49 protein-coding genes are annotated in these 54,917 nt (G+C 52.2%); 19 read left to right on the forward strand and 30 right to left on the reverse strand.

The window, feature by feature from the left end:
• Positions 1 to 163: 163 nt before the first annotated feature.
• From PsWM33_RS23280 to PsWM33_RS23295, 4 genes are all read left to right on the forward strand, one after another.
• Entirely contained in the window at positions 164 to 1,291 is a 1,128-nt protein-coding gene (locus PsWM33_RS23280; RefSeq protein ID WP_063290859.1) for an alanine racemase, read from the forward strand.
• A 680-nt stretch (positions 1,292 to 1,971) separates the two neighbouring features.
• The gene (gene pflB / locus PsWM33_RS23285) at positions 1,972 to 4,263 is read left to right on the forward strand and encodes a formate C-acetyltransferase (protein WP_208994720.1); all 2,292 of its coding nucleotides are present in this window, start codon (positions 1,972 to 1,974) and stop codon (positions 4,261 to 4,263) included.
• A 308-nt stretch (positions 4,264 to 4,571) separates the two neighbouring features.
• Positions 4,572 to 5,306 (forward strand): pyruvate formate-lyase-activating protein, encoded by a 735-nt coding sequence (gene pflA, locus PsWM33_RS23290; protein ID WP_057466240.1) that lies wholly within the window; start codon positions 4,572 to 4,574, stop codon positions 5,304 to 5,306.
• Positions 5,307 to 5,434: 128 nt separating this feature from the next.
• Positions 5,435 to 5,767 (forward strand): hypothetical protein, encoded by a 333-nt coding sequence (locus tag PsWM33_RS23295; protein WP_063296967.1) that lies wholly within the window; start codon positions 5,435 to 5,437, stop codon positions 5,765 to 5,767.
• Positions 5,768 to 5,827: 60 nt separating this feature from the next.
• Here PsWM33_RS23295 and PsWM33_RS23300 read toward each other — a convergent pair whose 3' ends face one another.
• The 3 genes from PsWM33_RS23300 to PsWM33_RS23310 all read right to left on the reverse strand — a co-directional run bounded on the left by PsWM33_RS23300 (position 5,828) and on the right by PsWM33_RS23310 (position 9,679).
• Positions 5,828 to 6,664 carry a 3-keto-5-aminohexanoate cleavage protein gene (locus PsWM33_RS23300; protein ID WP_063296968.1) on the reverse strand — a complete coding sequence of 279 codons (837 nt, stop codon included), beginning with the start codon at positions 6,662 to 6,664 and terminating at the stop codon, positions 5,828 to 5,830.
• The gene (locus tag PsWM33_RS23305) at positions 6,664 to 8,004 is read right to left on the reverse strand and encodes an aspartate aminotransferase family protein (RefSeq protein ID WP_063301799.1); all 1,341 of its coding nucleotides are present in this window, start codon (positions 8,002 to 8,004) and stop codon (positions 6,664 to 6,666) included. The genes PsWM33_RS23300 and PsWM33_RS23305 overlap by 1 nt, the downstream gene beginning before the upstream one ends.
• A 298-nt stretch (positions 8,005 to 8,302) precedes the next feature.
• The gene (locus PsWM33_RS23310) at positions 8,303 to 9,679 is read right to left on the reverse strand and encodes an MATE family efflux transporter (protein ID WP_063301827.1); all 1,377 of its coding nucleotides are present in this window, start codon (positions 9,677 to 9,679) and stop codon (positions 8,303 to 8,305) included.
• Positions 9,680 to 9,829: 150 nt separating this feature from the next.
• On the opposite strand from PsWM33_RS23310, the gene PsWM33_RS23315 reads away from it, so the two are divergent.
• Both PsWM33_RS23315 and aroQ read left to right on the forward strand, forming a co-directional pair.
• Positions 9,830 to 10,453 carry a TetR family transcriptional regulator C-terminal domain-containing protein gene (locus PsWM33_RS23315; protein ID WP_063301800.1) on the forward strand — a complete coding sequence of 208 codons (624 nt, stop codon included), beginning with the start codon at positions 9,830 to 9,832 and terminating at the stop codon, positions 10,451 to 10,453.
• 38 nt (positions 10,454 to 10,491) lie between these two features.
• Positions 10,492 to 10,935 (forward strand): type II 3-dehydroquinate dehydratase, encoded by a 444-nt coding sequence (gene aroQ / locus PsWM33_RS23320; RefSeq protein ID WP_063301801.1) that lies wholly within the window; start codon positions 10,492 to 10,494, stop codon positions 10,933 to 10,935.
• A gap of 101 nt (positions 10,936 to 11,036) precedes the next feature.
• Here aroQ and PsWM33_RS23325 read toward each other — a convergent pair whose 3' ends face one another.
• Positions 11,037 to 11,891, reverse strand: a complete 855-nt coding sequence (locus PsWM33_RS23325) for a class I SAM-dependent DNA methyltransferase (RefSeq protein WP_063301802.1) — start codon at positions 11,889 to 11,891, stop codon at positions 11,037 to 11,039.
• Positions 11,892 to 12,115: 224 nt separating this feature from the next.
• Positions 12,116 to 12,550, reverse strand: a complete 435-nt coding sequence (gene arfB / locus PsWM33_RS23330) for an alternative ribosome rescue aminoacyl-tRNA hydrolase ArfB (protein WP_063301803.1) — start codon at positions 12,548 to 12,550, stop codon at positions 12,116 to 12,118.
• A 311-nt stretch (positions 12,551 to 12,861) separates the two neighbouring features.
• Here arfB and PsWM33_RS23335 point away from each other — a divergent pair, with 311 nt between their 5' ends.
• Entirely contained in the window at positions 12,862 to 14,223 is a 1,362-nt protein-coding gene (locus tag PsWM33_RS23335; RefSeq protein WP_063301804.1) for an aspartate aminotransferase family protein, read from the forward strand.
• Positions 14,224 to 14,458: 235 nt separating this feature from the next.
• Positions 14,459 to 15,292, forward strand: a complete 834-nt coding sequence (gene mazG / locus PsWM33_RS23340; protein ID WP_063301805.1) for a nucleoside triphosphate pyrophosphohydrolase — start codon at positions 14,459 to 14,461, stop codon at positions 15,290 to 15,292.
• 54 nt (positions 15,293 to 15,346) lie between these two features.
• Here mazG and PsWM33_RS23345 read toward each other — a convergent pair whose 3' ends face one another.
• From PsWM33_RS23345 to dusB, 10 genes are all read right to left on the reverse strand, one after another.
• On the reverse strand, positions 15,347 to 15,961 hold the full coding sequence (locus PsWM33_RS23345; protein WP_063301806.1) for a YdcF family protein: 615 nt from the start codon (positions 15,959 to 15,961) through the stop codon (positions 15,347 to 15,349).
• Positions 15,962 to 16,157: 196 nt separating this feature from the next.
• Complete coding sequence (gene hflX / locus PsWM33_RS23350) at positions 16,158 to 17,633, reverse strand: GTPase HflX (RefSeq protein ID WP_063290868.1); 1,476 nt, start codon at positions 17,631 to 17,633, stop codon at positions 16,158 to 16,160.
• Positions 17,633 to 17,890, reverse strand: coding sequence for an RNA chaperone Hfq (gene hfq / locus PsWM33_RS23355; protein ID WP_008546823.1), 258 nt, complete (start codon positions 17,888 to 17,890; stop codon positions 17,633 to 17,635). Before hfq ends, hflX begins: the two co-directional genes overlap by 1 nt.
• A gap of 164 nt (positions 17,891 to 18,054) precedes the next feature.
• Entirely contained in the window at positions 18,055 to 18,933 is an 879-nt protein-coding gene (locus PsWM33_RS23360) for a D-amino-acid transaminase (RefSeq protein WP_063301807.1), read from the reverse strand.
• A gap of 327 nt (positions 18,934 to 19,260) precedes the next feature.
• Positions 19,261 to 20,637, reverse strand: coding sequence for a Trk system potassium transporter TrkA (gene trkA, locus PsWM33_RS23365; RefSeq protein ID WP_063301808.1), 1,377 nt, complete (start codon positions 20,635 to 20,637; stop codon positions 19,261 to 19,263).
• 35 nt (positions 20,638 to 20,672) lie between these two features.
• The gene (gene ntrX / locus PsWM33_RS23370) at positions 20,673 to 22,040 is read right to left on the reverse strand and encodes a nitrogen assimilation response regulator NtrX (RefSeq protein WP_063301809.1); all 1,368 of its coding nucleotides are present in this window, start codon (positions 22,038 to 22,040) and stop codon (positions 20,673 to 20,675) included.
• A gap of 18 nt (positions 22,041 to 22,058) precedes the next feature.
• Positions 22,059 to 24,296, reverse strand: coding sequence for a sensor histidine kinase NtrY-like (locus PsWM33_RS23375; RefSeq protein WP_057466221.1), 2,238 nt, complete (start codon positions 24,294 to 24,296; stop codon positions 22,059 to 22,061).
• 239 nt (positions 24,297 to 24,535) lie between these two features.
• Positions 24,536 to 25,975, reverse strand: a complete 1,440-nt coding sequence (ntrC, locus tag PsWM33_RS23380; protein ID WP_057466218.1) for a nitrogen regulation protein NR(I) — start codon at positions 25,973 to 25,975, stop codon at positions 24,536 to 24,538.
• Between the two features lie 4 nt (positions 25,976 to 25,979).
• The gene (locus PsWM33_RS23385) at positions 25,980 to 27,128 is read right to left on the reverse strand and encodes a two-component system sensor histidine kinase NtrB (protein ID WP_082597189.1); all 1,149 of its coding nucleotides are present in this window, start codon (positions 27,126 to 27,128) and stop codon (positions 25,980 to 25,982) included.
• On the reverse strand, positions 27,128 to 28,123 hold the full coding sequence (gene dusB / locus PsWM33_RS23390; RefSeq protein WP_063301810.1) for a tRNA dihydrouridine synthase DusB: 996 nt from the start codon (positions 28,121 to 28,123) through the stop codon (positions 27,128 to 27,130). Before dusB ends, PsWM33_RS23385 begins: the two co-directional genes overlap by 1 nt.
• A gap of 226 nt (positions 28,124 to 28,349) precedes the next feature.
• Here dusB and PsWM33_RS23395 point away from each other — a divergent pair, with 226 nt between their 5' ends.
• From PsWM33_RS23395 to PsWM33_RS23410, 4 genes are all read left to right on the forward strand, one after another.
• Positions 28,350 to 29,564: a bifunctional 2-C-methyl-D-erythritol 4-phosphate cytidylyltransferase/2-C-methyl-D-erythritol 2,4-cyclodiphosphate synthase gene (locus PsWM33_RS23395; protein WP_193778457.1), complete on the forward strand. Its 1,215-nt coding sequence runs from the start codon at positions 28,350 to 28,352 to the stop codon at positions 29,562 to 29,564.
• A gap of 31 nt (positions 29,565 to 29,595) precedes the next feature.
• Positions 29,596 to 30,096 (forward strand): CinA family protein, encoded by a 501-nt coding sequence (locus PsWM33_RS23400; RefSeq protein WP_063301811.1) that lies wholly within the window; start codon positions 29,596 to 29,598, stop codon positions 30,094 to 30,096.
• Between the two features lie 116 nt (positions 30,097 to 30,212).
• The gene (locus PsWM33_RS23405) at positions 30,213 to 30,725 is read left to right on the forward strand and encodes a hypothetical protein (RefSeq protein ID WP_208980785.1); all 513 of its coding nucleotides are present in this window, start codon (positions 30,213 to 30,215) and stop codon (positions 30,723 to 30,725) included.
• A gap of 130 nt (positions 30,726 to 30,855) precedes the next feature.
• Entirely contained in the window at positions 30,856 to 31,308 is a 453-nt protein-coding gene (locus PsWM33_RS23410) for an NUDIX hydrolase (RefSeq protein ID WP_063301812.1), read from the forward strand.
• 93 nt (positions 31,309 to 31,401) lie between these two features.
• Here PsWM33_RS23410 and PsWM33_RS23415 read toward each other — a convergent pair whose 3' ends face one another.
• The gene (locus PsWM33_RS23415) at positions 31,402 to 31,854 is read right to left on the reverse strand and encodes a type II toxin-antitoxin system RatA family toxin (protein WP_082597188.1); all 453 of its coding nucleotides are present in this window, start codon (positions 31,852 to 31,854) and stop codon (positions 31,402 to 31,404) included.
• Positions 31,855 to 32,112: 258 nt separating this feature from the next.
• Between PsWM33_RS23415 and PsWM33_RS23420 the strand changes: the two genes are divergently transcribed.
• A complete protein-coding gene (locus PsWM33_RS23420; RefSeq protein ID WP_063301813.1) occupies positions 32,113 to 33,087 on the forward strand; it encodes an alpha/beta hydrolase in 975 nt (324 codons plus the stop codon).
• A 53-nt stretch (positions 33,088 to 33,140) separates the two neighbouring features.
• Here the strand turns inward: PsWM33_RS23420 and PsWM33_RS23425 are convergent, their stop codons facing one another.
• The gene (locus PsWM33_RS23425; protein WP_063301814.1) at positions 33,141 to 33,722 is read right to left on the reverse strand and encodes a TetR/AcrR family transcriptional regulator; all 582 of its coding nucleotides are present in this window, start codon (positions 33,720 to 33,722) and stop codon (positions 33,141 to 33,143) included.
• Positions 33,723 to 33,801: 79 nt separating this feature from the next.
• Between PsWM33_RS23425 and PsWM33_RS23430 the strand changes: the two genes are divergently transcribed.
• Complete coding sequence (locus tag PsWM33_RS23430) at positions 33,802 to 34,593, forward strand: crotonase/enoyl-CoA hydratase family protein (RefSeq protein ID WP_063301815.1); 792 nt, start codon at positions 33,802 to 33,804, stop codon at positions 34,591 to 34,593.
• A 37-nt stretch (positions 34,594 to 34,630) separates the two neighbouring features.
• On the opposite strand, the gene PsWM33_RS26985 is transcribed toward PsWM33_RS23430, so the two are convergent.
• Positions 34,631 to 35,206 (reverse strand): bifunctional transcriptional activator/DNA repair enzyme AdaA, encoded by a 576-nt coding sequence (locus PsWM33_RS26985; RefSeq protein WP_082827125.1) that lies wholly within the window; start codon positions 35,204 to 35,206, stop codon positions 34,631 to 34,633.
• 120 nt (positions 35,207 to 35,326) lie between these two features.
• Here PsWM33_RS26985 and PsWM33_RS23435 point away from each other — a divergent pair, with 120 nt between their 5' ends.
• Positions 35,327 to 36,241, forward strand: coding sequence for a DMT family transporter (locus PsWM33_RS23435; protein ID WP_063301816.1), 915 nt, complete (start codon positions 35,327 to 35,329; stop codon positions 36,239 to 36,241).
• A gap of 80 nt (positions 36,242 to 36,321) precedes the next feature.
• Here the strand turns inward: PsWM33_RS23435 and lipA are convergent, their stop codons facing one another.
• From lipA to hmpA, 9 genes are all read right to left on the reverse strand, one after another.
• A complete protein-coding gene (lipA, locus tag PsWM33_RS23440; RefSeq protein ID WP_057466208.1) occupies positions 36,322 to 37,317 on the reverse strand; it encodes a lipoyl synthase in 996 nt (331 codons plus the stop codon).
• Between the two features lie 152 nt (positions 37,318 to 37,469).
• Positions 37,470 to 37,739: a hypothetical protein gene (locus PsWM33_RS23445; RefSeq protein ID WP_244271761.1), complete on the reverse strand. Its 270-nt coding sequence runs from the start codon at positions 37,737 to 37,739 to the stop codon at positions 37,470 to 37,472.
• A gap of 93 nt (positions 37,740 to 37,832) precedes the next feature.
• On the reverse strand, positions 37,833 to 39,275 hold the full coding sequence (lpdA, locus tag PsWM33_RS23450; RefSeq protein ID WP_063288847.1) for a dihydrolipoyl dehydrogenase: 1,443 nt from the start codon (positions 39,273 to 39,275) through the stop codon (positions 37,833 to 37,835).
• 24 nt (positions 39,276 to 39,299) lie between these two features.
• Positions 39,300 to 40,163, reverse strand: coding sequence for an N-acetylglucosaminyltransferase (locus tag PsWM33_RS23455; protein WP_063301817.1), 864 nt, complete (start codon positions 40,161 to 40,163; stop codon positions 39,300 to 39,302).
• 119 nt (positions 40,164 to 40,282) lie between these two features.
• On the reverse strand, positions 40,283 to 41,626 hold the full coding sequence (locus tag PsWM33_RS23460) for a pyruvate dehydrogenase complex dihydrolipoamide acetyltransferase (protein ID WP_063301818.1): 1,344 nt from the start codon (positions 41,624 to 41,626) through the stop codon (positions 40,283 to 40,285).
• A gap of 16 nt (positions 41,627 to 41,642) precedes the next feature.
• Positions 41,643 to 43,028 (reverse strand): pyruvate dehydrogenase complex E1 component subunit beta, encoded by a 1,386-nt coding sequence (locus tag PsWM33_RS23465; RefSeq protein WP_063301819.1) that lies wholly within the window; start codon positions 43,026 to 43,028, stop codon positions 41,643 to 41,645.
• A gap of 17 nt (positions 43,029 to 43,045) precedes the next feature.
• Positions 43,046 to 44,029 carry a pyruvate dehydrogenase (acetyl-transferring) E1 component subunit alpha gene (gene pdhA, locus PsWM33_RS23470; protein WP_373456213.1) on the reverse strand — a complete coding sequence of 328 codons (984 nt, stop codon included), beginning with the start codon at positions 44,027 to 44,029 and terminating at the stop codon, positions 43,046 to 43,048.
• A 251-nt stretch (positions 44,030 to 44,280) separates the two neighbouring features.
• Positions 44,281 to 44,547 (reverse strand): FtsB family cell division protein, encoded by a 267-nt coding sequence (locus PsWM33_RS23475; protein ID WP_057466201.1) that lies wholly within the window; start codon positions 44,545 to 44,547, stop codon positions 44,281 to 44,283.
• Between the two features lie 401 nt (positions 44,548 to 44,948).
• The gene (hmpA, locus tag PsWM33_RS23485; RefSeq protein WP_063301821.1) at positions 44,949 to 46,202 is read right to left on the reverse strand and encodes an NO-inducible flavohemoprotein; all 1,254 of its coding nucleotides are present in this window, start codon (positions 46,200 to 46,202) and stop codon (positions 44,949 to 44,951) included.
• Positions 46,203 to 46,265: 63 nt separating this feature from the next.
• Here hmpA and PsWM33_RS23490 point away from each other — a divergent pair, with 63 nt between their 5' ends.
• The gene (locus tag PsWM33_RS23490; RefSeq protein WP_063301822.1) at positions 46,266 to 46,670 is read left to right on the forward strand and encodes an Rrf2 family transcriptional regulator; all 405 of its coding nucleotides are present in this window, start codon (positions 46,266 to 46,268) and stop codon (positions 46,668 to 46,670) included.
• 177 nt (positions 46,671 to 46,847) lie between these two features.
• On the opposite strand, the gene mfd is transcribed toward PsWM33_RS23490, so the two are convergent.
• Both mfd and PsWM33_RS23500 read right to left on the reverse strand, forming a co-directional pair.
• Positions 46,848 to 50,336, reverse strand: a complete 3,489-nt coding sequence (gene mfd, locus PsWM33_RS23495; RefSeq protein ID WP_063301823.1) for a transcription-repair coupling factor — start codon at positions 50,334 to 50,336, stop codon at positions 46,848 to 46,850.
• An 83-nt stretch (positions 50,337 to 50,419) separates the two neighbouring features.
• A complete protein-coding gene (locus PsWM33_RS23500) occupies positions 50,420 to 50,725 on the reverse strand; it encodes an FAD assembly factor SdhE (protein WP_057466199.1) in 306 nt (101 codons plus the stop codon).
• A 177-nt stretch (positions 50,726 to 50,902) separates the two neighbouring features.
• On the opposite strand from PsWM33_RS23500, the gene recG reads away from it, so the two are divergent.
• Positions 50,903 to 53,005 carry an ATP-dependent DNA helicase RecG gene (recG, locus tag PsWM33_RS23505; RefSeq protein ID WP_063301824.1) on the forward strand — a complete coding sequence of 701 codons (2,103 nt, stop codon included), beginning with the start codon at positions 50,903 to 50,905 and terminating at the stop codon, positions 53,003 to 53,005.
• 1 nt (position 53,006) lies between these two features.
• Here the strand turns inward: recG and PsWM33_RS23510 are convergent, their stop codons facing one another.
• Entirely contained in the window at positions 53,007 to 53,756 is a 750-nt protein-coding gene (locus PsWM33_RS23510; RefSeq protein ID WP_063297010.1) for a DUF502 domain-containing protein, read from the reverse strand.
• A 261-nt stretch (positions 53,757 to 54,017) separates the two neighbouring features.
• Here PsWM33_RS23510 and PsWM33_RS23515 point away from each other — a divergent pair, with 261 nt between their 5' ends.
• A complete protein-coding gene (locus PsWM33_RS23515; RefSeq protein ID WP_342585940.1) occupies positions 54,018 to 54,389 on the forward strand; it encodes a YbaN family protein in 372 nt (123 codons plus the stop codon).
• Positions 54,390 to 54,664: 275 nt separating this feature from the next.
• Positions 54,665 to 54,877 carry a transposase gene (locus tag PsWM33_RS28910; RefSeq protein WP_369327096.1) on the forward strand — a complete coding sequence of 71 codons (213 nt, stop codon included), beginning with the start codon at positions 54,665 to 54,667 and terminating at the stop codon, positions 54,875 to 54,877.
• The last annotated feature ends 40 nt before the right edge of the window (positions 54,878 to 54,917 follow it).

Here is a 54,917-nt window from a genome sequence, read left to right on the forward strand (position 1 = left end):
AATGATGATGCCGGATCAATTTTGAACGCTCATTGACACCCTAAGAAGCTGAAATTGTGAGAAAAGAGAGGCTCCTTACAAAACCGGTAGCACCTACTGTTTATTCCTATTCAGATCTGCTAGGCATTTTTACGAGGAACACACTGGACTGCGGAGCCACTGAATGCTTGAAGACCTTCAAACCCCTTGCCTTTTGCTTGATGAAACCGCAATGCGCCGAAACATCAAAGGCATGGCAGACAGGTTCAAACAGATCGGCGTTCCGCTGCGCCCACACCTCAAGACAGCCAAATCCATCGATGTCGCCCGGATACTGCAAGAGCACGGCGCAGACCGCTGGACCGTCTCAACGCTGAAGGAAGCAGAGTACTTTTCCTCCTTTGGCCTCAAAGATATCCTCTATGCCGTCTCCATCATCCCGCAGAAGATGGAACGCATCATGCACCTCAACCGCGCAGGCGCTCAAATGTCCATCTGTCTGGACAGTACCGAGATGGCAAAACACCTTTCTACCATGACACTGGATGGCCCGAAGCCCCGCGTCTATCTGGAGGTCGATGTAGACGGTCACCGCACCGGCGTGCAGGCAGATCAACAGCGCGCGGTAGATGTCGCCAGATTACTTGCAAACGCATCTAACGTGGAGTTCGCCGGCGTTATGGCCCACGGCGGCGGTGTGAGTTATGCAGCAAACGGCAAGCAGGAACTGGAAGCCGCAGCGGAACAGGAGCGCACAGCAACGCTTGCCGTTAAAGACGCTATTCTGGAAGCAGGCCTACCCTGCCCGCAAGTCAGCATCGGCTCCACCCCAACAGCCCTCTTCGGAACATCATTTGACGGAGTTTCTGATGTCCGCGCAGGTGTTTACGTGTTTCAGGATGTGTTTCAGGCCAATCTTGGCATGTGCGCGATGGAAGATGTGGCCGCAACTGTACTCACCAGCATCATCAGCCATGCTCCACACCTCAACCGTATCGTCGTAGATGCTGGCGGACTGGCACTCTCCAAAGACCGCTCCTGCGCAAGCCAAAGCAATGACTGCGGTTTCGGCCTGCTAAGCGATGCAGACGGACACATCGACCCGCTGCTCTACGTGCAAGGTGTCAGCCAGGAGCATGGCTACATCACCACCAGAGACGGAAGCCCTCTTCCCTTCGAGCTGTACCCTCTGGGATCACAGCTCCGTGTTCTGCCCAACCATTCTTGCATGACTGTCGCCGCCTATGAAGGGTACCATATGATCGATGGAGACCATGAAGGAGAGTGGTGGCCGCGCTGTAACAGGTGGTAGGTCAACCCGTTCCATCAATTATATCGGTCACATCTCATTGAGCCCTACAGATTGTCGCACTAGGAAATTGATTGGCAAAAGTTTTTTCCAATTACGGCCCTCTGAATCTCCCGTGGATATCACCGTTTACCAATCAAGGTTTGTGGTGAAATTGAGTCTTTTTGGCCACCTCCAGGTACTGCCTTGAACTGCGAAAGTCGATTTTCCACGCTCACCACTAATATTTCAAACATCGCATATCAGCTATGCAAAATTGACCTACCTACATTATACTTACTATAATGTACTTAGAGCGCGACTAAGTGAAAATGCGGGCGCCCTGTTGCACTGTTTCGCAAACGCACAAAATTCGCGCCTCTAAACATGTAATTTCCTGAGTAAATTCATAGGACTAGAACCATTCCAGACCTCTTCGCAACGCACACAACTTGAGCGAGTTATATCACTACCCACAATTGGCCGCCCAATATCCAAAATGTATGCATTTGTATAATTCTGCCTTGCACGTTTTGCAGGTCTGCCAGCCATTTCGGAATTGACATAAATCAAGATGCGGCCCCACTTGAAGCGTACAGTCAATGTCAACAAGCACTGGACGCAAGGAAGCGTAACTCTCTGCAAGCCTTTGGAATTTACTTGTAGCACCACGCTAAATTGCTCAAATGATGAAGGACCTAAAAATGGGCGTTCACCAGAACATCGATAAAGCTACCGCCGACACTCTTCCTTTTCTGAAAGACGACGGACCCAAGGCTTACGCAGGTTTCAAAAAGGGTGACTGGAACAAAGAAATTGACGTGCGCAATTTCATTCAGCTCAACTACACCCCTTATGAAGGTGCTGACGACTTCCTTGCTGGCCCAACCGCTGCAACAACCAAACTCTGGGACAACGTTCTTGAGTTGATGAAAGAAGAAAACAAGAAAGGCGTTCTCGACGCTGACACTGAAGTTGTTTCTTCTATCGTTTCTCACGCACCAGGCTACATCAACAAAGATCTCGAAAAGATCGTTGGTTTGCAGACCGATGCCCCATTGAAGCGCGCTTTGATGCCTTACGGCGGCCTGAAAATGGCAGCAGCCGCTCTGGAGAGCAATGGTTACAAACTCTCAGAAAAAACCGCTGAGGTCTTCTCTAAGCACCGCAAAACACACAACGACGGTGTGTTCGATCTTTACACTCCGGAAATTCGCCGCGCTCGTTCCGCTGGCATCGTAACCGGCCTTCCAGATGCTTATGGCCGTGGCCGCATCATCGGCGATTACCGCCGCGTTGCGCTGTACGGCATCGACAAGCTGATGGAAGACAAGAAAGCACAACATGCTTCCCTGGACGGCAACGTCCTGAATGAAGAAACACTGCGCCTTCGTGAAGAAATCTCTGAACAGTACCGTTCCCTCGCTGAATTGAAGGAAATGGGCGCGGCACATGGCTGCGACATCAGCCGCCCTGCAGAAAACGCTCGCGAAGCCATTCAGTGGCTTTACCTTGGCTACCTTGCTGCGATCAAAGAGCAGAACGGTGCAGCCATGTCTCTGGGCCGCACAACCACCTTCCTCGACGTGTACATCCAGCGCGATCTGGACAAAGGCGTCATCACGGAAGATGAAGCACAGGAACTGATGGATCACTTCGTCATGAAGCTCCGTATGGTTCGCTTCATGCGTACTCCAGACTACAACGCGCTGTTCTCTGGCGATCCAGTATGGGTAACTGAATCCATCGGCGGCATGGGCATCGATGGCCGGACACTGGTCACCAAAAGCTCCTTCCGTGTTCTGCAGACCCTTGTGAACCTCGGCCCTGCACCAGAACCAAACCTGACCGTTCTGTGGTCCGAGCATATGCCTAAGGGCTTCAAAGACTACTGCTCAAAGATCTCCATTGAGACCTCTTCTGTTCAGTATGAAAATGATGACCTGATGCGTCGTTATTGGGGTGATGACTACGGTATCGCTTGCTGTGTATCTGCAATGCGCATTGGCAAGCAGATGCAGTTCTTCGGTGCACGTGCCAACCTTGCAAAAGCAATGCTTTACGCAATCAACGGCGGCATCGACGAAAAAACTGGCAAACAGGTTGGTCCAAAAGCGCACCCAATCACCGGCGACGTGCTGGAATGGGATGAGCTGGAACCACTTTACGACCAGATGCTCGACTGGATTGCAAAGGTCTACGTTCAGGCGCTGAACTGCATCCACTTCAGCCACGACAAGTACAACTACGAGCGCGTTGAAATGGCGCTGCATGACCGCGATATCCTACGCACCATGGCATGTGGTATTGCTGGCCTGTCCGTTGTTGCTGACAGTATCTCCGCGATCAAAAACGCGAAGGTCAACATCATCCGTAACGACGAAGGTCTCGCAGTTGATTACGAAATTGAGGGTGATTTCCCTTGCTTCGGTAACAACGATGACAGCGTTGATGTGATTGCAGAAGACATCATGAAGAAATTCATGGGTAAGATCCGCAATCAGCCAATGTACCGCAATGCGACACCGACACAGTCTGTTCTGACCATCACATCCAACGTGGTGTACGGTAAGAAGACTGGCTCTACTCCGGATGGACGTAAAGCAGGTGAACCATTTGCACCGGGCGCAAACCCAATGCATGGCCGTGACCAGAAGGGCGCAGTGGCTTCCATGAAGTCTCTCTGCAAACTTCCTTACGAAGACAGCCAGGACGGCATCTCCTACACCTTCTCCATCATCCCGGGCGCACTGGGCAAGGACGAAGCTGAACGGATCGACAACCTGTCCCACCTGCTCGACGGTTACATGCATGACATGGGTCACCACATCAACGTGAACGTGTTCGACCGCAAGACCTTGGAAGATGCGATGGAACATCCTGAACTGTACCCACAGCTCACCGTTCGTGTCTCCGGTTACGCCGTGAACTTCATCAAGCTGACCCGTGAACAGCAGATGGATGTGATCAACCGTACATTCCACGGTCAACGCTAACAGCACTGGGCCAACGGCCAGCGCTTATAACGCCCACCTCTCAATCTCCAAGACAAGGCGCGGGACTCAGTCCCGCGCCTTCTTTGCTGCGACAAATCCGCTGAAACGTCCTCCAATTGCTCAAAATGAGTGCGACAGGAGCGCACATGCACCGAAAATGGATGGCTGCGTTGCACAATTTCATCTTTAAAAACAAGGTCAAAGGCCTTACTTTTAAAGCATTATAAAAAGCAGAAGCGGCCCGAGGAAAAATCCTCACTCCCTATCAAAAACAGGCCGCTCGCAAACAATGATAAAGGACGCCAGCCATGCAAGACACCATGGGCTATGTTCACTCAGTAGAAACAGGCGGAACGGTAGACGGTCCGGGCCTGCGCTACATTGTGTTCACCTCTGGCTGTCCGCTGCGCTGCCTGTACTGCCACAACCCGGACACTCTGAAACTGAAAGCTGGCAAACAATCCTCCGCCTATGAGCTTTTGAAGGACATCTCCACCTACCGCACCTATTTTGAAACTGGTGGCGGCGGCCTGACCGTGAGTGGCGGTGAACCTATGGCACAAAAAGAGTTCCTCAAAACTCTTTTATGGGGCTGTAACCAGATGGGCGTTCACACCACCGTAGACACATCCGGCTACCTGCACGCCAACCTCGATGACGAAACCATCGACATGGCAGACCTCTACCTGCTCGACATCAAGTCCTGGGTACCGGAAACCTACAAGAAGGTCACCGGCGTTGAAGTTGGCCCAACCCTTGAGTTTGCAAAGCGTCTGGAAAAGATGGAAAAAGACGTCTGGATCCGCTTCGTGCTGGTACCGGGCCTCACAGACGCCCCTGAAAATGTTGAAGGCGTCGCAAAGTTCGTCTCCGAGCTTGGCAACGTAAAGCGCGTTGACGTTCTGCCCTTCCACAAAATGGGCGAACACAAATGGCAGTCCATGGGCAAATCCTATCAGCTCAAAGACACCCGCGAGCCTTCAGCTGAAGAAACGGAAGCCGCAAAAGAAACTTTCCGTAAGTACGGATTGGACGTGCACTGAACATCTGCCACGCTTAGGCCACAGGCGCCCCAAAGATACCTGTCGATTACATAGGTTCTCCTGAATTTCAGGAAAAAGTCGCCACAATACCTTCCCAGACTAGCCCTCGAAAACATGGGGGCTTTTTCATGAGTAAACGAGTTATCCTCGGTGGGCTGGCAATGCTCACCGCAAGTGCATCAGTTGCAGATGCAGGCTTTAATCAAAGCAGAGCGGAAAAATTCGCCAAGAAAAACGAAGAGCACATCATCTGCTATTACCTCTACGGTGTGAGCAACCAGAGCAACAAGCAGGACATCGCCAGAGGCGTCATCACAGCCATGGCCTACGCCAAGGGCATGAAAAAGCAGGAAGCCATCTACGCACTCGGCTACGGCTCCGGCAAGATCTCCGCCATTCTGGAAGCCGACCCAGATCACCGCGAAGACCTGATCAAAGAATACAGCAAAGACTGCAAATAGAAAAAAGGCTGCTATCGCATAGATAGCAGCCTTTTGACTTCTCAGCCTCGAAATCCCACTTTACTGAGGTTTTCCGAGCACTTTCAGCACGTCATCCTTGGAAACGGCGCCTTCATATCCCATTTCACTGCGGATATGAGAGACCACCTGAATACGCTCTGCATTGTCCTTGGCAAGCTTGCCAGTACCGTGCCACAAGCTGTTCTCAAAGCCGATCCGCGCATGTCCACCATGACCAAAGGCCAGCGCACCACATGCTGTTTCAGCCCGCCCAAAGGCGCAAAGCATGAACGGGTTATCCTGAGCGATATGAGCTGCAGCATCGCGAGCGCTAAGGAAACCAAGCAAATCACGCGGATCGCTCTCCTGATCCTTAGCATAACGCCCCAGCACATAAAGCTGGCTGCCATACCCGGCCGGAACAACGCCCTCACCCATCAGCAGATCGAGACGAGCCACATCTTCCGGAGCATACAGGATATGCTGAACCGCACGGCCCGCGTCCTTCGCTTCATGATAGAACCGGCGCGCCAGATCCATATCACCGCCCTCTGGCGCCATTTCACGCATGGCAACAGAAACAGCCTCAGGCTCCACAGCGGCAACAACATCATACTGTTCCTGCGCGCTGTACCGACCAACAGCTTCGGTGGTGATCTGAACAGCCAGTTCAGGGCACTTGGCCGTCACTTCAAGGATAAGCTCCTTGTAAAGGCCAGCATCTAGAACATGTTGCCCTTCTGCACCGCGCACATGGGCATGGAGGGCATCCGCGCCCTCCGCTTCCACGTTCACGGCGCAAGCAACGACATCTTCAATCGTCACCGGCAGCTGCGGATGATCCGCTTTGCCACGACGCGCGCCATTCGGTGCACTCATGATGAGCCGTTTTGTCATTAGACAGAAACTCCGACCTGCGTGAAACTCTCTTTCATTGCAAGGCTTAGCTTCTCAACGATCTCGCCGATATGACTGTCATCAATGATGAACGGAGGCGCGAGCAGAATGTGGTCGCCGATTTTTCCGTCAACCGTACCACCCATCGGATAACACATCAGACCAGCCTTCATGGCATTCTGCTTCACTTTCGCATGAAGCTTGAAAGATGGATCCAAAGGCTCTTTCGTGTCGCGATCCTTAACCAGCTCCAGCGCACGGAACAGACCACGCCCGCGAATATCGCCAACATGAGGATGCTGACCAAACTCGTCATGCAGCGCAGCGGAAAGCTTCTCACCCATGGTCCGCACATGCTCCATACGGCCCGGAGCCATCAACTGATCCATAACAGCAGCACCAGCAGCAGCAGCCAGAGAATGCCCCATGTAGGTATGACCATGCTGGAAGAAACCAGAACCTGTCGCGATGGTGTCGTAGATCTCTTTAGAGCACAGCATTGCCCCAAGCGGCTGATAACCAGCGCCGATACCTTTCGCGATAGCAACGATGTCCGGGCGAACCTCATCTTCGTTACACGCGAAGATATGACCGGTGCGGCCCATGCCACACATCACTTCATCCAGCACAAGCAGGATGCCGTACTTGTCACAGATCTCGCGGATACGTTTCAGATAGCCTTTAACAGCCGGAACCGCGCCCATGGTTGCACCAACAACCGGCTCAGCAAAGAACGCAGCGACCTTTTCCGGTCCAACACGCAAAATCTCTTCTTCAAGAAGATTAGCGGAACGCTGCCCGTATTCTTCAAGCGTTTCACTCTCTTCTTTGTAGCGATAGGCGTAACAAGGATCGATATGAGACATTTCGATCAGCAGTGGACCGAACATTTCACGGCGCCACTTGTTGCCACCAGCAGAAAGCGCTCCCAGCGTATTTCCGTGATAGCTCTGCCAACGCGCAATCATATGCGAGCGTTGGTTTTCTCCCTTTTCAACAAAGTACTGCCGTACCAATTTAACAGCAGACTCCATTGCCTCCGATCCACCTGAAACCAGATAGACACGGTCAATGCCTTCAGGAGCTTGGGCCACCAGTTTATCGGCAAGCTCTTCCGCCGGCTCACTGCCAAAAAAGCCAGTGTGAGCGAACGAAAACTTATCCAGCTGGTCCTTAATCGCGTCGATCACTTGTTCATTCGAGTGACCAAGGCAGGAAACCGCGGCGCCTCCGCAGGCGTCAAGGTATCTCTTACCAGTGGAATCAATGAGGTAGCACCCGTCGCCTTTTGCAGCTGTTGGTAGTGTTACACGGGTATTTCTAGGAAAGATGTGGCTCATTTTACAGCCTCCGGGCTGTAGCTCTGTTGTTCGATTGACCGTCCATAGACACGCAAAACTACGCGTGACATTTTGCACAGGCACCACATTGCCTACGTCAAAGTACTTGTCCATAAAAAACTATGAAATATCTCCAGATTGTGATCGTAGGTACCCGCACAAAAGACACTCGAGATATTTTACTACAAATTCCGGCAATAAAATTAGACGGGGTCTTGCTTGAGTAAGCAAAACCCCGTGCACCTAACGTGTAAGTTACTTAGTCACCGAAAGACTCACTCAGTAAAATTTGAGTGGCCTAGAGAACGCCAGAGGCGGTGCGCCGCGTCTGACGAAGTATCCAGTGTGGCTTTTTCTGCGAGAACATCAAAAGCGTCATGATCAGCGTCAGCGCCTCAGCCACAGGCAGGGCGTAAAACACGCTCATCGGCCCAATCACAAACCACAGGACGACAATCAGCAAAAGCGGCATAACCAGAGACCGGGACACCGCAATCAGTGCCGACTGGGTCGCGCAATGCATACCTGTAAAATAGCCGGAGAACGCGATGTTGACACCGTTGAACAGGAAAACAGGCCAGATCACACCAATGATCTCAATCGTCAGCTTCACCGTCGCCTGATCTGCATCTCCAACAAAGGCACTTGCCAGCAACATGGGTTGAAAAATCAATAGACAGGCCAGCAGCAAGCCAACAACGAAGTTGGTCCCAAGGCCAAGCGACAAAAACTGATAAATTCGGCGCGGTTTCCGAGCCCCAAAATTGACACTCACCAGAGGCCCGAGCCCCTCACCCACGCCATAAAACACCATGATGCCGCTGAAAAACAAGTAGTTCACGATAGTGAACGCAGCCACACCTTGGGCACCGATTTCGGTAATCAGGATCCAGTTGAACAGGAACACAACGATACCGCCAGAGCTTTCGTTGATGAACTCAGACAGACCATTATAGGCAGCCGTGTACATCACCCGCCAAGACCCAAAAGGACGCAAAAACCGCAATTTTGCGCTTTTATTGGCAAAATGCAAAAGCAGAAACAACATGCCAGCCTGACTGGCCAGCCCCGTTGCCAGCGCAGCACCCCAAACACCCCATCCCAGATACCCGATCATCCAGGCATCCAGCACAATGTTGACCACTGTGATCATCACCATCCCGGCAAGGGAAAAGTTGGGACGCCCATCAACGCGGACAAAGTGAGACAGTGCGACCGCAAGGCTCAAACCGGGAAAGAACCAGGCAACGGTGAAGATATACGTCTCCACCATCTCAGCAGTCTCCGTGTTTGCACCAAGCATCCGTGCAGCTGTTGGCGTAAAGATAAGCAGCAATGCCGCAAACACCACAGAAAAGGCCAAGACGCTGATCAGCGCCTTCATAAAGATGTTGGAGGCATCTCTTTCCCGCTTCTCACCGATGAACTTGCCAGCCATCACGGCAGCACCAACGGTCAGCATCACCACCACGCCAAAGTAGAGTGCAAACATAGGCGTGATCAGGCTAATCGCAGCCAAAGCCGTCGCGCCAACAAAGTTTCCGACAAAGATGCCATCAACAATACTGGCAGACGCAATGGAAATCATGCCAAGCACAGCAGGAACCGCAAACCGGAAAAACTCTTTCGCCGGATGTCCCTTGGTCATCTGCTCGTTTGCCATTGCCACTGACATGCTTTCCCCTTTGCCTTCGGGAGCGCCCTCCCGCATTTCCGATCAAAATTGAGAAGAATTTGAATTTGAACGATTGATCAACTTGGACATACGCTCAATTTTGTGCTATGTCAAGATTGACCAATTTAAAGAGTTAATCTGGAACGCTATATGGCCTATCTGGCGAAGGAAGAACGCCGCAAAGCAATCATTCTGGCAACACTGGATGTTGTGAAGGAAAATGGGTTTGCTGGCATCACCACCCGGGCAGTCGCCAAGCAACTTGGTGCCGCAACCGGCATTCTTCACCACCACTTTAAATCACTCACAGATTTAAAGTGCGAAGCCCTGCGCTACCTGTCTCAAAAAAACGGCGACAATTGCATCTCGGTCTCCAAAGACCTTCCTCCAACACAAGCCCTACTCCGTCTCATCAGCTTCAATGCAACTCCTCAGGAAAAAGCGGAGACCAGCATATGGATCAGCGCAGCAGATGAAGCCAACAGAGACCCGGAGTTTGCGCGTGTCTACGCTGAAGAAACCAACAAAAGCCATGAATGGATCTGCAACAACCTCAAGGAAGGTGTCCGGTCTGGCGAGTACACCCTCACCTTGCCCGCTGAACTTGTTGCATGGAAACTCATGTCATTGGCCTTCAATCTTTATGACGTGTCCAATCTGCCCGACACAGATCTGACACCAGACATGGCCGTCCAGATCCTTAAGGACGAACTGAAGTCAACACTTGGCCTCGACAGCAAAGACCTTGCGTCTCAGCTGCTTTCAAGCCATTAAGGTGAGACTTGATCACCGCACAACTTCAGAGAGCTTTCATGAAGAAGATCCTCATCCTCAACGGACCGAACCTGAACTTGCTTGGAATGCGCCAGCCAGAAGTTTACGGCTCCACCACGCTTGCAGAGATTGAAGATCAGTGCCGCGCCCACGCAAAACAGCTGGGTGTAGACCTGGAATGCAAGCAGTCCAACCATGAAGGCGAGCTGATCGACTGGATTCACCAGACCCGTCAGACGCGAACCGCAATCGTGCTCAATGCCGGCGCTTACACCCACACGTCAATTGCTATCATGGATGCAATAGCCGGCGTGGAACGTCCTGTGATCGAACTCCATCTCTCAAACATCCATCAGCGAGAAGAGTTCCGCCACACCTCCTATATCTCCAAGGTCGCAAAAGGCATGATCTGCGGCCTGGGCGCTCACGGCTACACATTGGCCATAGACGCCGCCCTACGCGTTCTGGAAGAGGAAGACTAGGCAGAGTAGACACTTGGCGTATGAGCTTACTAAACGCCTGCAGCAGGCCAGCGTAGCTGAGCGGCTTTATCGGGCAAACTCAGATCAAGCGCTCTCTGAGTTCACTTGCCGTTATACTGCGCAACAACCGCAAGCCCCAGAACGGGGTTTCCATCCTCATAGCGCGGCGTGATTTCATCAAGTTCAATCAACGTAAAGCCATTGTCCGCCAGCACCTTGCGTAGATACTCAGCTGAATGGGCAAATCTTCCGCGATTGTTCATCACATATGGTTTTTCTGAAAAAACCTCGTCTGCGGCTGTTTCAGTTGTGAAGATTACCTTACCATTAAGCTCTACATTCTTCGCAAGGCCAGCAACAGCGTCCTCCAGCGCACCAAGATAAACAAATGTATCGCCTGAGATGATTAAGTCCCAGCATTCTTCCCAGTCATTCTGCAGGAACTCAGTTAAGTCCTGCAAGTAAAGATCATCATAAAGATCTTTCTGATCAGCCTTATCAAGCATACCTTCAGAGAGGTCCACTCCAGTCTTATGCAGCGCAAGATCGCCGATTGCCTCAGCACATAATCCAGTACCGCACCCCAAATCCAAAAGGCGATCAAACCTGCCTTCTGTGAACTTACTAACCATCTCCTGAATAATCTGAGGAACCGCATAGTTGAGCTGTTTAGTCAGGTGCTGATCAAAATTGTCTGCATAATTGTCAAAAGTCTTGCTCACGCACTGCTCGGGCACTGTTTCGGGTGTGTAATTCTCATCATTTGATCCAGATGCCAACTGCTCTTGCTCGATAGCACTTAAATCCTGCTCTACATTTTTTAAAGCAAGCAGCTCGGCTTCTTCGGTCTTGCCTGCCTCTTTAAGATCCTGCACTTGGCAGTCGATCAAGAACTTTTTGAGCGCAGCATGTATTGGATTGTCTTCATCGTCTGAATTGAAATTAATATTCATCATCGTGACATGCCTCCACCTAAAGCAAACAAGTTGTTTTGCTTAAAAGTTCTAAATCAAAAAGCATGATGAAGACTTACAGTGCTTGATAAATATCGCTTTGTATTTTTGTCAGGCAGTTTGGAGACACTGTTATCTTGATTGAATCCTATGGGAAATGACAGGCACAGCGTCACACTCCTAGGCCTATGAGTGATTGGCTTTACTGAAAGAGTAAACTCTCCAAATCAGTCATAGTTCTTGGAGCTACGCAGCTTCTTGATGTTGCCGCGCTGTTTCTTACCTTCCATCCGCCGGCGCTTAGAAGCGAGTGTTGGCCGCGTTGCCTTGCGCGTTTTGGGCACATAAGCCGCCTTGCGAATAAGTTCTAGCAATCGCTCCAACGCATCTTCCCTGTTGCGCTCTTGCGTCCGGAAGCGATCAGCCGTCAAAATGACCTCTCCCTTCAGCGTCAAACGTGAGCCCGCAATCTTGCGCAAACGACTCTTCAAGTCATCAGGGAGAGTCGCATTTCCATCCAGATTGAATCGCAATTGCACGGCAGAAGACACTTTATTCACGTTTTGACCGCCCGGTCCGGACGCCCTGATGAAGTCTTCTTTGATGTCGCGTTCCTCAATTGAGTAGCGCTCGTTCACCTTTATTTTTTTACGCTCACTCATCTGGCCCGCCCGTAACACCACGCATGCATAGCATTGATTGAAATAGGAAATTTTACTCTTTGGTCAAAAAACAACCCTTAAAGCAACACTGCACGCTATAATACCAGCCCTTCATATTTGCAAAGTTTTACGCAACAAAACCGCGTTCCACCGCAGGTATAGGCGAACGTATAATGCACGTATATGTTTGATATCGCTTGATTTAGTCAGGTCTTCTACCTAGTCTCAAATCCATATCCTACCAGAGGGTTAAATAATTACGGCGCTCAGCCGAACAAACAATATTCGTCTCAAGCGTTACTGGAGGGGAAATGACAGAGGCTAATATATTGGCGCGGGACGAGATCCAAGAGATCACCGGCCTGACCACAAACAACCTTGATGCCTACTGGATGCCATTTACGGCAAACCGGCAGTTCAAGAAAGATCCACGCCTTCTCGTGAAGGCAAAGGACATGCATTACACCGCCGCCGATGGCCGCCAGATTCTGGACGGTACAGCAGGCTTGTGGTGTTGTAATGCTGGCCATGGACGCCAAAAGATCGTCGAAGCTGTGCAGAAGCAGGTCGCCGAGCTGGATTATGCACCAGCCTTCCAGATGGCACATCCCAAGTCCTTTGAGCTCGCTGCCCGTCTTGCAGCTCTCATGCCAGACCCGTTGAACCACGTGTTCTACACCAACTCCGGCTCCGAGAGTGTTGAAACTGCCCTCAAGATGGCACTGGCCTACCACAAGGCTAAGGGAGAAGGCTCACGAACCCGCCTGATCGGGCGCGAGCGCGGCTATCACGGCGTCAACTTCGGCGGCATCTCCGTCGGTGGCATGGTGGCCAACCGCAAGCAGTTTGGCGCGATGCTGGCTGGTGTTGACCATATGCGCCACACCCACGGCATCGCAGGCAATGAATTCAGTAAAGGTGTGCCGAAAAACGGCATTGAGTATGCTGAAGACCTCATGCGCCTCATCCAGCTCCACGACCCATCCACCATCGCAGCTGTGATTGTGGAACCAGTTGCGGGCTCCGCTGGCGTGATCCTTCCACCAGAGGGCTATCTGAAGCGTCTGCGCGACATCTGTGACGAGCATGGCATCCTGTTGATCTTCGACGAAGTCATCACCGGCTTTGGTCGTCTGGGCACTCCGTTCGGTGTCGATTACTTCGATGTCATCCCAGACCTCGTCACCACGGCTAAAGGCCTCACCAGCGGCGTTGTGCCAATGGGGGCAGTGTTTGCCAGCTCTAAGGTCTATGATGCATTCATGACGGGCCCAGAGCATCTGATCGAGCTGTTCCATGGCTACACCTACTCAGCTCATCCACTCGCCTGTGCAGCTGCTCTGGCAACGCTGGATGTCTACGCTGAAGAGGAGCTGCTTACACGCGGCGCCAAGATGGCACAGTACTGGCAGGACGCACTTCACTCCCTGCGTGACTGCCCGAATGTAATCGATATTCGCAACATCGGCCTGATTGGCGCGATCGAGCTGGAGCCGATTGCAGGTGAGCCAACCAAGCGCGCATTCACCGCCTTCCTGAAAGCTTATGAGAAGAACATTCTCATCCGCACCACAGGCGACACAATCGCAATGTCCCCACCACTCGTCATCTCAGAAAGCGAGATCGACGTACTGGTTGGCACACTACGGGACGTCCTTAAGAACCTGGATTAAGCTCCTGTTTCAGCATGGAATTTCAAAGAGGCGCCCCGGCGCCTCTTTTTACATACCGCAACGTTATAAGTAACTTACATACACACCCTAAAGTTAATCCTTATTAACTTTAACCAGTTCCTGAGCAGCAATTCACCACATATCCCAGCATGCACAACAAAGCCCCTCGCCATAAAACCACGAGACTGATAATGTGCCGCCCGAATTACAAAAGCTCTCATGCATCAGGACTCCCATGCTACCTTCCCGCGACATTTCCCGCCTCATCGAAATCATGAAAGCCCTCAGAACACCTGAGACAGGCTGCCCTTGGGATCTGGAGCAAAACTTCAAAACCATTTCGCCCTACACCATCGAAGAGGCCTATGAAGTTGCCGATGCAATCGAGCGTGAAGACCTGAGTGATCTGAAAGAAGAACTGGGAGACCTGCTCCTTCAGGTCATCTACCACTCCCGCATGGCCGAAGAGGAAGACGCATTCGCCTTTGGCGACGTGGTTGAAGCCATCACCAAAAAGATGATCCGCCGCCACCCGCATGTGTTCGGAGATAACGAGCAAAAAGCAGCGGGCTTCCCGAAAGGCACATGGGATCGCATCAAGGAAGAGGAAAAGCAGGAGCGCAAACAACAACGCGCCGCAATGGGCCTCATTGACCAGATGCCACGCTTTCTGGATGAAGTGCCATCCGCATTCCCAGCCCTGACAGAAGCCGAAAAACTCCAACACCGCGCCTCCAAAGTCGGGTTTGATTGGGGCGCTGCAGAGCCCGTCCTCGACAAGATCAAAGAGGAAGTGGAAGAACTCACCGTTGAAGTCACAGCCAACACGCCAGACCGCAGAAAAATCGAAGACGAACTCGGCGACGTGCTGTTCGCCATCGCCAACCTCGCCCGTCATTTGGAAATCCAGCCAGAAGCCGCCCTCAAACGCACCAACGCCAAGTTCCGCCGCCGCTTCGCCCACATAGAAGACGCAGCAACAGCCGAACAACGCCCGCTCAAAGACCTCTCCCTCGACGAGATGGAAGCTCACTGGCAAGCAGCGAAGAAGTTTGACCCGGCAAGCTAAAAAGCACTCTGTCAGGCGAGCAGATAACACCTCGCCTGATCAGCAACGCGCGCATTAGAGCAACGGGCACGTGTCTGGATTCAGTTCCCGCAGATAACCAGCCTCAAGATAAGGCTGCATCTTGCCCCACTCCTCCAAAACCTCAGCTGCAAACTCCGGATGAGCAGGCCAATCCGCCACATCCACCGGATACTTATTTGCAGGCGCAATCATCTTGATCACCTCTGGCCAATGCCGCTCCAACGTCATCAAATAGCGACGGGACGCGCTCACACTACCAACGGCAATCACGGAGCTAATGACCTCAAAAAGCCCAAGCTCCTTCAAACGCTCAAGTGAGAACGCTACATTCTCACCCGTATTCGTCGCACGGGTCTCCAAAATCATGCGGTGCCTTGGCACACCGCCAGCAACAAGCGCCTCACACATCTCATGCGCCTCAAGCTGCCCTGACGCTGTATACTCACCACCAGTAACCAAAACACGCCCAACAAGCCCATCACGCCACAATTGCGCTGTGACCTGAACCCGCGCCTCAGCACTTCTGTGTGAGCCAAACAGCAAACACAGGTCGGCCCTTCGGATCTCGGTTCTGACAAGCAAATAGCGATTAATCTCAGCGATCAGTTGAGGTGTAGGCTTCAGATGTGAATTGGCTGCGCAGGTCATGACATAACCAGACTAACGGCCAAAACAACAACCAGCAACGCTACACCAAACAATACTCCTTCAAATCCCTCACAAGCAGAAAGGCTGGAAGACTGCGCATAACGCGGGTGCCTACGGCATAATCCCAGCCCACCAACAAAAAAGCCCCACTCGCATGAGCAGGGCTTTCTTGTTTTCATTCATCTCTCAGAGGCAATCAAATCGGTGAGTAACCACCGTCATCATCCTCATCACCGCCTTCTGCAGTTGGCTCTTCAGCCAGCTCCAGCCCGGTCACGAAGTATTTTGCGAAACGTTCCCGGACGCGAGATCGATGGGCATCAGGGACGCGAACAGACAAGCGAATGCCGCCCTCTGTATCGTCACGCGAGAGGATCTCGCAGTTCTGATAGAGCCATGCATGCCCCTGCCCGTCGCTGTGCGGCAGAACCATCGTCACGGTATCCAGCTGCTCAGCCAGACGCGTCTCGATGCGGGCAATCAGATCCTCGATCCCATCACCACTCAGCGCAGAAACCGCAACCGGTCCCTCATCAACCGAGTTACTTTCCAGCAACTTGGCGCGATGTGCCTCGTCCAACATGTCGATCTTGTTATAGACCTCAATGACACGATCACTCTCAGACACTTTAAGACCAAGCATCTCAAGCGTTTCATTCACATCCTGAGACTGCGCCTTGGTGTCCTCATGAGCAATATCGCGCACATGAAGCACAATATCAGCCTGAATAACCTCTTCCAGCGTCGCCCTGAAAGCAGCCACCAGATTGTGCGGCAACTCGGAAATGAAGCCAACCGTGTCTGACAGAATGACCTCACGGCCATGCGGCAGCTTCAAACGGCGAAGCGTCGGATCAAGCGTCGCAAACAGCAGATCCTTGGCAAACACCTCCGCATTGGTCATGCGGTTAAACAGCGTAGATTTGCCTGCATTGGTGTAGCCAACAAAAGCGATGACCGGATGCGGCACTTTCTTACGTGCTTTGCGGTGAAGCTTACGGGTGCGCTGAACCTGCTCCAGATGACCTTTCAGCAGAGTGATACGATCCTGAATGATACGCCTGTCGGCCTCAATCTGTGTCTCGCCCGGGCCACCAACAAAACCAAGACCGCCGCGCTGACGCTCAAGGTGAGTCCAGGACCGCACCAGTCGGGATTTCTGCCAACTCAGGTGAGCAAGCTCGACCTGCAGGCGACCTTCCTTGGTCTGCGCACGTTCACCAAAAATCTCCAGAATAAGACCTGTCCGGTCAATAACCTTGGTGTTCCAGTCTCGTTCCAGATTTCTCTGCTGGATTGGGGTGAGCGGATGATCAACAACAACCAGCTCAATCTCTTCGACATCAATTCGCAAGCGGATCTCTTCCACCTTGCCTGAGCCGAACAGACTTCCCGGTTTTACATTTGCCAATCGAACCAGACTTGAGGAGACAATCTCCAACTCGATTGCAGCTGCTAGTCCAACAGCTTCTTCCAGTCTGGCTTGTGGGCTGCGCTCGGCACCAAAGGGACGCTCAGGAGCACCTTTCCCTCTCGCCAGAGCTCTACTTTGAATAATCGGTACGATGACGAGTGACCGGGTTCCCCGGGTCACTTCGTCTTCGCCGGCCTCAACATTCGCATCGCGTTGCTTGCGGTTCAGACCGGCCTCTTTTTTAGATTGGGGCTTCATCAGCCTCCTGCTTTTTCGCCTTCTTCTTCAGCTGGTTCGAACAGCTGTATAGGGCTATTTGGCATGATTGTTGAGATAGCGTGCTTGTAAACGAGCTGGGAGTGCCCGTCACGACGCAATAATACGCAGAAATTATCGAACCAAGTAACTACACCCTGCAGTTTTACACCATTGATCAAAAAGATTGTCAGTGGCGTCTTCTGCTTCCTGACATGATTTAAAAATGTATCTTGAAGATTTTGAGCGCGGTCAGCCATAACTATTTTTTTCCTGTTCTCAGTGGACACGGCCGCGGCATCCACCATTTACTGTTCCCATCCTCGAAACGGCCAAGTGACACTCACAAACACAAGAGAGATGCCCCAACACTAATAAGGTGCGCCGTCTTTCCTAAGTTCCCTTCAGCAAACACCGGAGGCACTTACCCCCCGGCAACCGTCAGTTTAATCAACTCTGACGCTTCATGGAATGATTTTCTTAAGTCTTGAACGATTGGACCGGGCTTACCATCACCCAAAATTGTTCCATTTACTTTCACGACGGGCATGACAAGCCCCGATGCACTTGTTAAAAATGCCTCTTGCGCACTTTTTGCCTCTTCCAGAGAGAAACCGCGTTCTTCTACGGAAAAGCCTTTCATTTCCGCCAGTTTTAGAACGCCCGCTCCGGTAATTCCTTTTAAGATTCCGTGGGTAGCAGGTCGCGTCACCAAAGTGCCGTTCTTTAGAATTATCCAAGCATTGGTTGAACCGCCTTCAGTTATCAGGCCTTTTTTATCCACAAACCATGCTTCGCGGGCACCAGACTCCTTAGCCTTTTGTTTAGCAAGGACATTAGGCAAAAGACCAACAGTCTTGATATCGACCCGGTCCCAACGATTCTCTTCTACCGTAATGACCCCAACACCCTTGGCCGCAATTTGGTCCATTTTGTGTGACGGCACCGTTTTTGCAGTCATCACAATAGACGGTGGAGTCCCAGCTGGCGGGAAATAATGGTCGCGCGGAGCCACGCCGCGCGTAACCTGCATGTAGATCAAACCGTTTTTCACCCGGTTGAGCGAAATCACTTCCTTCATCACCCGCGTCAAAGCCCCTCGGGACATGGGGGAGGAAATTTGCAACTCACTCAGCGACCGATCCAGCCGGTCCAGATGCGCACTCATGTCAACGATCTGGCCTCTCCAGACCTCACAGACCTCATAAACGCCATCAGAGAACTGGTAGCCCCGGTCCTCCACATGCACGGCTGCATGAGAATGTGGCACATATTGTCCATTTACGTAGGCAACACGGCTCATCAGCCTCTCCTGTTCAGGATCATTCAACAGGTTATATCTAAGGGCATTTACTGAATACTATCAAGTGGCTAACAGCAGATAAAACTAGATATTTCCAAGTGGGATCACTGAGAAAACCTGAGCTTCCGTTTTAGGGAGCTAAAACCAACCTGCTATCCGGGCGTTTAAGCCAGAAATACTTAAAATCACAGGTTTATAGGCGGGAAGAAAAAACAAAGACCACGACGCCTCTGCTGGCCAGTCGCGAACAGTCGCGCTTCAGGCTTAACGGCTTGATGTTCCGGCGCTCTCGTATGAAAGTGCCGGAACCATGTAACAAAACCAGCTCTAGAAGAATTCCAGCGACACACGGAACATCTGCTCCACCTGACGCACCTTGTCTGCAATAGCAAAAATCACAACGCGGTCATGGGCCTGAATACTCTCATCGCCGCGCGGTGTTACCACTTTGCCATCACGTAAAATTCCACCGATACGAATGCCTTCTGCAAGCTCCACCTCACGTAGGGGACGTCCAACAAGCGGGGAAGTATCCAGCGCCTCAGCCTCAATCACCTCAGCAGCACCATTTTGCAGCGCATGAACTGCCCGAATACGGCCACGGCGCACATGCTGCAAAATCTTGGAAATCGTCACCTGACGCGGGTTCACAAAGGCATCAATGCCCAAAGCATGCGCAAAAGCAGGATAACTGGTGTTGTTCAGCAAGGAAAGGTTCCGCTCACAGCCCATTTTCTTGGCCATAACGCAGGACAGGATGTTCACCTCATCCTCATTGGTCAGCGCCACCATCATGTCGGAATCTTCGACATCCGCTTCCTGCAACATCACCTGATCCAGCGCACTGCCATGCAACACCACAGTTCTGCGCAGTTCATCCGCAATACGAATAGCGCGATCACGCGAATGCTCGATAATTTTTACTTTGGTTCTGCTTTGCTTTTCCTCAAGACGGCGAGCAACGTAAGCACCAATGTTACCACCACCAGCAATAAGAACACGCTTGGCCTCAGGTTCTTCATGACCGAAGATGCTCAGCGTACGACGCACCTGACCACGCTCACAGCACACATAAACCAAATCCCCTTCCCGCATCATATCGGAGCTGTGCGGAACAAAGACCTTGCCTTCACGCGCGATACCAACAACCACAGCTGACAGATCCGGGAACAACTCGGTCAACTGGCGCAGTGGCGTATCCAGCACCGGACAATCACCACCACAGTCGATCCCGACGATGATCATGTTATCATCCGCAAAGCGCACCGTTTCCATGGCACCTGGCAGCGACAAGCGCCTTAGGATCATCTCACCCACTTCGATTTCAGGAGAAATGATCACGTCAATTGGCATGTTATCGCGCGAAAACAGATTGCGGTAATGGGACTGCAAATAGCTTTGCGCACGCACACGCGAAACCTTGATCGGCACGTTAAACAAAGAGTGTGCCACCTGACACGCAACCATGTTGATCTCGTCATACAAGGTCACGGCAATAATCATATCAGCCTGATCAGCACCAGCCTGCGCCAGCACATCCGGATGCGCACCATGGCCAATAAAGCCGCGCACATCCAGCGTGTCACGAATGGCATGAACCAGCTGTGGGCTGGTATCAATCACAGAAACGTCGTTCTGCTCCGCTGCAAGTTTTTCGGCGATACCGTACCCAACCTGTCCGGCGCCACAAATTACAACCTTCATAATTCAGTCCTTTGCTCCACCTCAAAGCTCACCAATCAGGTGAGACCAAGAGACTTGAGCTTTCGGTGCAATGCTGACCGTTCCATACCAATATATTCAGAGGTACGCGAGATATTACCGCCAAAACGCTTAACCTGTGCTTGCAGATATTCACGTTCAAACTGTTCCCGCGCTTCACGAAGTGGCAAGGACATCAGCTCTTCACCGCCAGAAGACCCCGGCATGCTTGGCACAGTCGATGCCACCTCAGCAGGCAGAAGATCCGCTGTAATCACAGCTTCTGAATCAGCCCGTGTCAGGATCATCAAACGTTCAACATTGTTGCGCAGCTGGCGCAGGTTCCCCGGCCAGTCATGGGTTTGCAGCACAGCCATCGCATCCTCACCAATCCGGCGCATTGGCAGACCAGTGGAGTTAGAAATCTGCTTCATGAAGAAATGGATCAGCTGAGGAATATCCTCACGGCGCTCTTCAAGCGCAGGCACACGCAGCGGTACAACAGCCAGACGGTGATAAAGGTCCTCACGGAACAATCCTTCCGCAATCCGGTTTTCCAGATTGTAGCCACTGGAAGACAAGAGACGCACATCCACCTTCACTTTGTTGTGGCCACCCAGACGGGTGAAGGTCTGATCCACCAGCACACGCAGAATTTTATTCTGCGTCTCCAGCGGCATATCGGCAATCTCATCCAGATAGATGGTCCCGCCATGCGCCTCTTCAAGCGCGCCCACCTTGCGCGGTGTGGAGTCAGTCTCTTCAATGCCGAAGAGCTCCTCTTCCATCCGCTCCGGCGTGATGTTCGCAGCAGAAAGCACCACAAACGGAGACTTAGCCCGTGGAGAAGCCTCGTGGATCGTCCGCGCAACGGTCTCCTTGCCAGAACCAGACGGCCCGGTGATCATCACACGGCTGTTGGTCAGACAAATACGCTCAATCGTCATGCGCAGGTTATTGATTGAGGACGAACTGCCCACCAGATTGGAAACGTCACCAGCACGCTGCTTCAGTTCCTTGATCTCGCGCTTCATGGAAGAAGCTTCCAGCGCGCGCTCGGTGATCAGAACCAGCTTGTCTGCCTTAAACGGCTTCTCAATGTAATCGTAGGCGCCTTTTTTGATCGCAGAAACCGCTGTCTCCACGTTGCCGTGACCAGAAATGATCACAACAGGCAGGTCAGGGTTTTCTTTCTTGATCACCTCAAGCACTTCAAGCCCGTCAAGCTTGCTGCCCATGAGCCAGATATCAAGAATAATCAAAGAGGGACGACGGTCCGCAATCGCAGCCAACGCCGCATCACTGTTGCCAGCGGTACGGGTATTATAGCCGTCATCCTCTAAAATTCCGGCGATCAGCTCACGAATATCTGCTTCATCATCAACAATCAGAATGTCACTTGCCACGGCTTATCACCACCATTCTTACGTTACATTTTCAGTGAAGGAAGGAACATCAAAACTGCGCAAAGTCAGCCGAACCATGGCACCATGCCCGCCCTCGGCAACAGATGGCGCATCCAGCAGTTCAATTCCACCCCCATGATCTTCCATAATTTTCCGCACAATCGCGAGCCCAAGGCCGGTGCCCTTTTCACGGGTCGTCATATACGGCTCCAAAAGCCGCGTGCGGTGCTCAGTTGGAAGGCCAATCCCGTTATCAATCACATCAATCGTGAGAACCGGACCTTCCCTATAAAGTTTCACCAGAACAGAGCCCTGCTCCGGATTTTCTTCGCTCGCCAGATAAGCCTCAACAGCTTCCGACGCATTCTTGATCACATTACCAACAGCCTGCCCAACCAGGCGGCTGTCAAATGTTGCCCGTACAGCCTCATCCGGCACATCGGTTTCAAAGTGAACCTGAGAATTGGCAACAGAAACCATAAAGGTGGACTCGCGCACCACGGAGCGCAGATCAGCCTCTTCCATCTTTGGCTTCGGCATACGCGCAAACGAGGAGAACTCATCAACCATACGGCCAATATCCCCCACCTGACGAATGATCGTATCCACGCATTGGTCAAACACCTTACGGTCATCATCTTCAATACGCTTGCCATAACGGCGACGGATACGCTCAGCAGAAAGCTGGATCGGCGTCAGCGGGTTCTTAATCTCATGCGCAATACGGCGGGCAACATCCGCCCAGGCCGAGTTACGTTGAGCCGCAACAAGGTCGGTGATATCGTCCAGCGTCACCACAAAACCATGCTCAGAACGGGTCGCTTCCTCAGTCGTCACACGCACATTCACAGTGCGCTCACGCCCCTTACGCATGATGGCAACCTGCGCCACCTGTGAGCCACTGGAGCTTTCTTCAAGCGCTTTCGACACAACCTCTTGCACCTCTGGAAGATTGTCGTAGATCGGTTTTTCCAGAAGCTCGTTTTCATCCTGACTGAGAAGTCGTGTTGCTGAGCGATTGACCATGGTCACGTCGCCCTCATCATCAATCCCGATTACGCCAGAGGACACGCCAGACAGCACGGCTTCACTGAAGCGACGACGTCGGTCAATCTGGTCATTTGCAGCCAGCAGCGCATCCCGCTGCCCACGCAGCTGACCCGTCATGTTGTTAAAGGTCCGCCCAAGGCTCTCAAGGTCACCACTCGCCTTTGCAGCTTCAACCTCAACATAATAATTGCCTTTGGAAACCTGATCTGCAGCGCCAATAAGGTTACGGATCGGCAACACAAGCTGGTTGGCAAACCCAAAGCCCACCCAGATGGAGGAGAGCAACAGCACAAGCGCCACGCCCACATAAACAAGGGCAAACGCCAGTTGAACACCAAAGCGTCGCTGTTCCAGCTCCGCATATTCATTGACACCAGCTTCCGCCAGACGCTGATATTCAACCACCCGAGGATCAAGCGCACGGGTCACATAAAGATAAAGATCATCAAAAGCGGACAGCTTAATCACGCCGCCCACAAGGTTGGAAACGCCCGGTGCAATCAAAACCGGAGCCCCATCCTTAGCCTGGTTCATCGCCACTTGCGGCGGCAGCAAGGGCTCCACCTTCGGGTCGCGCAGCACCCGCATTACAACGGTGCCGTCATTTTTCAGAACATAAGCCCCTAGCAAGCCACGGACCCAGGTCTGGGTCTCAAAAAAACGGTCAAACCGAGTGGGATCATAAAAATAAGAGTTACGGTTCAGATCCACATCACTGGCCATGCCAATCAGCGTGGACCGCAGCGAGTTTCCGTGCTCCTGAACATAAGCGGCCGCAACCGACTGGGCATTGGTGATGATATTGCGCGTTCTTGTCTCAAACCAGCGATCAAGCCCCTGATCCAGCGTAATCGTTGCCACCACAGCAACAATAAACGCGGGCAGTGCAGCCACCAGCGAGAACATAGTCACAATGCGCACATGAAGCCGGGCCGCAGCACGCCCACGGCGCCGCGCCTGCAACAGCTTCACAAGCTCAAAGATGATCAAGCCGATAAGCAGGAACACCAGTGCGCCATTAAATCCAAGCGCAATGTAAACAACCGTTTCAGAAGGAACGATAGGCGTCACGCCCATCAGCACCAGAAAGGAAACCCCGATGGAACACAGCGCCAGCAACACCACGGAAAGGCCAAACATGCGAGACTTGCGGCCTTTCGCATCAAGCTTTGGGGTATGTTCTTCTGCTTTTGACTTGAAAATCATGAAACGCGAACCTGCGCACCTGCGATAACTTTATTAATATTGGAAACAGACTATTAGCACGAATTGTTGCCAAAATGCGACAATGGGTTTTATTAGTCACACTCTTGATGGGGAAAACCGAAAAGTCCACAGGTCAAAATAAGCATGCAGTGCACAACTCAAACGCACCTTCACCCCATTAAACGCAAAATGGCGCAAGAGATCGCGCCATTTTGAAAGCTTCACTCGATAAAAATCGATTATCTGGAGCTGCGGATTACCTGAACGTCCAGATCGCGGATTTTCTTGCGCAAGGTGTTGCGGTTCACACCTAAAAGTTCAGCGGCCTTGATCTGGTTGCCACGCGTGGCCGCCAGCACTGCGCTGATCAAAGGATACTCCACCTCACGCAGGATACGGTGATAAAGGCCCGGAGGCGGCAGATCTTCGCCAAATCCGCCAAAGTAATCCCCCAGATACCGCTCCACAGACCCACCAAGATCCTGAACAGACGGCGCATCCATGTCATTCACAGCCGTAGAAGGCTGAGAAAGTTCCAGATCGATCAAACTGGCCGTAATGTCATCTTGCGGATAGAGCGCTGCCAAACGGCGCACAAGGTTTTCCAACTCACGTACGTTGCCCGGCCAGCGATAACGGCGCAGCTTATCAAGCGCTGCCACCTCAATCTGCTTGGCGGGCAAACCTTCACTCTCTGCGATAGAGAAGAAGTGGCGCACGAGATCAGGAATATCCTCAGTCCGCTCCCGCAAAGGCGGAAGGCGGATTGGAACAACATTCAGGCGGAAATACAAATCTTCACGGAACAGCCCCTGATTGATCAGCTGGCGCAGGTCTTTGTTGGTCGCTGCAATAATGCGCACATCAGTCTGGATCGGCGTACGACCACCCACAGAGGTATACTCGCCCTGCTGCAACACACGCAGCAAACGGGTCTGCGCTTCCATCGGCATATCGCCGATTTCATCCAGCAGCAGCGTCCCGCCATCGGCCTGCTCAAACCGGCCAGAAGAGCGCGCCTGAGCACCTGTAAACGAGCCCTTCTCATGCCCAAACAGCTCAGACTCAATCAAATCCTTTGGGATCGCCGCCATATTGACCGCAACAAACGGACCATTCCGGCGTTTGCCATAATCATGCAGCGCCCGCGCAACAACCTCTTTACCAGTCCCGCTCTCACCGTTGATCATCACGGTCAGATCAGTCTGCATCAAACGGGCAAGCACGCGGTAGATTTCCTGCATGGCAGGAGAACGACCCACAAGTGGAATATTGTCATTCCCCTCACCGCTCATATCAAACTGCCGGCCTTTAGGCTCAGCGAGCGCACGGCCCACAATGCCCGTCAGCTCTTTCAGATCAAACGGCTTGGGCAGATACTCATAAGCCCCTTGCTCAGAGGCCTTAATCGCCGTCATGAAGGTGTTTTGCGCACTCATGATGATCACCGGCAATTCCGGACGCAGCTTGCGGATGCGCGGCAGCACATCAAACGCGTTCTCATCTGGCATCACCACATCGGAGATCACAAGATCCCCCTCGCCCGAACTCACCCAGCGCCATAACGTGGTGGCGTTGGACGTGAGCCGAACAGTATACCCTGCACGGGAGAGAGCCTGATTGAGAACGGTACGGATCGCAGAATCGTCGTCAGCAACAAGAATGGTTCCACTCGGCATACTCTTAGTCCTCAATTCCAGAATGTACGTCAGGCCCGGTAAAGGCAGGCATCAGAATGCGGAAGGTCGTGCCCCGATTGCCGCTCTCGCACTCCACCACGCCGCCATGATCACCCACGATCTTGGCAACCAGCGCCAGCCCAAGGCCAGAGCCATTCGTCTTTGTCGTAATAAACGGGTCAAACAGATGCGGGCGCAGATCTTCCGGCACCCCATAGCCGTTGTCGCGCACACAAAACTCAAGCGGCAAGCTCACACGCTCCTGCACGCCGGGCACAGACAAACGCACACCGGGACGGAAGGCCGTGGAGACAACAATCTCCGGCTCGTTCACGCCGCTCAGCGCTTCGCTCGCGTTTTTGATCAGATTGATAAAGATCTGCACCAACTGGTCGCGGTTGGCATAGACGGGTGGCAGGGAGGGATCATAGTCCTCGACGATCCGAACTTTGGAGGCAAAGCCATTTTCCGCAACCCGTTTCACATGATCAAGCACCACGTGAATATTCACCGGCTCGCGATCAATCGGGCGTTCATCGGAAAACACCTCCATCCGGTCCACCAACTTCACGATCCGGTCCGTCTCCTCCATGATGAGACGGGTCAAAGTGCGATCATCTTCACTGGCTGACTGCTCCAACAGCTGAGCCGCACCACGAATACCAGAAAGCGGGTTTTTGATCTCATGGGCCAGCATGGCAGCAAGGCCCGTCACGGTACGCGCAGCACCGCGGCTGGTCAGCTGTTTATCCAGCTTCTCCGCCATGGTGCGCTCCTGAAACAGCAGCACAACGCCGCCCGGAGCATCACTTAAAGGAGAAGCGTGAATATCAACCAGCTTCTCCTGCCCAATGCGCGGTGTCCCAATGTCCACCTTATACTCATTAACCGCACCGCCGCGCTCACGCACTTGTGCAATCAAACCCAGCAGCGGGCTGCCAAACGGCACAAACCAGGACACCTCACGGCGCTTCAACATCGACAAACTGGCATGGAAAAAGTCTTCCGCCGCACTGTTTGCCCCAACAATCTTGTCATCTCCTCCAACCACCACAACAGGGTGCGGCAGAGAATCCAAAACGGCCTGTCCCGGCACGCCTTTACCCAAACCAGCCTCGGCTTCTGTCAGAGTATCTCCTCCCGTCTCCAACATCAGGCAGCACTCCTCATCGGAACTTGAACAAACCAGTCATAAAGGGTGTTCCGCACCAGATCAGCATCCAGACTGGTCATAAGCCCTCGCATAAATCCTTGCGGCGCATCATCAAGCCGTCCCGCAGCTTCCAGATACCAACCCATATGCTTGCGGAAGGCTCGCACGCCGATCTCAAAGCCGTATTGCTCCAGCATGGCGTCGTAGTGCTCCACAACAAGCGCGGCCAGTTCTTCCCCGTGTGGGTCAGCAAGCCGTTCACCCGTTTCCAGATAATGTGCAATCCGCCCCGGCACCCACGGCCGGCCATAAGCACCACGGCCAACCATCACCAGATCAGCACCAGATTGCGCCAACATCTCGTCGGCATCCTCAAACTTGCAGCAATCACCATTGGCCACCAGCGGCACATCCGGAACAACATCCCGCACCTGCCGGATTGCCCGCCAGTCCGCCTTGCCCTTGTAAAACTGAGAGCGCGTACGACCATGCACGGTGATCATCTGCACACCTGCATCCACCGCCCGTTTGGCAAGCTCCGGCGCATTAATGGAAGTCTCATCCCACCCCAGACGCATCTTCAACGTCACAGGAACAGACACAGCCTCCAGCGTCGCCTCAACAAGCGTCATGGCGTGGTCCAGATCTTTCATAAGAGCAGAACCAGAATAACCAGAGGTCACCTTTTTCGCAGGACAGCCCATGTTGATGTCGATCACATCCGCACCGGCTTTTTCAGCCATGCGCGCGCCCTCGCCCATCCAGTGAGGATCTTTGCCTGCCAGCTGCACGATGTGAAGATCGATCCCCTCACCTTCAGCCCGCATCAGCGATTCTGGATGACCGGTACACAGCGCTTCACTGGCAACCATTTCACTCACCACCAAACCCACGCCATAGCGCAAAGCGATACGGCGAAACGGCAAATCCGAAACGCCGGACATTGGCGCAAGAATAACTTTGTTTTTGAGGGGGATATTACCTATCGTCAGCATTACGCATATTTCTTGAAAGAGCCCAGTTGCACATTTGATAAGCAGCACATGAAGTTGCACATATTCTAACCAAACTAAAAATTTAGGCAAGGGAATATTAAAGAGAAGAGATTGAAGTGTTGAGCTTCGCTCTTAAATCGAGCAAAACCCTCACCAACACAGTTTCTAAGAGCCGCCACCTCACACCCTGAGGACGCAGTTCACACTCAAAGCAGGTGATCCAGTTTTGCAGTCCACTGAAAAAATTGCATGCATCATAGTTGCAGCCGGACGCGGTTCACGCATGTCCACGCAAAATGACAGCAGCCCGAAGCAATACCGGGACCTTGGCGGAAAGACTGTTCTGCAAAGAACACTGGAAGCGATTTTATCCTCCTCACAAGTGGATCTGGTACTGCCTGTTATCCACGCAGAAGACGGCGAGACCTATCAAGAGGCCGCAAGCTCACTGACTGACAATCGCCTGATCAGGCCCGTCACGGGTGGAGCCACCCGTCAGGCATCTGTCGCATGCGGCTTGAAAGCACTGGAACAACACGCCCCGGACTATGTCCTGATCCACGACGCCGCCCGCCCCTTCATCACACCAGCGGTGATCGAAGATGCTATCACAGCCCTGCAAAACGACGCACAAGCAGCACTACCAGCTGTGCCAGTGGCAGACACGCTAAAGCGAGCAAATGCAAACCAGCAAGTTCTGGAAACCGTCGATCGCACCCACCTGTGGGCCGCCCAAACACCGCAAGCCTTCCCGTATCCGCTCATTTGGGCAGCTCATCAGCAAGCGATCAATGAGAATATCGACAGCTTTACCGATGATACGGCGCTCATCGAATGGCAAGGCAAACCTGTCACCATCACGACAGGCGACCCGCAAAACATCAAGCTCACCACACTCAAAGACATGACGAACGCACAGGAACAGATCGCCATGAAACAACTCGCAGACCTTGGCGACATTCGCGTTGGAACCGGCTACGACGTGCACGCATTTGAAGATGGAAATACCGTCATTCTCGGCGGCATTTCCATCCCGCACACCCAGAAACTCAAAGGCCATTCCGACGCGGACGTTGGCCTCCACGCCCTGACGGATGCCATCTTCGGCGCATTGGCAGATGGCGACATCGGCTCGCATTTCCCGCCCTCTGACATGCAGTGGAAAGGTGCGGCCTCTGACCAGTTCCTGAAATACGCAATAGACCGGGTTCACAAGCGCGGCGGCATGATCGCACACTTGGATTTAACGCTGATCTGTGAAGCTCCGAAAATCGGCCCACACCGGGAAGAAATGCGCAAACAGATCGCACAGATCTGCGAGTTGCCCATTGGCCGCGTGGCTGTGAAAGCAACCACCTCCGAAAAGCTGGGCTTCACCGGTCGCCAGGAAGGCATTGCTGCGCAAGCCTGCGCAACCATCCGGCTTCCGTTTGAAGATTAAACGAAGCCACCAAAACAAGGGAGAGAGAACCATGACCGACATCCTCAGCCTTAAGGAAAGAGCACGCGTTCTCGTCTCCAGATACGCTGAAAAAGAGATCAAGATCACCTCAGCAGAAAGCTGCACTGGCGGCCTGCTCGCAGGCCTACTGACAGAAGTACCCGGCTCTTCTGCTGTGCTTGATCGTGGCTTCGTCACCTACTCCAACGAAGCCAAGCATGAGATGATCGGCGTCCCCGTTGACCTGCTCATGAGCTACGGCGCGGTCAGCAGCGAAGTTGCCAAAGCCATGGCAAGCGGCGCCCTGTTTTGCTCCAATGCCAACGTGGCCGTTTCCATCACGGGCATCGCCGGACCGGACGGTGGCACCAAAGACAAACCTGTCGGACTTGTCCACTTTGGCTTTGCAGCTGACCAAGAGGAAACCAAGCACGTCCAATGCCTCTTTGAGAACACTGGACGCGAGGGAATACGCTTTCAGGCATTGGTACAAGCATTAAAATTATTAGAAAATTTTATTGAAACTAGCTAATCGAAATTTACCTTCTCGTTAAAAGAGTACCGGGTAGGCACTACTACCTTATGACATTCTAAGAAAACTTAGATAAAATCTGTTTTAAATTTACAACGGAATGTCACGGTATACCCATGAGATATATTGCTAGTTTGTTTTTGGGCATGTGCTTAAGCACCTCAGCTTATGCGGCATCAGATGTATTCCTCATTTCACGAGGGTTCGATGACGAGTTCATCGGCTCTCACGAAGTGCAGAAAATGCCACGCGGTGGCTATAAGGAGCTGCGCCTGTGCGGCCAGTCCTATTGGGTGCGCCCCTACTCTGTTGCCTGGACAAAATGGGAAGAACAGCTTGGCCACAAGATCCGCCTTGAAGTAAACCAGGGCTATGGCTGGGTGGTTCTATGCACCAAACCAACCACACAGCTGAACCTCAAAGACGTCGGCATTTACGCTTCTCTTGAAAAGACCATGGAGCATGGTGACCCGGACAAGGAACTCACCAACCGCTTTCAGGCAATCCGACGCACGTTCGTTATGCGCAACGGCCTTACCCCAGAGCAGGCTGAAGCCGAAATTACCAAAAACTACGAGAAGAGAGGCTCCCGCCTGAGCCAGTTCCTGAACAATCGCGACAAGAATTAAGCCATTTCTCCGAGGTCTTTCAGCCAAAGAAATGCCGGAAGACCTGAAAACAACCGACTGATCAGCACCAATGCACCTTATTCGGCTGCTCTTTGTACATGAATTTTTTGCATGAAGGAGCAGCGGCGAAATGCATATTTGGCGACCAGCACAAACGATCAGGGTGAAATCTCTCGGCCTGCACTGGCGCAACAATCGCCTGCTGGCCGCAGAAGTCTATGATGACGCAGGCAACCTCAAAGGCGTCCGCCCTCTTGGCGGCACTGTCGAGTTTGGCGAAGATTGGAAGACCGCTCTGATCAGAGAGTTCAAAGAAGAACTGAACATCCAGGTCACAATCTCTGGCGATCCCGTTATCATGGAAAACATCTATGAACACGAAGGACAGACAGGTCACGAAATTCTGTTCATCGCAAATGTGACGTTTCCGCCAAATGCTTTCACCACCCAGGAAACGATCACATTTCAGGAAGACAGCGGAACGGAAATCACCGCACGCTGGTTCGATCCCGAAGAACTCACCCCAAACGGCGTTGACCTCTTCCCTGCAGGATTAAAGCAACACCTGGAGATCCTGCGATAGCCCACACAAGAATATGAATCACCCTTATGATTATGGAATATATTTAGATTATCTAAGTGCGCCCAATTTTAGCGAATATCAGTCCTCAGATTTTTAGGTGCCGTAGATTTTGTCGGCGCGGTCTTCAAAGGCGCTGGAGAATTTGCGGAAGGCGCGATCGAACATGGCACCCATCATGGTGCCGAGTGTCCGGCTCTTGAACTCATAATTGATATAGAAGCTCACATCGCATTCCTTTTCAGAAACCGGATCGAAGCTCCAGACATTTTCCAGATGGCGAAACGGGCCATCCAGATACTCAACCGTTATTTTACTCGCCTCACGATCAAGGGTCACACGGCTGGCAAATGTCTCTTTGAAAACTTTGTAAGCTACAGTCATATCCGCCACCATCATTTCACGGTGGTCATCAATCTTCCGGCGTCCGCGCACACGCAATGCTTGACATAACGGCACAAACTGGGGGTACTGCTCCACATCTGCAACCAGATCAAACATATCATCAGCACTGTGCTGAACCCGGTGTGTGCTTTCGAAAGACGGCATATGCTCGCGTTCTTTTTCTTCTAGTTTTTCAAAAATTCTTCAGGATGCTCTAAGCGACCTTTTTTGATTTGCCAAGAAAATTTTCAGGTTTTCTCTCATCAAGCAGGCCCCTGTGAGCCAAAAGCATCAGAAATTTTCAAGTCGCAATTATACCGCGACGATCTAACGCAACCGTTTCATTCTCAAAACTCTGGTCAGTACTCAAAACTCAATTCTACACTATGCGCTAATACTTAGCTCTTTTTGAAAGCAAACCCAATGCTTAGTCCTTTTAAAATTTCCCACCTCGCCAAAGAAGGCGGAGAAGAAGATTACATTAAAACCACTAATACTCTCACCGATAGTCCTGTACAGGTCATCAGCCGCGAAGAAACCGCCAAATACCATCAAATCACAGTGGTCGAAGGCGGGATTGAACGCATCAGATACATCCCCCATCAAGCCCGGCACAAAACCCCGCTCATCTTCATCCACGGCATGTGGCATGGAGCATGGAGCATGGAGCATGGAGCATGGTGCTGGAAGAACTATCAGGAAAAACTCGCAGAATCCGGCTGGGAGAGTGTCGCCATCAGCCTGCCCGGCCACGGTCACTCACCAGAACAGCGCCCCACAGCAGAAGCCACACTGGGCTATTACCTCCGATTTGTGCATGAGGAGGTTACCCGCCATGACCAGCCCGCCGTCTTGATCGGCCACAGCATGGGCGGCGCTTTGGTGCAGTGGTATCTGAAGTATGTCGGCGGGCTGAAAGCAGCCGTTTTTGTCGCCTCATGGACCGCCATTGACGTTATGCAAGACTGCCTGAAAAACGCCATGTTCATCGACTGGCTTGGAACAGCGCTGTCACCTCTTTTGGGATACAAGTTCCAGTTCAGATCCCCCAAAACCGTGGCAAAATGCTTCCTTGCAGATCGCTCGAACCCGGTTGCCCAGTACATTCAGAGCCAGCTTGGGCCAGAATCCGACGTCGTGCTCCTGCAACATCGCCCGCCGCAATGGTTTCCCCCGCTAGATGATGAAACACCCAAACTATGGCTCACGGCCAGCGAAGACGCCATCATCCCCTTCAACCGCTCTCTGCACTCTTCTGCCCTCTATGAGGCAACGCATAAAATCGTGCCCCACGCCGGGCACGACATCATGCTGGAAGACAATTGGGAGGAAAGCCTGTCCTACATCACCACATGGCTGCAGAACATGAGCACCACCAGAGCACTGGTAACCAGCTGAGCTCCTAAAGAAGCGCCTCCCATCGTGGTGAGGCGCTCGCACACCAGAACCAGCTACGATTTATCTTGCAGTTCAACAAGGCACTTTGCCGTATCAGCAGCCTCCTCAGCATAAGCAGGATCACGATGGATAAGCATGGTTGAAAATGCCCCCTCCATCAGCAACACCACACGGCGTGCCAGAACCTCAGGCTCCATCAGTCCGGCAAGCGTATAACGCTCTGCCAACCACGCCTCAAACGCCTTCTTGTGCTTTGCCCCCACCACAACAGCCGGATGCCCCGGCATATTAGCCAGTTCCGCAGCGGTGCGAATGAAACCACATCCCTTCCATTTCGGATGCCGGGCGTTTGAGGCAACACGCAGGAAAATTGCAGCAGTCTTGTCCGCAACGCTCCCCTCCGCCTCATCAAACCACGTCGCAAATGCTTCCAGATTGGGTTGGTCCCGGGAGATAAGGTACTCAGTCACCAGATCATCTTTGCTTTTGAAATGGTAGTAGAGCGTCTTCTTGGTGATACCTGCTTTCTCGGCAACGGCATCCACACTGACAGCACGAATGCCCTCACCATAAAACAACTTGTTTGCAGCATCTAAGATGCGATCGCGGGTCGTCCGCTGAGTTTTCTGAGCCATGTATACTAACCAGTGAGTTTACTGAAGAGTGCAGCATTCCTACCCTTGAGTCAATCCAGCTTGAAGTGAGGGAAACACCATGAAAAAGCTCGTTCTGTTTGAAGTCAGAGACCGCATTGCACTGCTCACCCTAAACCGCCCGCAAAAACTCAACGCACTGAACTACCAGACCAACGACCGCCTTCTGGATCTTCTGGACCGGATTGAAGATGACCCGAAAATCAGCGCCGTGATCCTCACAGGCGCAGGAGAGCGCGCATTTTCCGCCGGTGGTGACATTCATGAATTCTCCCAGAGCATCACCAAAGGGACAGATGTTGCCGTCAAACAATTCGTAGCCCGCGGCCAGACCATGACCAGCCGCATCGAAAACTTCACCAAGCCCATCATCATCGCCGTCAACGGCATCGCTTTTGGCGGCGGCTGCGAAATCACCGAGGCCGCCCATCTGGCAATTGCCTCAGACCGTGCCGTCTTTGCCAAACCAGAAATCAACATTGGCATTCCGCCCACCTTCGGCGGCACCCAGCGCCTGCCCCGTCTCGCCGGTCGCAAGCGCGCGCTGGAACTGTTGCTCACCGGAGACCCGTTCGGTCCGGACCGAGCCTGTGAGCTTGGTCTCATCAACAAGGTCGTCCCGCACGATGACCTGCTGCCGGAAGCCTTCGCTCTGGCAGAACGCATCCTGCGCCACTCCTCACTCGCCGCCGCCCGCATCCTCACCGCCGTCACCCGCGGCCTCAACACAACCATCGCCGAAGGCCTCCAAATCGAAGCCGCCCAATTCGCCCAAATGGTCCCCACCAACGACATCCACGAAGGCCTCAACGCCTGGATAGAACGAAGAACGCCCGCCTATGCTGGCGATTAGCGTGGGCGTCAGACGGCAAACCTATGCACGCACATAATCATAACCTACGAAGTGAAGATGGAGGCCTGCCGTACAAATTCTGAAACACAGCATTAAAACGTCGTATGCTCCCAAAGCCGGAGGCAAACGCAATCTCTGCCAGCGTGAGATCAGTCGTGTCAATCAGACGCTTTGCACGCTGAAGTCTTACTGTGGCAGCAACCTGGCTGGGAGTTGCCTCAAGATACTGGGAAAATAAGCGCGCTAAATGGCGACTACCAATGCCGAGAGTTTCAGCAAGTTGGTGGACACTGTTACTATCAAGATACCCCGTATGGATGAGACGCATCGCACGTCCAACTGTCGTTGCAGTCCCCATCCATGCAGGGCTACCGGGCGCGGCCTCGGGCCTGCAACGAAGGCACGGACGATACCCTGCCTGTTCCGCCGCCGCAGCAGATGGATAGAAACTAACGTTTACTGATTTTGCAGGGCGAACAGGACAAACAGGACGGCAATAAATCCCAGTAGATTTAACTCCCGAGAAGAACACCCCATCATAGCTGCGATCTCTAGCTAACCGCGCTTGATCACACGTCTTCCAATCTGGGAACTCTGCAACCACATCAATCATTGCAGCAGTAAATTCTTTTTATTTGAATCTGTCGATCTTTAATCGACGATGGAGTCCGTATCCGGCGAGTTTCAGCAGATCATTTGTGGCAAGAAATTATGGTTTTCTGAAAGGACAACTATGCCTCAAACATCTGCCAAGCTCATTCCGGAGCTCTGCCTTCTCATAATCCTGTCCTTCTTATGGGGAGCTTCCTTCACACTTATCGAAGTTGTAATCACCACCGTTCCTCCAGCAACCATCGTTCTTCTCAGGCTGCTGATTGGTGCTGTAGTCCTCATCACACTGGTCATGATCAGCGGAACCGTTTTCCCCAACACCGCCAAACGGTGGGGTGAACTTCTTGTGCAAGGCATTTTACAAAACGCGCTCCCCTTCACGCTCATCAGTTGGGGACAGCTACATACTTCCAGTGGCCTTGCAGGCCTTTTAAACACAACGCCACCTCTATTCGTGTTTTTGATCAGCTACTTTGTTTTGCAGGACAAGACCGTAGACGCCAAAAAGCTCCTCAGCATTCTGATTGGATTTGCAGGTATTGGTGTCATCATGGGGCCTACGGCCTTTGCAGGAGAGCAAAACTCAGCACTCGGACAACTGGCAATCACAGGGGCCAGCCTTTGTTATGCCTTAGCTGCCCTGAACGCAAAACGCTTTTCAGATCAACCACCACTGCTGACAGCAGCATGCTCGATGACCCTTGCAGCTTGTCTTATGGCACCGATTGCTTTCACATTCGACCATCCATTGAAGCTTTCACCATCGCCTGAATCTCTGGCCTCAATCCTTGCTCTGGGTGTGTTCTCCACTGCACTTGCAATGGTGCTTTATTTCCGCCTTGTACGCACTCTTGGCCCTTTAGGAGTAACAACAGGAAGCTATCTCAGGGCCGGTTTCAGCGCAGTCTTGGGAGTACTATTTCTTGGCGAAACCCTTACGACAAACCTACTGACCGGTCTGCTCTTTATCTTTACAGGAGTAGCGCTGGCAACCGGACAGATAAAACTTCCGCGACTAACGAAGAAGACAACTTGATCTTGTGACACCCACAAACAAAAAAAGCGTCACACCGTGCAGTGTGACGCTTTTTAAAATTCGTGGAATGGAACCGGCGCTTAGTTGCCTTGTTTTGCCTTACGGGCTGCTTTCAGCTCGGCAAAGTCTTCGCCAGCGTGGTGGGAAGAGCGGGTCAGCGGGTTCGCGGAAACCTTCAGGAAGCCTTTCGCGTAAGCGATTTTCTCATAGGCCTTGAACTCGTCCGGGGTTGGGAAGTTCATCACCGGATGGTGCTTCTTGGTTGGCTGCAAATACTGACCAACAGTCAGGAAGTCTACATCAGCAACACGCAGATCATCCATCAGCTGAAGCACTTCGTTGCGCTCCTCACCCAGACCGACCATGATGCCGGATTTGGTGAACATCTCAGGATCAATCTCCTTCACGCGCTGCAAAAGGCGGATGGAGTGGAAGTAGCGTGCACCCGGACGAACCTTCAGATAATTGGAAGGAACCGTTTCCATGTTGTGATTGAACACGTCAGGTTTCGCCGCAACAACAATCTCAACTGCGCCTTCCTTACGAAGGAAATCAGGCGTCAGCACTTCAATAGTTGTTTTTGGAGAAGCTTTACGGATCGCAGCAATCACATTGGCAAAGTGCGTTGCACCGCCATCATCAAGATCATCACGGTCCACAGAGGTGATAACAACGTGCTGCAGTTCCATAGACGCAACAGCTTTACCAATGCTTTCAGGCTCATTTTGATCAACTGGGCCAGGCATCCCGGTGCGCACGTTACAAAACGCACAGGCACGGGTACAGGTATCACCCAGGATCATGAAACTCGCATGCTTCTTGGACCAGCACTCACCGATATTCGGGCAACCAGCTTCTTCACAAACCGTGACGAGGTTGTTCTTGCGAACCAGCTCGTGGGTCTCTTTGTAGACAGGAGAAGTGGGCGCCTTAACACGGATCCATTTTGGCTTGCGCTGAACAGGATTATCCGGGCGATGTGCTTTTTCCGGATGGCGCGGACGCTCTTTTTCCTGCAGTGCAGACGCCGTTTGGCTTTTATGATTAGGATCGAGTGTATTTACCAGTGTAACCATATCAGTTCCGTCAGGTCCGAGACTTTGCTTCACACTTGCCTTAAGGGTCAGTGTCACTGTCTCTTATAAGTTTAGTGGTCCATAACAGGAAATGAAGCATCTCTCAATGCCAGACACTGGTGTTCAGTCAGTTCCGCGCCTCAGGACCACGCCTATTCAAAGCCAATTGCATCCCCACCAATCAGTGAGGCAATCAGAGCAAACGCAATGGCGCCAACCATCGCAACGACCGCCTGGTCGAGATATTCATTCCCCAGGGAAACTTCCACATCCGCAAATTCGAACAGGTAAACCCCTGAAATACCACCGAGAAATCCGGCGATAATCAACACGGCGAAGTCTCCGCCAACTGTAGCCATCACCAGCACAGTAGCTACAACGGCACAAACGGCTGATGTCACCAGCCATATGATCGATTTCATAAAGTCCACGGTTCTTCTCCTTTTTGATAAGAAGAGTACCCGGGGAAAATTAAGTCCCTCTCACTGGTAAAATTCCAGTGAGAGGGAATTGATTTACATATTCAGAGCGCGTCCATAGGCGTCCAGAACACTTTCCTTCATCATTTCGGAAAGGGTCGGATGCGGGAAGACAGTGTGCATCAGCTCTTCTTCGGTGGTCTCAAGACCCATGGCAACAACGAAGCCCTGAATGAGCTCGGTCACTTCTGCACCAACCATGTGCGCACCAAGCAGCTGACCGGTCTTCTTGTCAAAGATCGTCTTGACCAGGCCTTCAGGTTCACCAAGAGCAATCGCCTTACCGTTACCCATGAACGGGAAACGACCAACGCGCAGCTCATAACCAGCATCTTTCGCACGCTGCTCAGTCAGACCGACAGAAGCCACCTGCGGGTTACAGTAGGTACAGCCCGGAATCTGCTCGCTCTTCATAGGGTGAACATCAAGGCCGGAGATCTTCTCAATGCAGATCACGCCTTCATGCTCAGCCTTGTGCGCCAGCATTGGAGGACCAGCAACGTCACCAATCGCATAAACGCCAGGAACGTTGGTGCGGCTGAAGCCGTCAGTCACGATACAGCCACGGTCTGTCTTGATGCCAAGCGCTTCAAGGCCAAGGTTCTCTATGTTACCAACAACGCCAACAGCGGAGATCAGCTTCTCAGCGGTGATTTCCTGCGTCTTGCCGTCTTTGGTCTCAACAGTCGCAGTCACCTGACCGCTACCCTTAACAACCTTGGAAACCTTCGCTTCCATCACAAACTTGATGCCCTGCTTCTCCATCTGCTTTTTCGCAATCGCGGAGATTTCAGGATCTTCAACCGGCATAATGGTCGACATCATTTCAACAACGGTCACGTCAACGCCCATTGTCTTATAGAAAGATGCAAACTCGATGCCGATCGCGCCGGAACCCATCACAACAATGGATTTAGGCATTTTTTCTGGAACCATCGCTTCGAAATAGGTCCAGATGTTTTCTTTGTCAGGCTCAAGACCCGGAATGACGCGCGGCTTAGCACCAGTTGCAACAATAACGTGCTTGGCGGAATAAGTGCCGTGGCCCTTCACACCCTTAGGTGTTGGGTGCTGTGGCTGCATAGCGTCTTTGGAAGAAGGCCCAACAGCGATCTCACCCGGCTTGGTGAGCTTAGCTTCACCCCAGATGATGTCCACTTTGTTCTTCTTCATCAGGAAGCCGATACCGCCATTGAGCTGACCGGAAACTCCACGAGAGCGCTTCACAACAGCAGAAGCGTCAAAGCTCACGCCTTCAGCGGAAAGACCGTAATCTTTGCCGTGCTGCATGTAATGGTAGATCTCAGCAGAACGCAGCAGCGCTTTGGTTGGGATACAGCCCCAGTTCAGGCAGATACCGCCCATATGTTCACGCTCGACAATCGCGGTCTTGAAACCAAGCTGCGCGGAGCGGATTGCGGTTACATAGCCACCAGGACCAGAACCAATGATAATCACGTCGTAGGCGTTGCCACTCATCTCTTTAACCTCGCCAAATCGGCATCAAGGAGCTTGAGGCTCCACATAAAGGTGGGAGAACTTCGAAAAATTCTCCAAAACGTAGTCGGGCAGTTCTCCGCTGTCCTTAGCGACCAGCTTTCCTCTGCCATCGCCCGCATCCAGACGGTCCAGCGTTCTTTGCGCACGGCCCAGATAGGCATCATTCATGTGTTCGGTGTGCGAGTAAGCCTCAAGTTTCGTAACCACCTTGTCCATGTCCCCCAAAAAGCTGAAGTGCCAGCTGGAAGACCTGATCAATTGACGTCGCATAAGCCGGCTGTGCCGTGTAAGAGCTTTCCATTGCCACAAAGCAGCCTCGAGAACAGGAGAGAGGCTTTTACTCTGCAAGGCCCGCTCACGCCGCAAAGCCTGAGCACCTTTGAAAAACATCGCGCTGATCATTCGCGGGCACGAGGTAAAATCCGAGACATCGTCTTTGAAATTCAGTCTGTATCGGAAAATATCTGCGCCAAAGAATGTCAGGCTTTTACAGCTCCTGGGGTCATTTTTCGCTCTGAGCAGCGCCTCCGGCTTTGGAATTTCGTCCACGTCGGAAACAACGATCAGATCTTTCACCGCAAGATCTTTAAGGCCGCGTTCTATGCAATCGCGTTGGTGGTACTCCCTCGACCAGGCGTTTTGCGGTGCCTCCGGCATGTCCTCGACAATGATATGTCGGATCTTGCTCAAAAACGGTGCAAACCGCGACTTGTTATCAGCAAAATAGAGAGGCTTTTCGTGTCCCGTAAAGGTCTTGGTGGCCTCTACAAGAATGAACTCATCCACCACATCGAAAAGTTCGCCCAAACGAATTTCCAGGGTATCGAGTTCGTTGAAAAACGTGAAGCCATCGACAACTTTGACCATATCATACGGTCTCCTTGCTCAAACGGTCTTCAGTTTACTCCACTCTATTTGCTCACACCTACCACTTGGATCTACCGGCAGAAAAGCAGGGGTTCCTGTTTCCTGCCGGTAAGTCCTGATTAAACCAGCATGGACATCGGGTTTTCGATGTAGCCTTTGAAGGCCTGCAGAAGTTCTGCACCCAGCGCACCATCCACCGCACGGTGGTCAGTGGAAAGGGTCACAGACATCACAGTCGCAGGAACGATCTCATCGCCCTTCACAACCGGACGCTTCTGACCAGCACCAACAGCAAGGATGGTTGCGTGCGGAGGATTGATCACCGCAGCAAATTCCTTGATGCCGAACATGCCAAGATTGGAAACAGAGGTTGTTCCACCCTGGAATTCGACTGGAGCCAGCTTGCGCTCACGAGCACGCTTTGCCAGATCTTTCATCTCGATGGAGATCGTGGAGAGCGTTTTCTCTTCAGCACGGCGAATGATCGGAGTGATCAGGCCACCATCAATGGAAACAGCAACACCAACATCAGCATGCTTATGCATAACCATGCCACTCTCAAGGTAAGATGCGTTGGCAGCCGGAATTGCTTTCAGTGCCAAGGCATGCGCCTTGATGATCATGTCGTTGACAGACAGCTTGTAAGCTGGCTTGCCGTCGCCGTCTTTCGGTGCAGAAGCATTGAGCTGCGCACGCAGAGCCAGCAGAGCATCCAGTTCACACTCAAGCGTCAGGTAGAAGTGCGGAACAGTCTGTTTGGACTCAGTCAGACGCTTGGCAATGATCTTACGCATGCCATCGTGCGGAACCAGCTCGTAGCTGTCTTCATCAAAGAGCTTGAGGGTCTGTTCATCAGATGGACCAGACGCCAGCGCAGCTTTTGGAGCCTCAGCAGCCTTCGGTGCGTCCGCAGCTTTAGGTGCAGCCTCAGCCTTGCCAGTGCCAGCAGCAATCGCTGCATCAACGTCACGCTTCACAACGCGGCCATGCGGGCCAGAGCCGTTGATCTGGGCAATGTCCAGACCATTCTGCTTCGCCAGACGGCGCGCCAGAGGAGATGAGAACACACGCTCACCAGAAGCAGCCACCGGAGCAGCTGGTGCAGGTGCCGCCGCTGCTGGAGCAGCTGGTGCTTCAGGCGTTGCCGGAGCCTGAGGAGCTGGCGCAGGAGCAGCTGCCACCGGAGCAGCAGGAGCTGCATCCATTACAGAAGCGTCTTCGCCCTCTTCCAGAAGGATCGCGATCGGTGCATTCACCTTCACGCCCTCAGTTCCCTCAGCAACAATGATTTTACCGACGGTGCCTTCATCGACAACTTCCACTTCCATGGTCGCTTTGTCGGTCTCGATTTCTGCAATCACGTCGCCTGCAGAAACTGTGTCACCTTCTTTAACCAGCCATTTGGCCAGGTTGCCTTCTTCCATTGTCGGAGAAAGCGCAGGCATCAGAATGTTGATTGGCATACCACTTTTCTCCCAATTAGGCGGTGTAGGTCACAGCCTTAACAGCATCGATAACTTCCTTGGTGTTTGGCAGAGCCAGCTTCTCAAGGTTTGCTGCATATGGCATTGGAACATCTTTACCGGTTACACGTAGAACTGGCGCATCCAGCCAATCGAAAGCTTCACTCTGAACCCGATAAGCAATTTCAGAGGAAACGGAACAGATTGGGAAGGCTTCTTCTACAGTTACCAGACGGCCAGTTTTGCGAACGGATGCCAGAACGGTATCCATGTCCAGCGGACGAATGGTGCGCAGATCAATCAGCTCAACAGAAATGCCCTGCTTTGCCAGCTCATCAACAGCCTGCAGCGCGTAGGTCATACCGATGCTCCAGGAAACCATGGTCACATCAGTACCTTCGCGAACAATCTTCGCTTTGCCGATTGGCAGAACCAGATCTTCAACATCCGGCACGTCGAAGTGCTGACCGTAAAGGATCTCGTTTTCAAGAAACACAACCGGGTTCGGATCGCGGATAGCCGCTTTCAAAAGACCCTTCGCATCAGCTGCGGTGTAAGGCTGAACAACCTTAAGGCCTGGAATGGAAGCATACCATGCTGCAAAGTCCTGAGAGTGCTGCGCACCCACACGAGCTGCAGCGCCGTTTGCACCGCGGAACACCATTGGTGCACCCATCTGACCGCCAGACATGTAAAGCGTCTTACCGGCAGAGTTGATGATGTGGTCAATCGCCTGCATTGCGAAGTTGAAGGTCATGAACTCAACAATTGGGTTCAAACCTGCCATCGCAGCGCCAACAGCAAGGCCGGTAAAGCCATGCTCGGTGATTGGTGTGTCGATCACGCGCTTTTCGCCGAACTCGTCCAGAAGACCCTGGGAGATCTTATAGGCGCCCTGATACTGAGCAACTTCTTCGCCCATCAGGAACACGTTTTCATTGCGGCGCATTTCTTCTGCCATCGCGTCGCGCAGAGCTTCACGAACGGTCATGCTCACCATTTTGGTGCCCGCAGGAATTTCTGGGTCAGCAGGTGCAACGCTTACAATCGGTGCCGCAGGAGCTGCCGGTGCAGCAGGCGCGGCTGGTGCTTCAGCAGCTGCAGGAGCCGCCGGCGCAACAGGGGCAGCGCCCAGGTTGTCAGCAGCAGAGGCGTCTTCGCCTTCTTCCAGCAGAACTGCAATCGGTGCGTTCACTTTTACTTCTTCGGTGCCTTCAGCAACGAGGATCTTGCCAAGCACGCCCTCATCAACCGCTTCCACTTCCATGGTTGCTTTGTCGGTCTCGATTTCAGCAATCACGTCACCTGCAGTAACGGTGTCGCCTTCTTTCTTAAGCCACTTAGCAAGTTTGCCTTCTTCCATGGTCGGAGAAAGCGCAGGCATTAAAATTTCAACAGCCATAATGTATTATCCCGACCTTAGAGCACGATATCTGTGTAGAGCTCAGATGGATCCGGCTCAGGATCGTTCTGTGCATACTCAGCAGAAGCAGCAACAACAGCGCGCACTTCCTTATCGATAGCCTTGAGATCGTCCTCACTTGCCCATTCTTTTTCAAGAAGGCGAGCACGAACCTGTTCAATCGGGTCATGCTCAGAGCGCATCTTCTGGACTTCGTCTTTACTGCGGTATTTCGCAGGGTCAGACATGGAGTGGCCACGGTAGCGGTAGGTGATCATCTCAAGGATGTAAGGACCATTGCCTTCACGGCACCATTCCATCGCATAGTCGGTCGCAGCTTTCACCGCGCGCACGTCCATACCATCAACCTGAACACCTGGAATGCCGAAGGAAGCACCGCGCTGGCTAAGGTCTGTCGTGGAAGAAGCACGTTCAATGGAGGTCCCCATGCCGTACTTGTTGTTCTCAATGACGTAGATCACTGGCAGGTTCCAAAGCTTCGCCATGTTGAAGCTCTCGTAAACCTGACCCTGGTTGGCAGCACCATCGCCGAAGAACGCCATGGAAACTTTGCCGTTCTCTTTATAACGGTTCGCAAACGCAAGACCGGTACCAAGTGAGACCTGAGCACCCACGATGCCGTGTCCACCATAGAACTCCTGTTCTTTGGAGAACATGTGCATGGAACCGCCCTTACCTTTGGACAGACCACCCTGACGACCAGTCAGTTCGGCCATCACGCCGTTCGGGTCCATGCCGCAAGCAAGCATGTGAGCATGGTCACGGTAAGAAGTGATCATCTGATCACCTTTTTCCTTGGCCATCTCCATTCCAACGACAACAGCTTCCTGGCCGATGTAAAGGTGACAGAAGCCACCGATCAGACCCATACCGTAAAGCTGACCCGCCTTTTCTTCGAAGCGACGGATAAAAAGCATTTCGCGATAAGCGTTTAGCTCTTCATCTTTGGAGAATTCTACTAGTGCAGGTACGTTTTTCATCGCACCGCGGGCTTTGGTAGCACTTTTAGCGCGACCGCCTGAAGACTTGGATTGAGTTCCAGCCATGAGCCTCGTCTCTTTGTGACGTGAATTGGTGAAAGCACACTATCGCCCACAGCGCAGAATGCCAATATGAGCAGAAACACTTGGGGATTTATATAAGTTATTGATTTTACAGATATTTTCAAGTTAACTTAAATTAGGTTAATTCAATCAAATAAACCCAATTCAAGTTAATACACGCTGATGTTTCAGTTGCGCATGATTGCAACTTCATTCACGTGCGCCAGATTAAGGGAAGCGCGAGCCCGCTCATCCACCATGTCTGGATCAAGGCTCTCCGGGTCAAGCAACATGACACGGCGTTGTAATTGCAGGCGTTCTTCCCGCAACTCATCAAGCTCCAATTCGAGCGCAAGAATCTCATGCTCAATCTGTGGTCGACCCACAAGACCCAGCTTACCGTTGAGCGCATGAAATGCAAAGTAGCAAAGCGCACCAATGGCAATACCCGGCACAAGGAGATTCTTTAGATAGGAGTGTTTTCGCTGACGTGTGGTAGCTAGCACTGACTGACCTACTCATTACAAAAATGGTCACATGCCCGCACTATTTCACAACGCCCTTAACCAAGAGTTTCTGAAAAATCTGAAATTGGCCTTTTCTGTTATTTTTTCTAAAACAAAGCAGTACCGTGCGCCCCCCCCAAAAAAAGGGCATAACTTTTGGCATCTCATTAAAGCCAACCAGACTGCGCCCCACGAATGGGGCGCTCATCCATTTCAAACCAGTCGGCTCAATCACTCAATGGAGTGAATTTACAGCGTATCGCCGAAAAATGGGAACCAATTTTCGGACAAAGAGACGCAAAAACAAAGGCTAAAGCAGTTCAGATGCTTCAACTTAAATGCAAGCTGATTTAGGCCATCTCTTCACGATGTTCATGTGACACCAGTAGATCTTCTTTTGGACCAAAGAACTCGAAATTGAGCTGCTTTTCGGGCACGCCGCGATCCTGAAGACTAGAGTAGAGACCAGCCATAAACGGCTTTGGCCCACAAAAGTAATAGTCCGCACCAAGGCTAGCAGGCAGAGTCTCCAGAAATCTATAATCGACTAAACCGGTTGAACAATTACCCGTTCGGAACTGGCCGTCTGCCTCTGCGTCGCTATAGCGATAATAAACTTTCAGGTTCTGGTTCTGGTGCGCAAGCTCATTTATTTCACCTTTAAAAGCTTGGACAGTCTCGTTCTGACTGGCATGAACCAGAATAACCTTTCTGTCTCCATCTCGCACAAGTGCTGCTTTCAGAATACTCAGGATTGGGGTAATGCCAACACCTGCAGCCAACAATACCAGCGGACGGTTTTCTTCCACTTCTTCGTTCAGAAAAAAGTCTCCACATGGGGCCGCTAGTTCCAATTTTGCACCCGTTTCGATGCGACTGTGCAGCAAGTTGGAGACGTACCCAGCCGGGTGCCCCTCACCGAAAGCAAGCTCTTTCTTCACACTGATACGAAAACAGCCTGCATCTGGCCTGTCGGACAAGCTGTAATTGCGCATGGTGGTTTCTGCATTCGGGTCTGGTACTCTTATTGTGATGTACTGACCCGGCTTAAATTGGGGCAAAGCACCTTTGTCTGCTGGCTTGAGGTAGAATGACGTGATGTTACTGCTCTCAGCCTGTTTCTTAACAACCTCAAAGTCTCGGAAACCATCCCAGCCACCCGGTTGATCAGCTTTTTCCTTGTAAATCGTGCTTTCTCGCTCAATCAAAATATTAGAGAGAAAACCATAAGCCTCTTCCCATGCATTAATCATGTTATCTGTTGCCGCATCTCCCAAGACTTCTTTAATGGAAGCGAGCAGATTTTCACCGACAATAGGGTAATGTTCAGCCTTGATTTGCAAAGCAGCATGCTTTTGCGCGATCAACTCAACCGCACCAGCCAAAACTTCCAAATTATCAATATGCAGCGCAAATGCAGTTACAGCACCAGCCAAAGCTCTTTGCTGAGTACCCTGCTCCTGATTGGATGTATTGAAGAAAGAGGCAACCTCTGGATTGCGTGAAAGCATACGCTTATAAAAATGCTGTGTTAATACCTCTCCATGCTCCTGAAGAATAGGTGCTGTAGATTTAACAATTTCAATGGTAGTTTGGCTGATCATTTGATGCGCCCCTTAAATGTGCATTTCAAATACTAATTATTAACGAGAGCTTACGGCGTCAAGATGCAATTGACAAAATTTACGGATTACGGCCTGAGAACACTCATGTATCTCGCCTCAAATCCCCAACGTTTATGTAGTGTTAAAGAGGTTTCGGAATACCATGATATCTCCCGTAACCATTTAGTGAAGATTGTGTTACGCCTTGTTGAAGCGGGGTATATTTCATCTTTCAAAGGCAAAGGGGGCGGTATGCAGCTGGCCAAACCAAGCAACGAAATCCAGTTGGGCGAGGTCATCAAGCTACTGGAACCAAACATGACGATGGTGGAGTGCTTTGATCCAGCAACTAACACTTGCAGGATAACCGGTTCCTGCAACGTCAAGCACTACCTCTACGAGGCCTCTCAATCATTCATTGAAAGCATGAATAAGCATACATTAGAAGACGCTATATTAATCCAATAGTGCTCTTAAGGAAGCTGTATTGCTCCCATCTATAGTTGAAGTGAAAAAACTCAAGCGAAATTAATTAACTCACAAAACCTTTCATCTTAACGCTAAAAAACGCAAACCAGCGCACATAGCGACGCAACGCTGGGATTTCATAAAAACCCCAGCAAATGAGCCATTTAAGACGAGAAATCAGACATTTTCAGCCAGCCGTGAGAGTTTAATCAACACAGCAGCGGTGCCCTTCAATCGATCATCTGCAGACGGCCAGTCACGGGTCAGCACCACCTTCTGATCTGGGCGGATCTTGGCGAGGATAGTTTGTTCCGCGATGTAGGATACCAGCCCCGCCGGATTGTTGAACTCGCCATTACGGAAGGCAATCACGATGCCCTTCGGCCCAGCGTCAATCTTTTCAACGTTCGCTTTGCGGCACAGCCCCTTGATGTAGACAATCTTCAGAAGGTGTTGAACTTCCTCAGGAAGTGGCCCGAAGCGGTCAATCATCTCAGCCCCAAAGCCATCGATGTCTTCAAGCTCCATTAGATCCGCCAGGCGGCGATAAAGCTCAAGCCGCAACTGAAGGTCCGGCACATATGTATCGGGGATAAGAACAGGCGTGCCGATGGCAATTTGCGGGGACCACTTGTCTTCCTGGAAGTCCTCACCGCCAGATTTAAGCTGGGCAACCGCCTCCTCCAGCATCTGCTGGTAAAGCTCAAAGCCAACCTCTTTAATATGCCCGGACTGCTCTTCCCCAAGCAGATTACCCGCTCCGCGAATATCCAGATCATGTGATGCAAGTTGGAAGCCAGCACCCAAATTCTCTAGGCTTTGCAGCACCTTAAGGCGGCGTTCAGCAGTAGGTGTCAGCGTCTTGTTGGCAGGAACAGTAAACAAAGCATAAGCCCGCGTCTTCGACCGTCCCACGCGCCCACGGATCTGATAGAGCTGCGCCAGACCAAACATGTCCGAGCGGTGCACAATCAAAGTGTTCGCGTTTGGTATGTCCAATCCGGACTCCACAATTGTGGTTGCCAAAAGCACATCAAACTTACCCTCATAGAAGGCGTTCATGATGTCATCCAGCTCCCCGGCAGGCATCTGCCCATGCGCAGAAACCACTTTAACTTCAGGCACATTCTCTTCCAGGAACGCCCTCACCTCTGCCAGATCAGACACGCGCGGACACACATAAAAACTCTGCCCCCCGCGATAGTGCTCACGCAGCAAGCTCTCGCGGATAACCATCGGGTCAAACGGGGATATAAACGAGCGCACAGCCAAACGGTCCACCGGCGGTGTCGCAATGAGGGAAAGCTCCCGAACGCCCGTCAGTGCCAATTGTAAGGTACGAGGAATCGGGGTCGCAGAGAGGGTCAGAACGTGAACATCACTTTTCAGCTCTTTCAACCGTTCTTTATGCTTCACACCAAAATGCTGCTCCTCATCGATAATGAGAAGACCCAGATCCCTGAAACCAATAGCTTTTCCCAGAAGTGCATGCGTTCCGATGACGACATCGACAGAGCCTTCTTTCAGCCCCTTCTTGGTCTCAGACAGCTCCTTACCGGGGACAAGTCGCGATGCCTGCCGCACTTCAATCGGCAATCCATTAAAACGATCCGCAAAGGTCCGGTAATGCTGACGCGCCAACAACGTGGTCGGAACCACAATCGCCACCTGCCTCCCAGACATCGCCGCCAAAAACGCAGCCCTTAGAGCAACTTCCGTCTTACCAAAGCCCACATCACCACAGATAAGCCGGTCCATCGGACGCCCTGATGCCATGTCATCAAACACCGATTCAATGGCGCTCATCTGGTCATCAGTCTCATCATAAACAAACCGCGCAGTGAACTCATCATAAGCCCCCTCAGGAGCCGTAATCGCAGGAGCAGTTCGTAACGCACGTTCTGCTGCAATCTTGATCAGGCCATCGGCAATCTCAAGAATACGCTTTTTCATCTTGGCTTTACGGGCCTGCCATGCCCCGCCGCCAAGCTTATCTAACTGAACTTCCTGATCTTCTGAACCGTAGCGCGTCAGTAGCTCAATGTTCTCGACAGGAAGGTAAAGCTTGTCCGACCCTGCATATTGCAGCTCAAGACAGTCATGCGGCGCCCCAACAGCCTCAATGGTCTTCAGCCCGATAAACCGGCCAATACCATGCTCCACATGCACAACAAGATCACCGGGGGCCAGAGCAGAGGCCTCAGTAAGAAAATTCGCCCCTTTGGACTTCCGCCGACGCTGACGCACCAGACGGTCACCGAGGATATCCTGTTCCCCAATGAAGGCCAGATCATCAATCTCAAATCCATGTTCCAGCCCAAGAAGGATCAATGCCGTCAGCCCAGCGGGTACCTTACCCAGTTCAGCAGAATTGCCCGCATATCCGGTCCGGTCCAGCCCATGATCGCTCAGAACTTGGGTTAACCGTTCACGAGAACCCTCACTCCAGCAAGAAAGAACCGCCCTCTTCCCATCCTTGGCAAGAGCTGACACATGCTTGGAAAGCGCATCAAAAATATTTACATCACCCGCAGCACGTTCAGCCGCAAAGTTCCGTCCCTGACGCCCCCCCATATCAATCGCAGTCTTGCCCGTGCCCGGAGGCATAGCGAACGGGGATAACTGAGCAGAAGCCCTGTCTGCCACAAATGTGCTGAACTGGGTGTCCTGAAGATAAATGGCAATTGGCGGAATAGGTTTATACGGCACACCAGAGGAAAGCGCTTTGTTGTGGAGCCCGTCCTGACGCGCACCAAAATGCTCTTCAATCTGCTCAAGGCGCTCCTTGATCATGTCCTCAGCACTGGCATCCAGCACAACTGGCGTTTCACCAATATAATCAAACAGGGTAGACAGGTTTTCATGGAACAGAGGCAACCAATGCTCCATCCCCGCATAACGGCGCCCCTCACTGATGGACTGATAGAGAACATCCTCAGGCCCAGCGGCCCCAAAAGCAGTCACATAGTTACGACGGAACCGCGAAATCGTTTCAGGATCAAGAATGATCTCGCTCATAGGAACAAGCGTTAGACCCTTCTTCTGCGCCAGCGTTCTTTGATTATCCGTATCAAAGGAACGAATGGACTCCAGCGTATCCCCGAAGAAGTCCAGGCGCACAGGCTCTTTGGTTGCCGGAGAAAACAGATCAATGATCCCGCCGCGAACTGCATACTCCCCGGTTTCACGCACTGTTGGCGTGCGGGCAAAGCCATTGACTTCCAACCACTTAACGATCTTGTCGGGATTAATACGGTTGCCCGGCATGAACGAGAGAATATGATTGGCCGTCCACTCGCGAACAGGCATCCGCTGCAAAGCTGCGTTCACTGTTGTGATCAGAACAAACTTCTTTTTCTTCGGCAGCCCCTTTGCCAACCGAAGCAAAGTCAGCAACCTGCGCGCAACAATCGCTCCATGAGGCGAAACACGGTCATACGGCAAGCAATCCCATGCAGGCAGCTGAAGCACTTCCACATCAGGCGCAAAGAACCCCAGAGCCTCTGTCAGCGCCGCCATACGAGTTGCATCCCGCGCAACATAAGTCAGCGCAAGGCCGCCCTCCCCAACTTCAGCAAGCACCTTTGAAAGCACGTAGGCTTCTGCTCCATCAGGAACGGAAGCAAGCGTGATGTTTTCACTTTTTTTGAGCAAACTTTCAAACACGGGAGGGGCAACCTTATTATTTCAAATCGTCGGCGGGCAATAACAGACACCTGATCTACAGCAAATCAGAGGTCACAGCGCAATCAGCTTCCAGCCTTGTCCTTGTAGTAATCGAGGATCTTGCGGAACAGATCTGTGTTCGCTTCATCGGGGACTGGCTTCGTACCAATAAACCATGAGAAGAGATCCTGATCATGATGCTGCAGAAACACTTCCAGCTCATCCAGCTCTTCATCACTCATCTGAACAATATGCTTTTCAACGTAGCCACCAAGCATGATGTCCATTTCCTTCATGCCACGATGGTGACAGCGGAAAATGATACGTTTACGGCGGTTATCCAGTCCAGTGTTCTCGTTTTGATCTTCGCTCTGCGCACTCTGATCCATCGTCGTTTCCTTAGAAGGTCGCTGATCCTTGTCACTATCTGCAAATAGATAGGGCCAAAATGTTTCGCCTGTATACAACCCTTATTTTCATCTGTCAGTGTTTTCTTAAGGGCGTTGCACAAATCACAGGAACATGGCACAGATCAGATCTGCTGTTCACGTTCTGGTCTATATGGTATGCGCCCTACTCGCCTTGATCCTCTTTTCGCTTCGGTCACCAAACTTCCGGGTATCGGCCCCAAGATTGCGAAGACCATAACAAACCTGCTTGTCGGCAGCCCGGACCGCGACGCCCGCATTTCCGATCTGCTCTTCCATGTTCCGGTAAATGTTATCGACCGACGCTTGCGCCCAGGTGTCTCCGGCTCCCCCGAAGGGGAAATCGTGACGCTTGTGCTCCACATAGACCAGCACCGCGCACCTCCACGCGGCAGCCGTGCCCCCTACAAGGTTCTGGCGCATGATGAGACCGGAGCCATTGAGCTGGTATTCTTCCACGCACGTGGAGATTTCTTGCATCGCACGCTGCCCGAGGGTGAGAAGCGCATCGTCTCTGGCAAGGTCGAATGGTTTAACGACCGTGCCCAAATGGTGCACCCAGATCACATGGTCTCTGAGGAAGAAGCTGAAAATCTGCCACTCGTAGAGCCTGTTTACCCGATGACAGCGGGCCTTGCTTCCAAAACGCTCCAACGTGCAATGGGCACCGCTCTTGAGTTTCTCCCGCAAATGCCTGAGTGGCAAAACCAGCCCTTCATAGAACAACGCGATTTCCCGCCGTTTGATGTTGCCTTACGCTCCATACACAAGCCGGAAGATGCCAGAGATCTGGCACCAGAAGGCAAAGCCCGCGAACGCCTCGCTTACGATGAGTTTCTGGCAAACCAGCTAGCCCTTGCTCTCGTACGCAACTCTCTGCGCCACATGGGCGGCAAAGCCCGCAAAGGAGACGGCTCGTTGCGCCGAAAGATCCTTGCAGCCCTCCCGTTCGAACTCACAGGCGGTCAGGAAGAAGCGCTGAAAGAGATCTTCGATGATCTGGAAGAGCCAACCCGTATGCTGCGCCTGCTTCAGGGCGATGTTGGGTCTGGCAAAACGGTCGTCGGCCTCCTGGCAATGGCAGCAGTTATTGAGACAGGCGCTCAAGCCGCTATGATGGCTCCAACGGACATTCTGGCCCGCCAACACTACGCCTCCATGAAACCTCTGTGCGATGCAGCAGGCATCCGCACCGCTGTTTTATCAGGTAAAGACACAGCCAAAACTAAACGCGAGATTGGCGAAGCGTTGGAAGCAGGTGAAATCGACTTAATTGTCGGCACTCATGCGCTCTTCCAATCAACGGTCAATTTCAAAGACCTTGGCATCACGATCGTAGACGAGCAACACCGCTTTGGTGTCCACCAACGACTGGCTCTGTCCTCCAAAGGTGCCCACGTGGATGTGCTTGTGATGACAGCAACACCAATCCCACGCACGCTGGTCCTCTCTTATTTCGGCGATATGGACGTCTCCCGCCTGACCGACAAGCCAAAAGGCCGTCAGGAAATCAAAACAGTCTCCATATCCCTGGATCGCATCGGTGAAGTTGTTGACCGCCTGAAAGCGATGATTGCACAGGGACAGAAGATTTATTGGGTCTGCCCTCTGGTGGAAGAGTCTGAAAAGATCGATCTCGCCGCTGCCGAAGAACGCTTCAACGACCTGCAAAACGCCCTAGGCCCGGTGGTTGCTCTCGTTCATGGACGCCAGAAGGCTGATGAGAAACAAGCCGCCATGGACGCCTTCAAAAATGGTGACGCCCGTGTGCTTGTAGCGACCACCGTGATTGAGGTCGGCGTTGACGTCCCGGACGCAACCATCATCGTGATTGAACATGCCGAGCGCTTTGGCCTTGCACAGCTCCATCAGCTCAGAGGACGTGTTGGCCGCGGAAGCCTAGCCTCTTCATGTCTGCTCCTCTTCAAAGCTCCTCTTAATGAGACAGCGGCATCTCGCCTCAACATCCTGCGCCAAACCAACGATGGCTTTCTTATCGCAGAGGAAGATCTGCGCCTGCGTGGTGAAGGGGAGCTCCTGGGCACCCGTCAGTCCGGTACACCCGGTTTCAGGCTCGCTTCCATTGAAGATCATGCAGACTTGATGGAGATCGCACGCGATGATGCAAAACTCATCTTGGCCACGGACCCAGAGCTAGAAACAGAAAGAGGCGACGCCTTGCGCCACCTCTTGTATCTCTTCGCCAGAGACGAAGCTATCAAACTGCTTAGAGCGGGCTGACCTATTCAGCTGCGACAGTCTCTGGACCATCGCCGCTTTTGCCAGCTTTCTTACGTTGATGCGCCTCAACAGCCTTTTTATCCTCGCCCTCTAACAGCTTCGGATATTCCGGGCTGACAAGGCCAGCTGAAATCACCAGCTTTGCGGCATCTTCAACGCTCATGGAAAGCTCGATGATGTCCTCGCGCGGCACAAACAGCAAAAAACCAGAGGTCGGGTTCGGCGTGGTTGGCAAGAAGACAGAAACCGTATCCGCTTGTTCTTCCAGATGCGCGGCAACTTCACCCTTGGTGTCCGTGGCAAGAAACACAATCGCCCACAAACCTTTGCGCGGATACTCAACCAGCCCTGCTTTGGTGAAGTTACGTCCACTGTCATTCAAAACAGTCTCAAAGATCTGTTTCAACGCAGAATAAAGGTTACGCACCAATGGCATCCGGCCAAGAATGGACTCGCCAACGCTGATGAGCGAGCGCCCCGCAATGTTAGCTGTCAGGAAACCAATCACCGTTATTGCCAGCAATGCAGCAAACAATCCAAAACCCGGAACTTCGACCGGCAGATAGTTATCTGGATTGTAGATAGATGGCAGGAAGGGCTTTACCCAACCATCAATCAATTGGATCAATGACCAACTCAGATAAAGCGTAATACCAACCGGACCCGTGATCACAAGGCCAGTAAAGAAATAGTTCCGCAGCCGCGTCATAAACCCAACGCGCTTTGGCTTTTTATCCCCGTCAGATCCCATCGGCCAAACTTTCATAATTCGGGAACCTTCCGCTTTATATCAGCGACAAGGCGCAGGTATATCCGTGCTTCTTTACGAACTAGTGTATTTTGTCGGTTTTGCAAGTTCCTCTTGAAAAAGAATTCATGCTTCTCATCTAAGAGGGTGGATATGTTAGCCATGGTCGCCGGTTGATGCGCCAATAGCCAAACTCCCACTATTGTCAGCACTCACCAACACGGCGTATAAGGCATATCATGCTTGCCGGAAGTGGAGCTCTCTGTGAAGAAGCTATTCTATATGACGCTTGGATTAGCCTTAGTGGCCACAGGGATCGTTGGCATCTTTTTACCGTTGCTGCCGACAACAATTTTCTTCATTCTTGCAGCAGGTTGCTTTGCAAAATCCAACCCACGTCTGGAAAACTGGATCCTGACACATCCAAAGATTGGACCAAGTGTCATCCAATGGCAGGAACATAAGGTCATCCCCAAAAGAGCAAAATTTTTTGCCTTCACAGGCCTGATCTTTGGCTACCTGATGTTCCTGAAAATGTCACATCCAACAATCTTGCTCGCCGTAGCAGTCGCCCTCATGATGTGCGCCATAGCCGCCTACATTGCCAGCCACCCCTCCAAACCACTGGCAACTTGAAAGTCTCGACCTCGTAAACAAGACTTGCCTGAACAAGTGCATCCAATTGGCAAGTAAAGTCGAGGTTCCTGAAGATTTACTGCATCCGCCTGCTAGTGCGGATAAAACTCACCCACTTTGATGCAACAGTCCCACCACTTTTCGAGGTTCAAACGGATTTAAACTTCTCACTGATTCCGCTTCTGGACATGCGGCTCGCTTTGCTACACACATATCAAGAACTGGACAAATGCGTCAAATACGCGTCAAGCATCAATATGGTGTGTTTGCGAGTGATGGAGGTCCCCCCGGAGTTGGCCCAGACTACACTCTCGCTTGTTGCTGCTGTAGATGACTCTAAGCGGTTCAAGAGTTTGCGAACGGCTGCGGCTCATTTTGGTCTAACGCCAAGGCGGTTTCAGCCAGGGGAAACTGACAACCCAGGCCGGTTCTCCAAAGCCGGAGATATGCAACTCCGCTGTGTCCTTGAGCCTCCCCCTTTGAAGTGATCCGCCCTTATAGTTAGGAAAGCGGAGGACCAATGATGGC

It is taken from the genome of Pseudovibrio sp. WM33 (assembly GCF_001623165.1).
Lineage (GTDB): Bacteria > Pseudomonadota > Alphaproteobacteria > Rhizobiales > Stappiaceae > Pseudovibrio.

What these genes read in the sequence shown, in the direction of transcription:
- recG (WP_063301824.1), top strand. Translation starts at nt 50,903, where the DNA reads ATGCGCCCTACTCGCCTTGATCCTCTTTTCGCTTCGGTCACCAAACTT.
- PsWM33_RS23405 (WP_208980785.1), top strand. Translation starts at nt 30,213, where the DNA reads ATGAGATATATTGCTAGTTTGTTTTTGGGCATGTGCTTAAGCACCTCA.
- PsWM33_RS23455 (WP_063301817.1), bottom strand. Translation starts at nt 40,163, where the DNA reads ATGGTCAAAGTTGTCGATGGCTTCACGTTTTTCAACGAACTCGATACC.
- aroQ (WP_063301801.1), top strand. Translation starts at nt 10,492, where the DNA reads ATGAAGAAGATCCTCATCCTCAACGGACCGAACCTGAACTTGCTTGGA.
- PsWM33_RS23460 (WP_063301818.1), bottom strand. Translation starts at nt 41,626, where the DNA reads ATGCCAATCAACATTCTGATGCCTGCGCTTTCTCCGACAATGGAAGAA.
- PsWM33_RS23375 (WP_057466221.1), bottom strand. Translation starts at nt 24,296, where the DNA reads ATGATTTTCAAGTCAAAAGCAGAAGAACATACCCCAAAGCTTGATGCG.
- dusB (WP_063301810.1), bottom strand. Translation starts at nt 28,123, where the DNA reads ATGCTGACGATAGGTAATATCCCCCTCAAAAACAAAGTTATTCTTGCG.
- pdhA (WP_373456213.1), bottom strand. Translation starts at nt 44,029, where the DNA reads ATGAAAAACGTACCTGCACTAGTAGAATTCTCCAAAGATGAAGAGCTA.
- PsWM33_RS23410 (WP_063301812.1), top strand. Translation starts at nt 30,856, where the DNA reads ATGCATATTTGGCGACCAGCACAAACGATCAGGGTGAAATCTCTCGGC.
- PsWM33_RS23300 (WP_063296968.1), bottom strand. Translation starts at nt 6,664, where the DNA reads ATGACAAAACGGCTCATCATGAGTGCACCGAATGGCGCGCGTCGTGGC.
- pflB (WP_208994720.1), top strand. Translation starts at nt 1,972, where the DNA reads ATGGGCGTTCACCAGAACATCGATAAAGCTACCGCCGACACTCTTCCT.
- PsWM33_RS23425 (WP_063301814.1), bottom strand. Translation starts at nt 33,722, where the DNA reads ATGGCTCAGAAAACTCAGCGGACGACCCGCGATCGCATCTTAGATGCT.
- PsWM33_RS23445 (WP_244271761.1), bottom strand. Translation starts at nt 37,739, where the DNA reads ATGAAATCGATCATATGGCTGGTGACATCAGCCGTTTGTGCCGTTGTA.
- PsWM33_RS28910 (WP_369327096.1), top strand. Translation starts at nt 54,665, where the DNA reads ATGGAGGTCCCCCCGGAGTTGGCCCAGACTACACTCTCGCTTGTTGCT.
- PsWM33_RS23305 (WP_063301799.1), bottom strand. Translation starts at nt 8,004, where the DNA reads ATGAGCCACATCTTTCCTAGAAATACCCGTGTAACACTACCAACAGCT.
- ntrC (WP_057466218.1), bottom strand. Translation starts at nt 25,975, where the DNA reads ATGCCGAGTGGAACCATTCTTGTTGCTGACGACGATTCTGCGATCCGT.
- hflX (WP_063290868.1), bottom strand. Translation starts at nt 17,633, where the DNA reads ATGAAGCCCCAATCTAAAAAAGAGGCCGGTCTGAACCGCAAGCAACGC.
- PsWM33_RS23500 (WP_057466199.1), bottom strand. Translation starts at nt 50,725, where the DNA reads ATGGATCAGAGTGCGCAGAGCGAAGATCAAAACGAGAACACTGGACTG.
- PsWM33_RS23465 (WP_063301819.1), bottom strand. Translation starts at nt 43,028, where the DNA reads ATGGCTGTTGAAATTTTAATGCCTGCGCTTTCTCCGACCATGGAAGAA.
- arfB (WP_063301803.1), bottom strand. Translation starts at nt 12,550, where the DNA reads ATGAGTGAGCGTAAAAAAATAAAGGTGAACGAGCGCTACTCAATTGAG.
- PsWM33_RS26985 (WP_082827125.1), bottom strand. Translation starts at nt 35,206, where the DNA reads ATGATTGATGTGGTTGCAGAGTTCCCAGATTGGAAGACGTGTGATCAA.
- lipA (WP_057466208.1), bottom strand. Translation starts at nt 37,317, where the DNA reads ATGGTTACACTGGTAAATACACTCGATCCTAATCATAAAAGCCAAACG.
- PsWM33_RS23510 (WP_063297010.1), bottom strand. Translation starts at nt 53,756, where the DNA reads ATGGGATCTGACGGGGATAAAAAGCCAAAGCGCGTTGGGTTTATGACG.
- PsWM33_RS23280 (WP_063290859.1), top strand. Translation starts at nt 164, where the DNA reads ATGCTTGAAGACCTTCAAACCCCTTGCCTTTTGCTTGATGAAACCGCA.
- PsWM33_RS23295 (WP_063296967.1), top strand. Translation starts at nt 5,435, where the DNA reads ATGAGTAAACGAGTTATCCTCGGTGGGCTGGCAATGCTCACCGCAAGT.
- hfq (WP_008546823.1), bottom strand. Translation starts at nt 17,890, where the DNA reads ATGGCTGACCGCGCTCAAAATCTTCAAGATACATTTTTAAATCATGTC.
- trkA (WP_063301808.1), bottom strand. Translation starts at nt 20,637, where the DNA reads ATGAAGGTTGTAATTTGTGGCGCCGGACAGGTTGGGTACGGTATCGCC.
- PsWM33_RS23335 (WP_063301804.1), top strand. Translation starts at nt 12,862, where the DNA reads ATGACAGAGGCTAATATATTGGCGCGGGACGAGATCCAAGAGATCACC.
- PsWM33_RS23415 (WP_082597188.1), bottom strand. Translation starts at nt 31,854, where the DNA reads ATGCCGTCTTTCGAAAGCACACACCGGGTTCAGCACAGTGCTGATGAT.
- PsWM33_RS23360 (WP_063301807.1), bottom strand. Translation starts at nt 18,933, where the DNA reads ATGAGCCGTGTTGCCTACGTAAATGGACAATATGTGCCACATTCTCAT.
- PsWM33_RS23345 (WP_063301806.1), bottom strand. Translation starts at nt 15,961, where the DNA reads ATGACCTGCGCAGCCAATTCACATCTGAAGCCTACACCTCAACTGATC.
- PsWM33_RS23430 (WP_063301815.1), top strand. Translation starts at nt 33,802, where the DNA reads ATGAAAAAGCTCGTTCTGTTTGAAGTCAGAGACCGCATTGCACTGCTC.
- PsWM33_RS23315 (WP_063301800.1), top strand. Translation starts at nt 9,830, where the DNA reads ATGGCCTATCTGGCGAAGGAAGAACGCCGCAAAGCAATCATTCTGGCA.
- PsWM33_RS23310 (WP_063301827.1), bottom strand. Translation starts at nt 9,679, where the DNA reads ATGTCAGTGGCAATGGCAAACGAGCAGATGACCAAGGGACATCCGGCG.
- PsWM33_RS23490 (WP_063301822.1), top strand. Translation starts at nt 46,266, where the DNA reads ATGCAATTGACAAAATTTACGGATTACGGCCTGAGAACACTCATGTAT.
- PsWM33_RS23400 (WP_063301811.1), top strand. Translation starts at nt 29,596, where the DNA reads ATGACCGACATCCTCAGCCTTAAGGAAAGAGCACGCGTTCTCGTCTCC.
- lpdA (WP_063288847.1), bottom strand. Translation starts at nt 39,275, where the DNA reads ATGAGTGGCAACGCCTACGACGTGATTATCATTGGTTCTGGTCCTGGT.
- mazG (WP_063301805.1), top strand. Translation starts at nt 14,459, where the DNA reads ATGCTACCTTCCCGCGACATTTCCCGCCTCATCGAAATCATGAAAGCC.
- pflA (WP_057466240.1), top strand. Translation starts at nt 4,572, where the DNA reads ATGCAAGACACCATGGGCTATGTTCACTCAGTAGAAACAGGCGGAACG.
- PsWM33_RS23435 (WP_063301816.1), top strand. Translation starts at nt 35,327, where the DNA reads ATGCCTCAAACATCTGCCAAGCTCATTCCGGAGCTCTGCCTTCTCATA.
- PsWM33_RS23325 (WP_063301802.1), bottom strand. Translation starts at nt 11,891, where the DNA reads ATGATGAATATTAATTTCAATTCAGACGATGAAGACAATCCAATACAT.
- hmpA (WP_063301821.1), bottom strand. Translation starts at nt 46,202, where the DNA reads ATGATCAGCCAAACTACCATTGAAATTGTTAAATCTACAGCACCTATT.
- PsWM33_RS23420 (WP_063301813.1), top strand. Translation starts at nt 32,113, where the DNA reads ATGCTTAGTCCTTTTAAAATTTCCCACCTCGCCAAAGAAGGCGGAGAA.
- PsWM33_RS23385 (WP_082597189.1), bottom strand. Translation starts at nt 27,128, where the DNA reads ATGTTGGAGACGGGAGGAGATACTCTGACAGAAGCCGAGGCTGGTTTG.